The sequence below is a fragment of the Streptomyces flavofungini genome (assembly GCF_014650815.1).
GTDB classification, from domain to species: domain Bacteria; phylum Actinomycetota; class Actinomycetes; order Streptomycetales; family Streptomycetaceae; genus Streptomyces; species Streptomyces flavofungini.
This window is the reverse complement of sequence record NZ_BMVR01000018.1, coordinates 115,344-173,014: the sequence shown is the minus strand read 5'-3', so window position 1 is coordinate 173,014 and position 57,671 is coordinate 115,344. Positions and strand designations below refer to the sequence as shown.

Genomic DNA, 57,671 nt, shown 5'->3' with positions numbered 1-57,671 from the left:
GCGGCCTGCTCGCCGTCGACCTTCGTCACCGTCATGACGGGGCCGAAGACCTCCTCGCAGGCGATCGTGACGTCGGCCGGTACGTCGGCGAGGACGGTCGGCGCGTAGGTGGCGCCGTCGCGCTTGCCGCCGGTCAGGAGCTGGGCGCCGGCCTGGACGGCCTCGTCGACCCAGGACTCCACCCGCTTGGCGGCGTCCTCGTTGACGAGCGGGCCGACGTCGGTCTTCGGGTCGGACGGGTCGCCCGTGACCTGGCCGCCGACCGCCTCGACGATCTTCGGCAGGAGCCGGTCGTACACCGACGCGTCAGCGATGACCCGCTGCACGGAGATGCAGGACTGACCGCCCTGGTAGTTCGAGAAGGTCGCGACGCGGGCGGCGACCCAGTCGAGGTCGGCCTCGGTGGAGAAGTCGCCGAGGACGACGGCGGCGCCGTTGCCGCCCAGCTCCAGGGTGCAGTGCTTGCGCGGCACCGAGTCCATGATCGCGTAGCCGACCTTGTCGGAGCCGGTGAAGGAGATGACCGGAAGCCGCTCGTCCTGGACGAGGGCGGGCATCTTCTCGTTGGCGACCGGCAGCACCGACCAGGAGCCCGCGGGCAGCTCGGTCTCGGCCAGCAGCTCGCCGATGAGCAGCCCGGACAGCGGGGTCGCCGGGGCGGGCTTCAGGATGATCGGCGTGCCGACGGCGATGGCCGGGGCGATCTTGTGGGCGCACAGGTTCAGCGGGAAGTTGAACGGCGCGATGCCGAGGACGACGCCCTTGGAGAAGCGGCGCGTGAAGGCGAGACGGCCCTGGCCGCCGGCGTCCGTGTCCAGGCGCTGGGCCTCGCCGCCGTTGAAGCGGCGGGCCTCCTCGGCGGCGAACCGGAACACGGAGACGGCACGGCCGACCTCGCCGCGCGCCCACTTGATCGGCTTGCCGTTCTCCGCCGAGATCAGCTGCGCGATCTCCTCGGTGCGCTCGACGAGGCGGCGGCTCACGTGGTCGAGCGCGGCGGCGCGGACGTGCGCCGGGGTCGCGGCGAACTCGTCACGCACGGCGTAGGCGGCCGCGACGGCCTCCTCCACCTGCGCGTCGGTGGGCACGGCCGCCTTGCCGACGAGGCGCCCGTCCCAGGGCGAGGTGACGTCGAGCGTGGTCTCACCGGTGGTCTGGCGACCGGCGAGCCAGAAGGCGTGGATGGAAGTCATGAGAATCCCGGCCCTTCCGCGGAGGTTCGTTCGTCTTCGGGGGTACGGCTCCCACGTTAGGGGCGCGGCATTCTCCCGGGGGTTGTCCGACTCGGCGTAGTGGGGAGCCCTGGCGCACCGGAATGTCAGGGCGGGCCCGGATGCCCCCACGCCGATCACCGCTCCGCACCTCGTCCTCGAACGCCGGACGGGCTATCTCCCACCCACCCGCCCGAACCTCCTCCGGCCTGGCGGACAGCCCGGCACCTTCAGCCCCGAAAGGGTCGCCCCCGATCGGCGCTGCGCGCCTCGTCCTCAAGCGCCGGACAGGCTTTCTCCCACCCACCCGCCCCCATCTGCACGTGCTCGGCACCAGCTGCCCCGCGGGACCTCTCCGGCCCGCCCGGGGGGGGGATTCGAGGACGAGGCGCGGAGCGCCGATCGGCGGCGGCCGTCCCACCCGCACGGGACGTCGACGCGGGGCTGGGGTCCAGGGGCGCAGCGCTCCTGGTTACGGGAAAGGGGCGGGACTGGGGCGCACCCGCGAGGGACCAGCCCTACTCCCCCGCCGCCGAAGTCGCCTTCAGCGACAGCCAAAGCTCCATCCGGACATCCGGATCGTCCAGCGAGCGCCCGAGGATCTCCTCGACCCTGCGCATGCGGTACCGCAACGTATGCCGATGCACCCCGAGATCAGCGGCAGCGGCATCCCACTGCCCGTGCCGCGACAGCCACGCCCGCAGCGAGGCGACCAGGTCCCCCCGCCCGGTGGCGTCATGCTCCCGCAGCGCCCGCAGCAGCCCGTCCGCGAACGCCCGCACGGCGTCATCCGCGAGCAACGGCAGCACCGACCCCGCTGCCAGCTCCTCGTGCTCCACGAGACACCGCCCCCGCCGCCGCGCGACGGACAACGCCTGCTCGGCCTGCTTGTAGGCGGGCGCGGCGGCGATGGGCCCGGCGGGCGCCGAGAGCCCCATGAGCGGCCCGGGCTCGTCGGGCTGCTCCCGCCCCTCGGCCCGCCGGGAATCAAGCAGCGCCGCGTACTCGACGGTGGCGAGCTGCGCGGCCCCACCGTCGGCGACCAGCAGCACGAGCCGCTCCCCGTAGGGCACGACGAGCAGCGCCTCGCCGAAGCGCGCCGCGGCGGACTCGACGGCGTCGACCAGCTCCGTCGTCCAGGCCCCCGCGGCGGCCCCGGCCGCCTCGCCCGCCGCCTCCACGGGCCCGGCCGCCTCGGCGACGACCAGCCGGAACGGCGCGTCGAGCAGCCCGCCGTACAGATCACCGGCGACGGCCCGGGCGTGATCGGGCTCCCCGGCGAGCAGCATCCGCAGCACGGCGGAGCCGATCCTGGCCTCCGCGGCCTGGAGGGAGCGGGACCGCTCGGTGGTGAGGGTGAGGAGGGCGATCGCGGAGTGCACGGCGTACCGCTCGGCGGTCCCGAGGGTCGAGGCCGTGCCGACGGCTAGTGCCGCGCGCGGCCGCCGTCCGGTGCCGAGGGTGTGCAGCTCGACCCGGTCGTCGGCCCCGGCCACGACGAGGCTGGCGGGCGCGGGCCGCTCCCGCAGCCGCTCGACGTCGGGCGTGAGGCGGGCGGCGCGCCGGGCGGCCCACTCGGGCGCGGTGGCGACGACGGCGCCCGACGCGTCGTACAGCGCGGCCCAGCCGTCGACCTGCCCGGCGAGCGCGCCCAGCAGCCCCTGCGCGCCGTCGCCGAGGGCCTGCTTGGTCAGCTCCCGCTGGGCGGCGAAACCGGCGGTGACCGCGCGGTACTGGTCGGCGGCGATCGCGGCGGAGACGGCCTTGCTGATGGCGAGGAAGGGGGTGCGGCGGGGCACCTCGATGAGCGGCAGCTCCTCCGCCCGGGCGGCCTCGACGAGCGCGTCGGGGATGTCGGGGTAGTTCACGCCGACCGCGAAGCCGAGGCCGACGACGCCCGCGCCGACGAGCCGCTTCACGTAGCGCCGCATGGTCTCCGGGTCCTCCGCGTCCAGTTGGAGCGCGGTGATCAGGAGCAGCTCGCCGCCTTCCATGTACGGCACGGGGTCGGCGAGTTCGCTGACGTGGGCCCAGCGCACGGGGGTGTCCAGGCGGTCCTCGCCCGCGCGCACGGTGAGTTTGAGCGCGGAGTGGTGGACGAGCGAGGCGAGCGTGGGCGGCATGGGACCTTCAGGTCGTACGGCGGAGTCCGGTCTGCGGGACCGCGGGCGGGTGCGGGTGCGGTGCTGCGGTCGGAGGCAGGCGCGGTGCTGCGGGCGGGTGCGGTGCTGGCGTGGAGGGTGGCGCGGGTGCTGTGCGGGCGGGTGCCGGTGAGCCGTCCGCCGGGCCGGGCCGCCGAGGGATCACCAGTTGATCTTTTGGCCGTCGCGTATGACGGCTGCTGTCGATTCTGCCTCACCGTATGGTCGCCCCGGGCGGCTTGCGAGGTATAGCCGTCGCCCTTTTCCGCACGCCGCAGGCGCACTCGCGCTTTCGCGCGCCCTCTGCCCGCGCCGGGGTTACGCCGGTCCGGGCGGCAGCGCAGGTCCGCCGGAATCCGCCCGCCGGGACCCGCCGGAAGCGGCTCCGCGGGTCCCACCGAACCCACCCCCGCAGCTCCGCCAAAAGCGGCAGCACACGCCCGCCGGAGTCAGCCAGGCGGGCCCACGCGGAACGACGCCCGGGGTCCCGCCGGATGCAACGCCACGGCAACCGGCCCCGACGGCACACGTCTGCCGAGGCCGGCCTCCCCCACACGCACAGATCCGCCGGAAGCGGCGACGCGGGTCCACGAGAAGCAGCCAGGAACAGCGGCGCGGATCCACGAGAGACAGCGACGCGGGCAGGCCGGAATCAGCGCGGCGAGCCCGCCGGGAGCAGCGGCACGGGTTCACCGGAATCAGCTCGACGAGCCCGCCCGGGCGGGCGACGCACGTCAGCCGAGGTCAAGCCCACCGGCCCGCCCGTCGCCCCCACCTCACCCCCGCAGATCCACCAACAACGGCGGCGCGTGCTCCCCCCGGACATCCGTCAGCGACAGCACGGCGTGCCCCGGTGGCACCGCGTGGGCCAGTTCCGAGGCGGACCAGCGTTCGCGTTCGACCTGGCGGACGGTGATGGCGCGGGCGGTGGGGGCCTGGCCGGTGATGACGCGGCGGAGGATGTGGACGGCCTTGCCCGCCGGGGTCTCGGCGATGATCTGGCGGTCGGTGACGTCCCGTGCCTCGGTCCACTCCTTGCCCCAGACCTCAGCGAAGTCCTGGCCGTCCCACGGGGTGAGCCCGGAGAGGGCCATGCGGCAGCCGACGGCACCGAGCAGGGGCGTGCGCAGCGGCCGCGGCGCGTCGTCCAACGTACGCAGCGTCATGACGACCCCCGCGTTCGCGGACCGCAGGCGCTGGATGCGGCGCACCGCCTCGGGCGTCACGGTGCCGGTGGCGTCGTCGAGGACCAGGCAGGCGAACAGGGAGCGGTCCTCGCGTACGGCGGCGGACGCGGTGAACTGGGCGAGCACGAGCCGCGCCAGGATCCGCGAGGCGTCCGCGTGCCCGCGCTCGGGCAGGTCGATGCGGACGCGTACCGGATGGTCGAGGGCCCGCAGCGAGAACGGCGTCGTCTGGCCGGAGGTGTCGAAGAACGCGCCGAACGCGGGCCGGTCGAGCAGCGCGAGGCGGTCGGCGAGGATCGCGCCGGGGTCGCCGGGGTGCCCGAGCTGCCGCTCGCGGGCGTCGAGTTCCCGCAGCATGACCTCCTGCCCGGAGTCCTCCAGGGCCTTGCGGAGCGCCGCGAGCGGGCCGGGCACGCCGTCGAGCAGGGCGCGCAGCTCCGGTACGCCGGGGAAGCGGCCGTGGACCGCGTGGAACGGGCCGAGGAGTTGGGCGAGGACGGTCGTGGAGCGGCGGCTGTCGGCCCCGGGGTGCGGGTCGACGAGGTCGCCGACCAGTGCCTCGGCGAGCACCGCGGCGGCCTCGTCGGGGTCGGCCGTACCGCCGTACAGGTCGAGGTCGTACACGGAGTCCGGGTGCCCGATCCGCACCACCACGTCGTACGCGTCACCGGGTCCGAGCCCCGCGCCCGCCGCGCCCACGACGACGACCGCGGCGCGCCCGGCGAGGGCCTGCAGGCACAGCGCCTCGGCGAGCGGCCACACGACCGTGCCGGTCTTGCCGGACCCGGCGGGCCCGACGGCGAGCAGCGAGGTGCCGATCAGCTCGGGGCCGAGGGCGAGGCCGGTGGCCCGGTAGGCGTACGGGTTGCGCGGGTCGTCCACCGTCGTGCCGATGCGCACCTGCGCGGTGGCGAGGTCGTGGCGCGCGGCCCGCGCGGGCAGGTCGCGGACGCCGGAGGGATGCGGGCAGGCGGCGGCGCCCTCGCGGACGACGGCGTCGGTGAACGTCTCCAGGGGGCTGTTGCCGGAGCGCACGGACCGCCAGGCGCGGGCGATACGGGCGACGTCGATGTCCCGCATGAGGCCCGCGCGGGCATCGGCGGCAAGCCGGTCGGCGGCGGCTCCGGCACCGCCCGCGCGGAGCTTGGGCCACTCGGCGGGGTCCTCGCCGGGCGGGGGCGGCGGGGCGGCGGGCGCGGGGCGCTGGAAGCGGGGCGCGATGAAGCGGCGCCACACCTCGCCCCAGCGGCCGATCCGGCCGACGGCGACCATGATGCCGAGGGCGATGGCGGTGTAGTACGTGTTCCAGACGATGGCGTTGCCGACGCTGTCGCCGGTGTAGATCCACGCGTCCGGCAGGAACAGTTCGAGCGGTACGACCCACCAGCCGCCCAGATAGCCGTTCCACAGCAGCGACCAGACGAGCCAGCCCACCAGGAAGGCGATCACCGCGCCGCTCAGGAGCTGCCGGGTCGGGACGACCTCCGGCTCCTGCTCGGGCCGCGGCCGGTGCCCGAACCGCCAGACTCCGGGGACCGTCGCGGGGCGGGGCGCGCGCAGCCAGGCGAGGAACTCCTCGCCCTCGGTGAGGACGGCGGCGCCCGGTGCGCGGGTGGGCCGGGGCGGAAGGGCGTGCGGGGCGCCGCTTTTCCCGGTCTGCCCGGTCTTCGCGGTCTGCCCGGTCTGCCCGGCACGCGCGCCACCGCTCCCGGCACGCGCACCCCCGTCCCCCGCCCGCGCCACGCCGTTCCCGGCGCGTCCGGGGTCACGCCGGGCGTCGCCGATGGCGTGCTCGGCGTCGCTCCTGCCGCCTTGCGGCGACACGGGGCGCGGCGCCGGACGCGGCACCGGCGTGGCGTGCGTACCGCGAGCGTCGTGCGTGCCGTCGGAAGTCATGGCCCTTGCCCCCTGACCTGCCCTGTCCAGTGGTTCACGGTGGTTCGCGGCTCAATCTAGTGCCCACGCCCCGCAGTTAGGCGGCGTGCGCGCCGAACACGCCACCCGGCCCGTGGGTCCGCGGTGTCCGTACCGGACAAAGCGGCGGACACCGCGGTGGCCCCGGTACCGGACCCGCACGGAGCCCAGTGGCGGACCCGCACGAAACCCGGCAGCGGACCCGTACGGAACCCGGCGGCGGACAGATCGGTGTCACCGGCGGCGACACACCTCTGTTCACCGGTATGTCCACCACGGACAACCGCCACGCCCAACATCTCCCCCGTGGAGCATGCCCGACCCCCTTCCCCGCCCCTAACCTGCGGAGAAAAGCCAGAAGCGTCCGAAAGACGAGCGTCGGAGAAGGCGCGCGTCGCACGCGTCCGCACGACCCACCCCCAGGAGCCCTCATGACCGACCTTCCGCAGGAGCGCCGCGTCGTCACCGCCATCCCCGGGCCGAAGTCCCAGGAGCTGCAGGCCCGCCGTACCGCCGCGGTCGCGGGCGGCGTGGGCTCCGTGCTGCCTGTCTTCGCGGCCCGCGCCGGCGGCGGCATCATCGAGGACGTCGACGGCAACCGCCTGATCGACTTCGGTTCCGGCATCGCCGTGACGAGCGTCGGCGCGTCCGCCGAGGCCGTGGTGCGCCGCGCCTCCGCCCAGCTGCAGGACTTCACCCACACCTGTTTCATGGTCACGCCGTACGAGAGCTACGTGGCGGTGGCCGAGGCCCTGGCCGAGCTGACGCCGGGCGACCACGCCAAGAAGTCCGCGCTGTTCAACTCGGGCGCCGAGGCCGTCGAGAACGCCGTCAAGATCGCCCGCGCGTACACCAAGCGCCAGGCCGTCGTCGTCTTCGACCACGGCTACCACGGCCGCACCAACCTCACGATGGCGCTGACGGCGAAGAACATGCCGTACAAGAACGGCTTCGGCCCGTTCGCGCCCGAGGTCTACCGCGTCCCGGTGGCGTACGGCTACCGCTGGCCGACCGGCGCCGAGAACGCCGGCCCTGAGGCCGCCGCCCAGGCCATCGACCAGATCTCCAAGCAGGTCGGCGCGGAGAACGTCGCCGCGATCATCATCGAGCCGGTGCTCGGCGAGGGCGGCTTCATCGAGCCCGCGACCGGCTTCCTGCCCGCGATCAGCAAGTTCGCCACCGACAACGGCATCGTGTTCGTCGCGGACGAGATCCAGTCCGGCTTCTGCCGCACCGGCCAGTGGTTCGCCTGCGAGCACGAGGGCGTCGTACCGGACCTGATCACGACGGCCAAGGGCATCGCGGGCGGCCTGCCGCTCGCCGCCGTCACCGGCCGCGCCGAGATCATGGACGCCGCGCACGCGGGCGGCCTCGGCGGCACCTACGGCGGCAACCCGGTGGCCTGCGCCGCCGCGCTCGGCGCCATCGAGACGATGAAGGAGCTCGACCTCAACGCCAAGGCGAAGAAGATCGAGTCGACGATGAAGGCGCGGCTCGCCGCGATCGCCGAGAAGTACGACATCGTCGGCGACATCCGCGGCCGCGGCGCGATGATCGCGATCGAGCTGGTCAAGGACCGCACGACCAAGGAGCCGCACCCGGCGGCGGCCGGCGCGCTCGCCAAGGCCTGTCACGCCCAGGGCCTCCTCGTCCTGACCTGCGGCACGTACGGCAACGTGCTGCGCTTCCTGCCGCCGCTGGTGATCGGCGACGAGCTCCTGAACGAGGGCATGGACATCATCGAGGCCGCGTTCGCCGAGGTCTGATCGGAGCGCGGGTCCGGTCCGGGCTCCGAGCCCGGAATCCGGTCCTGGCTCCGGGCCTCCGCATGATCCGTTTCGGCCGGGTACGTCACCGACGTACCCGGCCGAACACCACTCCAGAACCGCGCTCCCCATGGCGCGGAACCACCCCTGACATGTACCGACCTCACGCCGTGTGGAAGCTGTGACCAGGGGTGACGGGCAGGGCCTGTGAAGAACGTGTGGGAGCCCCATGTCGGGATACCGTTCTGTCTGTCGGCCCCCTTCCCCCTGACGTACGGTTTCTGCAGATGAGAGAAACACCCCGCCCTCGGGAAACCGGGGGCGACACCGGGTCGGAGCCTCCCCAGCCCCGCCCTGGGCGTGCCTTCGCGCGCACACCTGGAGCCTACGGCTCCGGAACTCCTCACCGATCGGATGGCCGCCCGCCCCAAACCCCCCGGGGCGTGCGGCAGCCCGGTCAGCTCGGCCGCCTCGGAACTACCCCCCCTGTTCCGAGGCGGCCGACCACTTGTCTCCCCCTCCTCCTGGGAATCGGCCTCGCCTTCGCCTTCGCGCTGCTCACCTGGCAGGTGGCCGCCGACGGCCCGCTGCGCCGCCTCGACGAACGCGTCGGCCGCGCCCTCGCCGACGGCCCGCTGCCCACCGGCGCCGCCGAACTCCTCGCGGACCTGGGGAACATGACGGTCGCCGTGCCGGTCCTCGCCGTCGTCGCCGCGTACACCGCCTGGCGGACCCACCGGGTCGGCACCGCCCTCTGGTGGCCACCGCCCCTCACCGCCGTCCTCGTGATGACGGCGGTCCCGCTCCTCGTGATCCCCCTGAAACTGGCCGTCGACCGCACCGGCCCACCCGGCATGGACGGCACCGGCTACTACCCCTCGGGTCACACCGCCACCGCCACCGTCGCCTACGGCGCGGCCACCCTCCTCCTGCTCCCCCACCTCCCCCGCCCGAACACCCGCCGCGCCCTGACCCTCACCTGCGCCCTGCTGAACCTCGGCGTCGGCTACGGCCTGGTCCGCAGGGGCTACCACTGGCCGATCGACGTCCTCGCCAGCTGGTGCCTGGGCGGCATCCTGCTCCTCGTCATGGCGGCGAGCACGGCACGGTACGGTCGAGAGCCGACCGCGGACCAGCACTCACCGCGGTCCACCGCACCGGGGTCCACGCGTGCGGCCGCGCCTCGCGTGTCCGGTCAGCCCAAGTAGCTGTCGAATCAGCCGAAGTAGCGGTCGAAGTTCTTCGAGAACTCCCAGTTGTTGAAGCGGTCCCAGTTGATGGACCAGGTCATCAGGCCGCGCAGGGCGGGCCAGGTGCCGTGGGGCTTGTAGGAGCCGCAGTTGGTGTTCTTCGTCAGGCAGTCCAGGGCCTTGTTGACCTCGCCGGTGGAGACGTGGCCGTTGCCCGCGTTCACCGAGGCGGGCATGCCGATGGCGAGCTTCTCAGGAGGCAGCGGCGGGAACACGTGGGCGGTGTTGCCCTTGACCGGGAAGCCGGTGAGGAGCATGTCGGTCATGGCGATGTGGAAGTCCGCGCCGCCCATCTGGTGGTACTGGTTGTCGAGGCCCATGATCGGGCCCGAGTTGTAGTCCTGGACGTGCAGCAGGGTGAGGTCGTCGCGCAGGGCGTGGATGACCGGCAGGTAGGCGCCCGCGCGCGGGTCGGCGCCCCACTGGCCGGGGCCGTAGTGCTGGTAGCCGAGCTGCACGAAGAACGTCTCCGGGGCCATGGTGAGGGTGAAGCCGGAGCCGTACTTGGCCTTGAGGGTCTTCACCGCGGAGATCAGGTTCACGATCACCGGGGTCGTGGGGTTCCTGAAGTCGGTGTCGTTGGCGTTCAGCGACAGCGAGTGGCCCTCGAAGTCGATGTCCAGGCCGTCCAGGCCGTACTCGTCGATGATGGCCGAGACCGAGGAGACGAACTTGTCGCGGGCCTGGGTGGTGGTCAGTTGCACCTGGCCGTTCTGGCCGCCTATGGAGATCTGGACCTTCTTGCCCTGGGCCTGCTTGGCCTTGATGGCCGCCTTGAACTCGTCCTTGGTCTCGACGTTCGGGCACTCGGTCTTCGGGCAGAGGCCGAACCGGATGTCGCCGGACGTGGCCGAGGTGGGCTCGCCGAAGGCCAGGTCGATGATGTCCCAGCTCTCGGGTACGTCCGCGAGGCGCGTGTAGCCGGAGCCGTTGGCGAAGCTGGCGTGCAGATAGCCGACGAGGGCGTGCGCGGGCAGCGCCTTGGCGTCGGCGCGCGCCGAAGTCGCCGGGGCCGCCGGGGCCTTCGGGGACACGGTGTCCGCCGGGGACGCCGAATCCGCCGTGCTCGGTGCGGCGAGCAGGCCGGAAGCCGCGAGCGCGAGTGCGGCGGCCGCGGTGAGGAGTCTGGGCCTGCGCAGGGGTGTGCGGAAGCGTGAGCGGTCCACAACTGCCTCCGGGGGGTGGGGGGATGGAGAGCAGGACGCGCTCAAGATGGTCCAGACCAATGCTGTTGTCAAGACTTCGGGCAGCACCGCCCCCGCCATGCGCAGGGGGTGTCCCGCGGTGCTGAGCGAGTGTCCGGCGGCTACCGGAGCGGTGGGCCGCTCACTCCTCGGCGTCCCTGTCTTCCCCGCCGTCCCCGCCGCCCTCAGCGCCCACTTCCGGCCCGGCTCCCTCCCCGCCCCGCTCCGCCCGCACCAGCGACGCCGCTGCCTCGTGCATCGCCAGTTCGAGGAGCGCCGGATCGACCAGCGTGCCCGAGCCGTCCGGTGGGATCAGCCAGCGCACGCCACCGGTGGACCGGCCGGGGTAGGGCACGACGATCCAGGTGCCGCGGCCCGCGCCGCGCACCCCCGTGCCCACCCAGCGCGCGACCGTGCCCGCGGGTACGAAGAAGCCCATCCGGGCGTCGCCGAAGTCGGCGAGGACCGGACCGGGCTGGTCCACGACCCGTGCCAGCACGTCCAGCGTGGGATAGCCGAGTTCGCCCGGCAGGATGAGTACGTCCCAGAGCCTGCCGGCCGGGAGCAGGACGACCCCTAGGGGGTTGCGTTCCCATTCCCAGCGGCAGGCGTCCGGATCCGATGCCACCGACACCAGCCACTCGACCGCCGATTTCGTCCCTGAGCCCGTCATGGCGAACCTTCCTCTCGTCCGGCACGCGTACGCGTGTCACGAGGGAGAGCCGCCTCGGGGCAGAGCATTACGCAGGTTCCACTACTGAGTGGTAGTGAAGCGCGTCACGGAGCGGAGCGGCGTACGCCGGTGGATCTCCGGGTCAGCTGTCGAAGCCGAGTCCCATCTTGTCCATCGTGCGGAGCCATACGTTGCGGCGCCCGGCGTTCTCGTCGGCCCGGGCCAGGGACCACTTGGTCAGCGCCACCCCGGTCCAGGCGAACGGCTCGGGCGGGAACGGCAGCGGCTTGGAGCGGACCATCTCCAGCTCCGTGCGTTCCGTGCGCTCGCCCGCGAGCAGGTCGAGCATCACGTCGGCGCCGAACCGCGTGGCCCCGACGCCGAGTCCGGTGTACCCGGCGGCGTACGCGACCCGGTCCCCGTACGCCGTGCCGAAGAACGCCGAGAAGCGCGAGCAGGTGTCGATCGCGCCGCCCCACGCGTGCGTGAAGCTCACCCCCTCCAGCTGCGGGAAGCAGGTGAAGAAGTGCCCGGCGAGCTTCGCGTACGTCGCGGGGCGGTGGTCGTACTCGGCGCGCACCTTGCCGCCGTACGGGTAGATGGCGTCGTACCCGCCCCACAGGATGCGGTTGTCGGCGGTGAGCCGGAAGTAGTGGAACTGGTTGGCGGCGTCGCCGAGGCCCTGCCGGTTCTGCCAGCCGATGGCGGCGAGCTGGTCGGGGGTCAGGGGCTCGGTCATCAGGGCGTAGTCGTACACCGGGACCGTGTACGCGCGCACGCGCTTGACCAGGGACGGGAAGACGTTCGTGCCGAGCGCGACCTGGCGGGCGTAGACCCTGCCGTAGGGCGTGCGGACGGCCATGCCCGCGCCGGGCGAGGCGAGTCGGAGGGCCGGGGTGTGTTCGTAGACGCGCACGCCGAGGTCGACGCAGGCGCGCTTGAGGCCCCAGGCGAGCTTCGCCGGGTGCAGCATGGCGACGCCGTCGCGGTCCCAGAACCCGCCGAGGAACGTGGGCGAGTCCACCTGCTCGCGGAGCGCGTCCGCGTCCAGCATCTCGGCGCCCCCCGCGAGGCCGAGCGCGTCCATCTCCTCGTACATCTCGTGCAGCTCGGCGAGCTGATGCGGCTGGGTCGCCACGTCGATCTCGCCGGTGCGCTCGAAGTCGCAGGCGATGCCGTAGCGGGCGACGGCGGCCTCGATCTCGTCGAGGTTGCGGGCGCCCAGCTCCTCCAGGCGGGCGATCTCGCCGGGCCAGCGGGCCAGGCCGTTGGGGAGGCCGTGGGTGAGGGAGGCGGCGCAGAAGCCGCCGTTGCGGCCGGAGGCGGCCCAGCCGATCTCGCGGCCCTCGACGAGGACGACATCGCGGCCGGGGTCGCGCTCCTTGGCGATCAAGGCCGTCCACAGGCCGCTGTAGCCGCCGCCGACGACGAGCAGGTCGCAGCGCTCGTCGCCGACCAGGGCGGGTTCGGGGTCGGGCTTCTCGGGGTCGTCCAGCCAGAACGAGACCGGCTTGGCCTCGGCGAGGGACTTGGTCCAGCGGGTCATGGCGCTTGGGGCCATGATTTCCACTCCTTCGGAGTTCAGGGAGACGACGTGTCGTCGCTCAGAGCGACTTCTTCTTGCGGCGCATTCCGACGAGCATTCCTGCCACCACGAGAAGGACGGCAATCAGGAACATCGCCGTACCGATCACATTGATCTGAACGGGCGTGCCCCGCTGCGCGGATCCCCAGACGAACATGGGGAACGTCACGGTGGATCCGGCGTTGAAGTTCGTGATGATGAAATCGTCGAAGGAGAGCGCGAAGGCGAGCAGCGCGCCCGCGGCGATCCCGGGCGCCGCGATCGGCAGCGTGACGCGCAGGAACGTCTGCACGGGCCCGGCGTAGAGGTCCTGGGCGGCCTGTTCCAGCCTCGGGTCCATGGACATCACGCGCGCCTTCACGGCCGTCACGACGAAGCTCAGGCAGAACATGATGTGCGCGATCAGGACGGTCCAGAAGCCGAGTTGGGCGCCCATGTTGAGGAACAGCGTGAGCAGCGAGGCGGCCATGACGACCTCGGGCATGGCCATCGGCAGGAAGATCAGCGAGTTCACGGCGCCGCGCGCGCGGAAGCGGTAGCGCACGAGCGCGAAGGCGATCATCGTGCCGAGCGCGGTCGCGCCGAGCGTCGCCCAGAACGCGATCTGCAGGCTCAGCGAGAGCGAGCCGCACATGTCGGCGACGCCGCACGGGTCCTTCCAGGCGTCCAGGGAGAACTCCTGCCAGGAGTAATTGAAGCGGCCCTTCGGCTTGTTGAAGGAGAAGACCGTGACGACGACGTTGGGCAGCAGCAGATAGGCGAGCGTGACGAGTCCGGCGATGACGACGAGATTCCGGCGCAGCCAGCGGAAGAATGCCGAGAGAACGGCCATCAGACGAGATCCTCCGTCCCCGCCTTGCGGATGTAGAACGTGACCATGAGCAGGATCGCGGCCATCAGGATGAACGAGAGCGCCGCGGCCGTCGGGTAGTCCAGGATCCGCAGGAACTGCGTCTGGATGACGTTGCCGACCATGCGGGTGTCGGTGGAGCCGAGCAGATCGGCGTTGACGTAGTCGCCCGCCGCCGGGATGAAGGTGAGCAGGGTGCCGGAGACGACGCCGGGCATCGACAGCGGGAACGTCACCTTGCGGAAGGTGGTGGACGGCCGGGCGTAGAGGTCGCCCGCCGCCTCGTGCAGGCGGCCGTCGATGCGCTCCAGGGAGGTGTAGAGCGGCAGGATCATGAACGGCAGGAAGTTGTACGTGAGGCCGCAGACCACCGCGAGCGGGGTGGCGAGGACGCGGTCGCCGTCGGTGGCGCCGAGCCAGTTGGTGACGTCGAGCAGATGCAGGTTGTTCAGGGCGCCGACGACCGGGCCGCCGTCGGCGAGGATCGTCTTCCAGGCCAGCGTGCGGATGAGGAAGCTGGTGAAGAACGGCGCTATCACCAGGACGAGGATCAGGTTGCGCCAGCGGCCCGCGCGGAACGCGATCAGGTAGGCCAGCGGATAGCCGAGGAGCAGGCACAGGATGGTGGCGGCGCCCGCGTAGAGGACCGAGCGCAGGAACTGCGGCCAGTAGTCGCCGAGCGCGTCCCAGTAGGTGGCGAAGTGCCAGGTGACCTTGTAGCCCTCTTCGAGGGAGCCGGTCTGCACCGAGGTCGACGCCTGGTAGACGAGCGGCAGCGCGAAGAAGACGAGCAGCCAGAGGATGCCGGGCAGCAGGAGCCAGTAGGGGACGAGGCGGCCGCGCTTGCGGGGCGGGCGCGCCGGGGGCTCGTCGGCCTCGGGGGGCGCGGCCTCGGTGAGGGTGCTCACGCGTCCTCCTCGACCTTCTCCACGCCCGCCTCGACGTCCTGGTCCGCGTCCAGGCCGAAGGTGTGCGCGGGGTTCCAGTGCAGGACGACCTCCGCGCCCGGGGCGAGCCGGGTGTCGCGCTCGATGTTCTGCGCGTACACCTCGAAGGCGTCGCAGACGGGGCTGTCGACGACGTACTGCGTGGAGACGCCGATGAAGCTGGAGTCGGCGATGCGGCCGGTGATGCGGTTGCGGCCGTCCGGGATCGCGCCCGCGTCGTCGGCGTGCGTGAGCGAGATCTTCTCCGGGCGTACGCCCACCAGGACCGTGCCGCCGGCGCTGACCGACGCCGTACATCGCGCCTTGGGCAGCGTCAGCTTCCCGCCGCCCGCCTTGAGGAACACGTCCTCGCCGCTGACCTCCGCCACCTCGGCCTCGATGAAGTTGGACGTGCCGAGGAAGTTGGCGACGAAGGTGGTGCCCGGGTTCTCGTACAGGTCGGCGGGGGCGCCCTGCTGCTCGACGCGGCCGCCGTTCATCACGGCGACGGTGTCGGCCATCGTCATGGCCTCCTCCTGGTCGTGCGTGACGTGCACGAAGGTGATGCCGACCTCGGTCTGGATGCGCTTGAGTTCGAGCTGCATCTGGCGGCGCAGCTTCAGGTCGAGGGCGCCGAGCGGCTCGTCGAGGAGCAGCACCTTGGGGTGGTTGATGAGGGCGCGGGCGACGGCGACGCGCTGCTGCTGGCCGCCGGAGAGCTGGTGCGGCTTCTTGCGGGCCTGCTCGCCGAGCTGGACCAGGTCGAGCATCTCGCCGACCTGCTTCTTCACCGACTTGATGCCGCGGCGGCGCAGGCCGAAGGCGACGTTCTCGAAGATGTCGAGGTGCGGGAAGAGCGCGTACGACTGGAAGACCGTGTTCACGGGCCGCTTGTAGGGCGGCAGCGCGGTGACGTCCTGCTCGCCGAGGCGGACGGTGCCGCTGCTGGGCTCCTCCAGGCCCGCGATCATGCGCAGGGTGGTGGTCTTGCCGCAGCCGGAGGCGCCGAGCAGCGCGAAGAAGGAGCCCTGGGGCACGGTGAGATCGAGCGGGTGCACGGCGGTGAAGGAACCGTAGGTCTTGCTGATCCCGGTCAGGCGGACGTCGCCGCCGTGTTCTTGAGCAGTCGTCATGTTGGCGTCCAGAGGAGGTCGAGGTGTTTACCGCTGGGGGCGGGGAGCCGGAAGGCCGGTGTCGGGGACCGGTCGATGTCAGGAACCGGTCAGCTTCGCGAACTTGCCCTCGTAGGCGGTCTCTTCCTTCGGGGTGAGGGAGCGGAAGGCGTGCGACTTCGCCGCCATCTCCTTGTCGGGGAGGATCAGCGGGTTCGCGGCGGCCTTGGGGTCGATCTTCGCGAGTGCGTCGCGGACGCCGTCCACGGGGCACACGTAGTTGATGTAGGCGGCGAGACGGGCCGCGGGCCCGGGCTCGTAGTAGTAGTCGATGAGCCGTTCGGCGTTGCGCTTGTGGCGCGCCTTGTTGGGGATCAGAAGGTTGTCGGTCGAGGTGAGGTAGCCGCTGTCGGGGATGACGAACTCGATGTCGGGGTTGGCGAGTTTGAGCTGGACGACGTCACCGGCCCAGGCGACGCACGCGGCGAGGTCGCCCTTGTCGAGGTCGGCGGTGTAGTCGTTGCCGGTGAAGCGACGGATCTGCCTCTTGTCGACGGCCTTCTGGAGCCGGGCCACGGCCGCGTCGAAGTCGTCGTCGGTGAACTTCGCGGGGTCCTTGCCGAGGTCGAGCAGGACCATCCCCATGGTGTCGCGCATCTCGGACAGGAAGCCCACGCGCCCCTTGAGCTTCGGCTCGTCCAGGAGCTGCGACACCGAGGTGATCTTCTCCCCGTCGGTCGCCTTCTTGTTGTACGCGATGACGGTGGAGATGCCGGTCCAGGGGTACGAGTACGCGCGCCCGGGGTCCCAGTCGGGCGAGCGGAACTGGGCGGACAGGTTGGCGTAGGCGTGCGGAAGCTGGGCCGGGTCGAGCTTCTGCACCCAGCCGAAGCGGATGAGGCGGGCGGCGAGCCAGTCCGTGACGCAGATCAGGTCCCGGCCGGTGTCCTGACCGGCGGCGAGCTGCGGTTTGACCTTGCCGAAGAACTCGTTGTTGTCGTTGATGTCCTCGGTGTACTTGACCTTGATCCCGGTGCGCTCGGTGAACGCGTCGAGGGTGGGGCGCCGCTCGTCCTCGTCGACGTCCATGTACTCGGTCCAGTTGGAGAAGTTGACCCGCTTCTCCTTGTCCGAGCGGTCGTCCGCGGCGATGCCGCCCTCGCCCTTTCCGGCGGCGGGGATCCCGCAGGCGCTCAGCGCCCCGAGCCCGCCCGCGGCGAGCACACCGCCGGCGGAGGCGCGCAGCACCGAACGGCGGCCGATGGCGGCGGGGACGCCGCGCAGGCTGCGCCGCATGGCGGCGAGCTGGGCCGGGGACACAGTGTCGGGCTCGTACTGCTCCATGCGCTTTCTGCCCTTTCGGGAGGTGAGCGGGCGGGCGCCGCCCGGTCGCGCGGCGCCCGTCCCCGCGTGCGGCTAGCGGTCCCCGAAGATCGTGCGGTGCCAGTCCTTCCTGGCCACCGCGGTGTTGTCGAACATGACGTGCTTGATCTGCGTGTACTCCTCGAAGGAGTAGGCGGACATGTCCTTGCCGTAGCCGGACGCCTTGTAGCCGCCGTGCGGCATCTCGCTGAGGATCGGGATGTGGTCGTTGACCCAGACGCAGCCCGCCTTGATCTCGCGGGTGGCGCGGTTGGCGCGGAAGACGTCCCGGGTCCAGGCGGAGGCGGCGAGCCCGTAGGGGGTGTCGTTGGCGAGGCGGATGCCGTCGGCGTCCGCGTCGAAGGGCAGCACGACGAGCACCGGGCCGAAGATCTCCGCCTGCACCACCTCGCTGTCCTGCGCGGCGTCCGCGATGAGGGTCGGCCGGTAGTACGCGCCCGGGTGGTCGAGGGCCGCGCCGCCCGTCACCACGCGCGCGGAGGAGCGGGCCCGGTCGACGAAGGCGGCGACGCGGTCGCGGTGCGCGTGCGAGATGAGCGGGCCGAGGTCGGTGGCCGGGTCGAAGGGGTCGCCGAGCCGCACGGTCGCCATCAGGTCGGCGACGCCCGCCACGAAGGCGTCGTACAGCGGCCGCTGCACGTACGCGCGCGTGGCGGCCGTGCAGTCCTGGCCGCTGTTGATGAGGGCGCCCGCGACGGCCCCGTGCACGGCGGCCTCCAGGTCGGCGTCGTCGAAGACCACGAAGGGCGCCTTGCCGCCGAGCTCCAGGTGCAGCCGCTTGACGGTGGCGGTGGCGACCTCCGCGACGCGCTTGCCGACGCCGGTCGACCCGGTGAAGGACGTCATGACGACGTCGGGGTGGCCGACCAGGTGCTCGCCCGCCTCCTTGCCCGCGCCGGTGACGATGTTGACGACGCCGTCGGGGATCCCGGCGGCGGTGGCGGCCTCGGCGAAGAGCAGGGACGTGAAGGGGGTGAGCTCGGCGGGCTTCAGGACGATGGTGTTGCCCGCGGCGATGGCCGGCAGGACCTTCCAGGCGGCCATCTGGAGGGGATAGTTCCAGGGCGCGATGGAGCCGACGACACCGATCGGCTCGCGGCGTACGTACGAGGTGTGGTCGCCGCCGTCGTACTCCCCCGCCGACTGGCCCTGCAGGTGGCGGGCCGCGCCCGCGAAGAAGGAGGTGTTGTCGATGGTCCCCGGCACGTCGAACTCGCGGCTCAGCTTGATCGGCTTGCCGCACTGCAGGGACTCGGCCTGCGCCAGCTCCTCGGCGCGCGCGGACAGCTCCCCGGCGAAGCGGTGCATGGCGTCGGAGCGCTCACCGGGGCCGGCGGCCGCCCAGCCGTCGTACGCGGCCGCGGCCGCGGCGACGGCGGTGTCGACATCCTTGGGGCCCGCGAGCTCGTACGTCAGGACCTCCTCGCCCGTGGCCGGATCGACGACCGCGTGGGTGCGGCCCGAGGTGCCCTGGGTGAGGCGTCCCGCGATGTACTGGGCGCCGTCCGCGAAACGGTCCCGCGCCTGGAATGTGTGCATGACGCTCTCCTCCGCCGGCCGCCCCGTCCCGAGAGGGTCGGCGTAGTTCCAGATCGATTTGAGTGCCGATCCTGACAGAGGGCCGATAGCCCAACAAGTGATTCCGTTGTTGCCTTTTGGTTACGCGACGGAATCTGTCGACCAGGTGTCGAGTCGGCTTGGAAAAGGAGGGACGGAATGTCAGTGGTGCCTGCCAGGGTGGCGTGCATGAGGGATTTCACAGGGGAGGACACGGGGAAGGGCGGGGCCGAGTACCTGTACTTCTGGGGGCACGCCCCGCGCCGGGACGGTGCGCTGGGGGCGAGCTGTTTCAGCCAGTGGTGGCCCTCGCCGTTCACGGCCGACGGCGTGGCGTACGCGACGGCGGAGCACTGGATGATGGCCCGGAAGGCCCGCCTCTTCGGTGACGCGGAGGCCGAGCGGGCGGCGCTCGCGGCGCGTACGCCCGCCGAGGCGAAGCGGGCGGGGCGGCACGTGCGGGACTTCGACGATCAGGTCTGGGAGCGGGAGCGCTTCGGGATCGTGGTCGAGGGGTCGGTGCGGAAGTTCTCGTCGGACGGGGCGCTGCGGGCGTATCTCGTCGGTACGGGCGACCGGGTGCTGGTCGAGGCGAGCCCCGTGGACCGGGTGTGGGGCGTCGGCCTGGCCGCCGACGATCCGCGGATCGCGGATCCCGCGGGGTGGCGGGGGCTGAACCTGCTGGGGTCGGCGCTGATGGAGGCGCGGGAGCGGCTGCGGTAGCGGGCCTGTCGTGGCGGGGGTATCGGGGCGGCTGCGGGAGCGGCCTGTCATGGCGGGGGGTATCGGGGCGGCTGCGGGAGCGGCCTGTCATGGCGGGGGGGGCGGGGCGGCTGCGGGAGCGGCCTGTCATGGCGGGGGGCGGGGCGGCTGCGGCCTTGTCGCGCCCCGGGGAGCGGCTGCGGCAGCCACCCGGTCCGCCCGGTCCGCCCGGGAGGAGTCGCCGTCGCGGCCGGGGGCGGGGCGGGTGGCCGCCCGGTTCCGGCCGGGATCCGCGTCCTACGATGATCCCCGACCCACGGGTCGACCGATCAGCCGATCACACCGTGTTCCGGGGAGGAACCCATGTCCGACCACCAGACTCAGCCCGCCGCGCAGACACAAGCGTTCATCGCCGGACTGCCCAAGGCCGAACTCCACGTCCACCACGTCGGCTCCGCCTCTCCCCGGATCGTCTCCGCCCTCGCCGCCCGGCACCCCGACTCGAAGGTGCCCACGGACATCGAGGCCCTCGCGGACTACTTCACGTTCACGGACTTCGCGCACTTCGTCCAGGTGTACCTGTCCGTCGTGGACCTGATCCGCACCCCCGACGACGTCCAGCTCCTCACCTTCGAGGTGGCCCGCGAGCTGTCCCGGCAGAACGTGCGGTACGCCGAGCTGACCATCACCCCCTTCTCCTCCACCCGCCGCGGCATCGACGAGCACGCCTTCATGGCCGCCATCGAGGACGCCCGCAAGACCGCCGAGGCCGAGCTCGGCGTCGTCCTGCGCTGGTGCTTCGACATCCCCGGCGAGGCGGGCCTGGAGTCGGCGGCGGAGACGGTGCGGCTGGCCACCACCGACGGCATCCGCCCCGAGGGCCTGGTCTCCTTCGGCCTCGGCGGCCCCGAGATCGGCGTACCGCGCCCGCAGTTCAAGCCGTACTTCGACCGCGCCATCGCCGCCGGCCTGCACTCGGTGCCGCACGCGGGCGAGACCACCGGCCCGGAGACCGTCTGGGACGCGCTCACCCACCTGCGCGCCGAGCGCATCGGGCACGGCACCAGCTCCGCCAAGGACCCCGAGCTCCTCGCGCACCTGGCCGAGCACCGCATCCCGCTGGAGGTCTGCCCGACCTCGAACATCGCGACCCGTGCCGTCGCCACCCTCGACGAGCACCCGCTCAAGCAGTTCGTGGACGCGGGCGTCACCGTCACCATCAACTCCGACGACCCGCCCATGTTCGGCACGGACCTCAACAACGAGTTCGCCGTCGCCGCCCGCCTCCTCGGCCTCGACGAGCGCGGCATCGCCGCCCTCGCGAAGAACGGCGTCGAGGCGTCGTTCCTGGACCGGGCGGGCAAGGACAGGATCACCGCCGAGATCGACGCGTACACGGAGAACTGGCTGGCCTCCTGACACAACTCGGGAGCGCGCGGACGGGCCCCGGGCCGACCAGCCCCGGGGCCCGTCCCCCGCCACAATGGGTGCCATGCGCACCGTGACTGCCGTCGCCCACCGAGGCGACCCCTACCGCGTCTGCGAGAACACCCTCCCCTCCCTGCGCTCGGCGCTCGAACGGGGCGCGGACGCCGTGGAGATCGACGTCCGCCCGACCCGCGACGGCGTCCCCGTCCTGCTGCACGACGCGAGCCTCACCCGCCTCTGGGAGCACGATCGCCCCCTGTCCGCGCTGTCCGCCGACGAAGTGCGCGGTCTGACCGGCGGCGGCGTGCCCACCCTCGAAGAGGCCCTGAAGGAGACGGACGGCCACCGCGTCCTCGTGGACCTCCCGGGCGCGACCCCCGAGGCGGTGCGCGGAATCGTCGGCGTCATCGGCGACTGCGGTGCCGCCGACCGGGCGTACTACTGCGCGGGCCCCGACGCGATGCTCGCCGTGCGGGCCGCGGACCCGGCCGCGGAGATCGCCCTCACCTGGAAGTCGCTCGCCCCGCCCCGGCCCGCGCTGCTCGCCGCGATCGGCCCGCGCTGGCTCAACTACCGTTTCGGCCTGGTGAGTCGGGGCCTGGTCGACCATGTGCACGCGAGCGGTCTGCTGGTCTCGGCGTGGACTCCCGACACCCGACGCTCCATGCGTAAGCTCATCTCCCACGGGGTGGACTCGATCACCACCAACCGCGTGGACGCACTCGCCGCCGAGCTGTCCCGAGGGCCCCGGCGGCCTCGCCAGGAGACGGGGAAGGAACCTCACGATTGAGCGCAGAGCACGCAAGGAGCACGGCGAACACAGCGAACACGGCGAACGCCACGAACACACGGCACGCGGAGAACACCGACAGCGCCGACAGCACCGACGGCGCCGGGCGGATACGCACCGACATGGCGCACAACGCCCGCGTCTGGAACTACTGGCTGGGCGGCAAGGACAACTACTCGGTGGACCGCGCGGTCGGCGAGCAGGTCGTCGAGATGTTCCCCGGCATCGGCCAAGTCGCCCGCGCGGACCGGGCGTTCCTCGGCCGCGCGGTGGCACATCTGGTGGGCGACGCGGGCATCCGCCAGTTACTGGACATCGGTACGGGCCTGCCCACGGGCGACAACACCCATGAGGTCGCGCAGCGCCTCGCGCCCGACGCGCGCATCGTGTACGTCGACAACGACCCCATCGTCCTCACCCACGCCAACGCCCTGCTCACCAGCTCCCCCGAGGGCTCGACCGCGTACATCGACGCGGACGCCCGGGACACGGAGCGCATCCTGCGGGCCGCCGCCGAGACCCTCGACTTCGAGCAGCCGGTGGCCGTGATGCTGCTGGGCATCCTCAACTTCATCCCCGAGACCGACGTGGCCCGCGGCATCGTGCGGACCCTCATGGACGCGGTGCCGTCCGGCAGTTACCTGGTCATGACCCACCCGACCCTGGACGCCGACGTCGGCGGCGCGGACAACCAGCCCGCCATGGACTTCTGGAACGCCAACGCGACACCGCCGATCACCGGCCGCACCCGCGCGGAGTTCCTGTCGTTCATGGCGGGCCTCGACCTCCTCGACCCGGGCGTCGAATCGTGCGCGCGCTGGCGGTTCCCGGCGGCGGAGCCGGTGCCGCAGTTCGGCGCGGTGGGCCGCAAGCCGTAGCCCGGGGCTAACCGGGCTCGCCCGCCACCTGGCCGACCGGCGGCACGACGGCCTGCGCGTCCACGCCCTCGCCCACCCAGAGGCCGATGAAGAGCGCGGCCGTCGCCTCCACAAGGGCGGCCCGCCCGAGGCCGCCCGCGGCGTAGGGCACGCAGCCGATGTCCCGCACCAGTTCGCGTACGACGCGCAGCGCGTCCTCGTCGTCACCGCACACCGGCACCGCGAGGCGCCGCCCGTCGAACTCGGGCGGCGTGAGCCGCCACACGCTGTCGTGGCAGAGGTTGAACGCCTTCACCACCCGGGCTCCGGGCGCGGCGGCGGCCAGTTGTTCGGCGGCGGCTTCGGTGCCCCGTGTGAGCAGCGCGAAGCCCGCGCCGACGGGGTTGCCGCAGTCCACCAGGACCCGGCCGTGCAGGGCGTCGGCGAGCCCTGCGGCGACCTCGGCCCCGGCCGCGTACGGCAGCGCGTGCAGCACCGCGCCGTCCCCGAACTCGGCGGCCGCCCGCAGCGAGCCGTGGCCCGCCGCGCCGATCCGCCCGGCGAGGGCGGCCGCCCGGCCCTCGTCGCGCGCCCCGACGTACACCTCGTGTCCGGCGCGCACCCACTGCGTGCCCAGCGCGTCGGCCATGTTCCCGGCCCCGAGAATCCCTATCCGCATACGCGTCGCTCTCCCTCGTACATCCCGGTGTTCCGGCCCGATGACCGATACGAGGACGACACTAGAAAGCCCCTCGGGCACCGATCGGTAAGTCTCGGCCCGCCTTCGCCAGGTCGCGGCACCTCAGGCACCATGCGAAGCGTGACGCCCCACGACCCGACCGCCGAACCGCCCCACGAACCCACCACCGAACCACCCCACGAACCCACCGACCTCCTCGCCGACTGCCGCGCCCGCCTCGCCTTCGACCTGCTCGCCAACACCTGGAACGCGGTGGCGCTCTGGGCCCTGCGGCACGGCCCGCTGCGCCCGCGCGAACTGCGCACCCGCATCGGCGGCATCAGCCCCAAGATCCTCACGGCGACACTGCGCCGCCTGGAGTACAACGGCCTGGTGACCCGCCACGCGTACGCCGAGTCCCCACCCCGCGTCGAATACGCCCTCACCGACCTCGGCCGCACCCTGCTCACCCCGATCGAGACGTTCGGGGTGTGGGCACACACGCACGGGGACGAGGTGATGGCGGCACAGGACAGGGGCGAGAGGGCCGAGCGGGGCGAGGCGGCCACCTCGTAGGCGCAGCCACCCTTCAGAGAAGCCATCCCCTAAGGGTTAGCCCCTCCAACTACCCTTACTATCCCGCCAGTTGACCCCGGACCGCCTCAGGGCCCCCACCCCTCCCCAGTGACGATCCCCCGCCCCCACCCACCGCACAGGATGAGACCGACCCACCCAGTCACTCACCTGGAGCAGCTCATGCGCGTACACGCCGGTCTCGTCGCCGCGCTCGCCGGCGCCGTCGTCCTCGGTCTCACGGCCGCCGCCGCGCCCGCCCTCGCGAGCAGCGGTACCCCGGCGCCCGCCGCCGTCGCCGCGGACATCCGCTCGGGGCCCGACGGCAAGGCGCTGCGTGAAGCCATCGCCGGTCTTCCCGATGCCGACGCGACGGCCGCGCTGGTGCGGGTGCGGGGGAAGAAGGCGTCGTGGCACGGGAGTTCAGGAGTGCGGGACCTCACGTCGGGGCGCGACGCGAACCCGGAGGGGCGGTTCCGGGCCGGGTCCACCACGAAGGTGGTGACGGCGGCCGTGGTCCTGCAGCTCGCCGCCGAGGGCGAGGTCGACCTCGACGCGCCCGTCCAGCGCTATCTGCCGGACGTCTTCGCCCCGCACGCCGACGCCTTCCGCAGGCCCATCTCCGTACGCCGACTCCTCAACCACAGCAGCGGGTTGCGGCCGGGGCGCGCACTGGGCACGACCTTCGAGGAACTGTACGCGCGCCGCTTCGAGACGCTCACCCCGCAGGAGGTCGCCGCCTCGTCCCTCGCGAAGGGACCCGCGTACGACCCGGGGACCAGGCAGGAGTACCTGGGCGTCAACTACACGCTGCTCGGGCTGCTGATCGAGAAGGTCACGGGGCACTCGTACGAGCATGAGGCCACCCGGCGCGTCCTCAAGCGCGCGGGCATGCGGCACTCCTCCTTCCCCGGCACCGACCCACGCATCCACGGTCCGCACAACCGCGGCTACCAGGCCGTGCGGACGCCGGACGGCGGGACGCGCCTGGTCGACGTGACGGAGTGGAACCAGCGGGACCGGATGGCGGGCGGCGACATGATCTCCACGACGGCCGACCTGGAGCGGCTGACCGTCGCCCTGTTCCAGGGCAGGATCGTGCCGAAGCCGCAGCTGGAGGAGATGTTCACGGTGCCGTCGGACATCGAGGGCGCCACGATGAGCGCGGGCCTGATGCGGTACGAGGCACCCGACGGGCGGGTCGTCTGGCTGAAGACCGGCGGGCGGCACGGCTACAACTCGATCGTCGCCGCCACCCGGAACCTGGACACCGTCCTCGTCTACTCGGTCAACTCCACCGACGCCAAGGGCCAGGACATGAACCCGGTCGCCCAGCGCATCATCGAGGCGGCGCTCAAGCCCGCCCGCCGCTGACCCCGCCCGCGGGCCGGACCTACGCGTTCGTGCCGCCGTCGACCGTGACCTCCGTGCCGGTGATGGTGCGCCCGCCGGGACCGACGAGGTGGGCTACCGTCGCCGCGATGTCGTCGGCGTCCGAGTAGTGGCCGAGGGCGGAGATGCCGCGCTGGAAGTCGGAGCTCTCGCCGTCGGCCGGGTTCATGTCGGTGTCCGTGGAGCCGGGGTGCACGGCGTTGACGGTGATGCCGCGGGGGCCGAGTTCGCGGGCGAGGGCCTTGGTGAAGCCGCTCAGGGCGGACTTGCTCATGGAGTACAGGACGATGCCGCCGAACGGCACCCGGTGCACGAGGTTGCTGCCGATGCTCACGATGCGCCCGCCCCGCGGCAGATGGGCGAGGGCGGCCTGCCCGGCGACGAAGGCGGCGCGGGCGTGGATCGCGAGGGTGCGGTCCAGCTCCTCCGGCGTGACGTCCTCGAACGGCCCGTACGGGTACACGCCCGCGTTGTTGACCAGGATGTCCAGGCGGCCCAGCTCCCGGGCCGCCCGCGCCACGGCCGCCCGCACCGCGTCCGCGTCCGCCGCGTCGGCCTGGATGGCGACGGCCCGCCGCCCCGCCGCCGCCACATCGGCGACGACGGCCTCGGCCTTCGCCTTCCCGGCCGGGCTCACATAGGTGAACGCCACATCGGCCCCGTCCCGCGCGAGCCGCCGCACGATCGCCGCACCGATCCCCCGGCTGCCGCCCGTCACCAGCGCGGCCTTGCCCACCAGCTCAGTCATCCCCGACCCCAAATCTCTGTGAGTGCCCTGCGTATGCGTGTGCCGCCGACCCCGGCCCATAATTCTGTGCCGGTCGACACAGAAACATTCACACGGGCGTACCCTCACGTCAAGGCCTATATTTGTCACTCACTACAGAAATGCGCGCGAGGGAGGCGGGAGCCATGGCGGGACGCGGACGACCCCGGGCGTTCGACCGGGACACGGCGCTGCGCCGGGCCATGGAGGTGTTCTGGACGCAGGGGTACGAGGCCACGTCGATGACGGACCTCACCTCGGCGATGGGCATCGCGTCGCCCAGCCTGTACGCCGCGTTCGGCTCCAAGGAGGCGCTGTTCCGGGAGGCGGTCACGCTGTACGACGCCACCGAGGGCGCGCCCATGGCCCAGGCGCTGACCGAACTCCCCTCCGCACGGGACGCGGTGGAGGCCGTACTGCGCTGGAACGCGCGCGCGTACACCGCCGAGGGCAGCCCCAGCGGCTGCATGATCGTGCTCGCCGCCACCAACTGCTCACCGGCGAACGCCCCCGTGCGCGACCACCTGGCGACCTGGCGGAAGGCGGGCGCGCGGCTGACGGCCCGCCGTCTTGACCGGGCCGTCCAGGAGGGCGAACTCCCCGCGGACACGGACACCGAGGCCATGGCCGCCTTCTACACCACGGTCATCCAGGGCATGTCGGTCCAGGCCCGCGACGGGGCGACCGGCGCGGACCTGGACCGGACGGTGGACCGGGCGATGGCGGCGTGGGAGGTGGTGGCGATGCCCGCGACGGCCCGGCCGACAGCTGCCGCAGCCCGGCCGGAGCCCGCCGACGACCGGTCGAAGCCCGCCGACGACCGGTCGGCGCCCGCTACAACCCGGCCAGCGAGTTCCACCGCTTAGCGAACTCCGTGCGCTCCCCGGACGTGATGTCCCGCGCGATCGCGAGCCGCTTGCGCATGCCGTCGTCCGGGAAGATCAGCGGGTCCTCGGCGAGCGCCGCCAGCTCCTTGTCCTTGCTGGCGGCGAGGACGTCGCGGGCGGCGGGCACGGGGCAGACGTAGTTGACCCAGGCGGCGAGTTCGGCGGCGACCTCGGGTTCGTAGTAGTGGTCGATGAGGCGTTCCGCGTTGGCCTTGTGGCGGGCGAGGTTGGGGATCATCAGGGACTCGGCCCAGAGTTCCGCGCCCTCCTCGGGGACGACGAACTCGATGTCCGGGTCGTCGGCGCGGAGCTGGATGACGTCTCCGCTGTAGGCCTGGCAGGCGAGGACGTCGCCGCTGGCGAGGTCCTTGATGTAGTCGTTGCCGGTGAAGCGGCGGATGTGGTGGCTGTCGACCAGCTTCTCGACCCGGTCGCACATCCGGTGGAAGTCGTCGGCCGTCCACTTCGTGACGTCGACACCGTCCCCCTGCATGAGCAGCGCGAACGCCTCGTCGAGCCCGGAGAGCAGCGTGACGCGCCCCTTCAGATCACCCGCCCACAGGTCCGACACGTGCCGGATCTCCCGCCCGAGCCGCCTCTTGTTGTACGCGATGCCGGTGATCCCCGACTGCCACGGCACCGTGAACTTGCGGCCCCGGTCGAAGCTGGGCGAGCGCAGCAGCGGGTCGAGGTGCCGGGTGACGTTCGGCTGCCGGGCCCGGTCCATCTCCTGCACCCAGCCGAGGCGCACGAACCGGGCGCACATCCAGTCGCTGATGACGATGAGGTCGCGGCCGGTCGCCTGGTGGTTCATCAGGGACGGGCTGATCTTGCCGAAGAACTCGTCGTTGTCGTTGATCTCCTCCGTGTAGCGCACGTCGATCCCGGTGCGCTTCTCGAAGGCGGCCAGCGTCGGCCGCTTCGACTTGTCCTCGTCGTCGGTGTCGATGTACAGCGGCCAGTTGGCGAAGACGAGCCGCCGCTCACGGGCGGAACGGTCCGCCGCCGCCCGGTCACCGGGCTTCACATAGGCGGCGGGCACCCCGCACCCCGCGAGGCCGCCGAGCGCGGCGGCTCCGCCCAGGGCGCGAAGGAGGGTCCGGCGAGTGGGGCGGCAGGTGGCTCGGTTGGCTGGCACCCCCGCAGGATGCCCCGGCGGCCCGGCGCGAACAATGGACGAGGCGTCGAGTGGGTGGTCTCGGGGCCGACACCCTGTCCAGGGGGTCGCCTGGTCCAGGGGGTCCAGGCGGCCGGGGCGGTGCACCAGGGCGACGAGGTCCAGGCAGTGGGCGGCGCGGCCCGACAGGTCGTCGGGCCGCGCGACGGAACGGCGCGCGTACGACGCGGAACCGTCAGCGTGCGGCCGGCCCCAGCCACCCCGCCAGGTCCGACGCCGTCACCCGCGTCAGCGGCCCCTCGTCGAGCGGCCCGGGGAACAGCCGGTACGCCGTGCCGGACGCGGCGCGTTCCGTACCGGCCAGGTCGCCGTGGACCAGGGCGACGAACGCCCGACGGTCCGTCAGCTCGGGCTCGGCGCACAGGACATCGGGCTCCCACCCGTCGCGGATCCGGACGGCGAAGTCGGCGCGCGGCTCGTCCGGTTCACGGCGGTAGCCCCACAGGACGTGGCCGCGGCCGCGTACCAGGACGTCGCCGTCGGTGCGGGCCGCCGCCGTCCAGCAGGCCAGGTCCCAGAGGGTGGCGCGGCCGCCGGTCTCGAAGGTGTCGACCAGGTCGTGCCCGGCGCGGCCGAGCACCGCGCGGTAGCGCCAGACGTCGTGGTTGCCGTCGCCCGTGGCGAGCGTGAGGTCGGCCCACCAGGCTCGGCGGGAGCGCAGGTCGACGACCATCGGTACGCGCAGCGCCGCCTCGCCCGCGAGGTCGAACCGCTGGCGCACGGTGCGCGGGTCGTAGCGGACGCGGCCCTGCTCGGCCGGGTCCACGGCCATGAACCCGGCGAAGGCGTCGGGGAGTTCGTCGAAGGGCACGTTGTTGTAGGAGAGCACCGCGGGCACGACGTACCGGATCCCGGCCTTGGCGAGCCGAGGCAGGTCCAGGTCCAGGTACTCGGTGGCGCCGTGCGGCGCGGGCGCCGAGGTCAGGTCCCCCGAGTGCCGCGCGGCGCCGCCCCCGTACTCGAGCTGGGTGTAGTCGCAGAGCCCGACGAACCGCCACGCGTCGTCGTACAGCGCGACGGACAGATCGAGGTCGACCCGTACGCCCTTGGGCTGGAGCCAGTGCAGGAAGAGCCGCAGCCGCTCGCTGTCACCGGGCAGGGGCAGCGAGCTGCCGCGCGGCACGGACACCAGCGACACGGCCGAGGCACGCTCCGCGAAGGGGACGGGCAGGTCGCCGAGGGCGGCGTCGAGCACCGCGATGTCGTAGGGCGGAACGGCGGTGGCGACGGCGGCGGCCGGGACGGTCCGGCCATCGGCCCCGAGGCGGCCCTTCCGCCCACCGGCCTCGACACGATCGCCCTGCCCACCGGCCTCGACACGGTCGTCCCGCACACCGCCCCCGGCGAGGCCCCCCACCCCCGCCGCGAGCCGCCGCACAGCCTCGGCCTCGATGAGCTCCGCCGCCCGGGAGGCCACCCGCGGCGGCAGCGGCGGGCGGTGGTCCTCGACCGCGAACGCCTGCGTGACGCGGCCGCGAGGGAAGAACACCCGGCGCCCGCCGGGCTCCGCGCGGACCTTCATCCGGCCGTACGCCCCGAGCAGCGGCCCCGCGCCCGCCCGCGGCAGGGCGTGGGCCAGGGCCTCGCCGATCGCCTCGGGCAGCATCGTCTCGCCGGAGCGGGCCAGGAGCACGTCGATTCGGCGCAGCAGCTCACCGGGGCGGGCGCGCAGCAGGGCGGTCGCGGCCGTGGTGTCCCAGCGGGCGAGCGCCGCCTCGACGCGGCCCTGCCAGCCGGTGTGGTGCAGGCGGTCGCCGTCCAGACGGATGTCGTCGTGGTGCGCGGCCTCGGTGAGGAGTACGTCGGCGAGCACCGGGTCGTCGAGGCGGGTGCCGCGCAGGACGGCGAAGGCGAGCGCGGCCCGGGCGTGCCGCTCGACCCGCGCGCCCCCCTCAAAGGGGTGCAGGACCTCGCCGACGCGCTTCCAGGCACCGGGGTACCGGGCGAAGTCCTCGCAGAGGTTCCCGAGCCCGAACGTGCCGAGCAGGGCGAGGAGTTCGCGCCGCACCGGTCGCGGGAGCCCGCGCAGGCGCGGCAGTTCGAGCAGGTCGGGGTCGCCGCCGGAGCGCACGACGAGGAGCCGGAGGACGTCCGTGGCCGTGTCGGCATAGCGGGCGACGATCGGGCGCGTGGCCGGGTCGTCCAGGAGCGGGGCGAGGACCAGGGCCTTGCTCTCGCGCAGCGGGATCTCCGGGGGCAGCCGGTCGGCGGCGTCCCGCGGGTGCACCCGGCCGAGCAGCAGGACCAGGTCGTCGTGGTCCTGCGGGTTCAGCGGGGTGCGGCGGGCGAGCAGCGCGGCGAGTTCGGCGGCGGTGTCGTCGGGCGCGCCCAGGCGCAGGGCGCGCAGGACGGGGCCGCCGTCGCCGCGCGGGGCGTCGGGGCCGGTCGCCGGGGTGATCCACGGGTCGGTGGGGCCCTGGGTGTCGTACCGGCTGTCGCAGACCGGGCACGCGTACCACTCGCAGCACAGCTCGCAGCAGCCCTCGATCGTCTCCACGCAGCACTCGCAGACCAGATGCGCGCAGGGCGTGAGCGCGCGCACCCGGCAGCCCGTCAGGCCGCAGGCCATGCAGGGCTGGTGGGGCTGGGCGGCGAGGTGGTCGATGATGACGCTGGTGTAGCGGTCGCGGGCGTGCCGGTACGGCGCCGTGTGCGGGAAGCCCGCGAACAGCGGGGTGTGCGTGCGGTCGGAGCCGAGGAGCGCGTCGACGTCCTGGAGCAGCCGGGTGCCGGTGGCGACGAGGTCGCGGACGGGCAGCGCGGTGAGCGCGCGGCGCAGCGGGGTGGTCAACAGGTGGCCGCGGTCGGCGAGTTCGGCTTCGAGGACGATGACGGCGGCCCGCACGTCGGCGGGCGCGGAGCCCTCGGTGGCGCCCCCGGCTTCGGCGCCCCCAGACGCCCCGGGCACGTGCACACTCTGTCGGCGGCGCAGCAGCAGCGCGGCCAGGTCATCGGCGGTCATCAGTGGGTCCCCATCCCCCAGGGAGCAGAAAAGCGGGGGCGGAGAGTGTGTGCGCTACGGATCTTTTTGCATAAGAAGGGAGAAGGAAGCACACAGCGGAGCCGCCCCCGCGTACGCAACGGTACGCGGGGGCGGCGATCAGAGCATCCGATTTAGGCGCCCTACGTCAGGCACCCCACGCCAGGGCGCCCCGCCGGGGGAACTCAGCCCTCGATCGACGTCATCACGTGCTTGATGCGCGTGTAGTCGTCGAAGCCGTACGCCGACAGGTCCTTGCCGTAGCCGGACTTCTTGAAGCCGCCGTGCGGCATCTCCGCGACCAGCGGGATGTGGGTGTTGATCCACACGCAGCCGAAGTCGAGGGCCTTGGACAGGCGCATCGCGCGGGCGTGGTCCTTGGTCCACACCGAGGAGGCGAGGGCGTAGTCGACGCCGTTCGCGTACTCGATGGCCTGGGCCTCGTCCGTGAAGGACTGGACGGTGATGACCGGGCCGAAGACCTCGTTCTGGATGATCTCGTCGTCCTGCTTGAGGCCGGAGACGACGGTCGGCGCGAAGAAGTAGCCCTTCTCGCCGACGCGCTGGCCGCCCGCCTCCACCTTGGCGTGCGCGGGCAGCCGGTCGATGAAACCGGTGACCTGCTTCAGCTGGTTGGCGTTGTTCAGCGGCCCGTACAGCACGTCCTCGTCGTCCGGCTGCCCGGTCTTCGTGTCGGCGGCGGCCTTGGCGAGGGCGGTCACGAACTCGTCGTGGATGGACTCGTGGACGAGGACACGCGTCGCCGCCGTACAGTCCTGGCCCGCGTTGAAGAAGCCCGCGACCGAGATGTCCTCGACGGCCTTGGCGATGTCGGTGTCCTCGAAGACCACGACCGGCGCCTTGCCACCGAGCTCCAGGTGGACCCGCTTGAGGTCCTTGGAGGCGGACTCGGCGACCTGCATGCCGGCGCGCACGGAGCCGGTGATGGAGGCCATCGCCGGGGTGCGGTGCTCGACCATGGCGCGGCCGGTGTCACGGTCGCCGCAGATGACGTTGAAGACGCCGGGCGGCACGATCGAGCCGATGATCTCGGCCATCAGGACCGTGGACGCGGGGGTCGTGTCGGACGGCTTGAGGACGACCGTGTTGCCCGCGGCGAGCGCCGGGGCGAACTTCCACACGCCCATCATCATGGGGTAGTTCCACGGCGCGACCTGCGCGCAGACGCCGATGGGCTCGCGCCGGATGATGGAGGTCAGACCCTCCATGTACTCACCGGCGGCGCGCCCTTCGAGCATCCGGGCCGCGCCCGCGAAGAAGCGGATCTGGTCCACCATGGGCGGGATCTCCTCGGACCGCGTGAGTCCGATCGGCTTGCCCGTGTTCTCGACCTCGGCCGCGATCAGCTCCTCGGCGCGCTCCTCGAACGCGTCGGCGATCTTGAGCAGTGCCTTCTGTCGCTCGGCGGGCACGAGGTCGCGCCAGGCCGGGAATGCGTCGGCGGCGGCCTTCATGGCGGCGTCGACGTCGGCCTCGCCCGAGAGCGGTGCCACCGCGTACGCCTCGCCGGTCGCCGGGTTGATCACCTCGGTGGTCCGTCCGTCGGCCGCGTCCCGGAATTCGCCGTTGATGTAGTTGCGCAGACGGCGCAGCTCGGTGGTCACTGCCAGCCCTCCTGTCAGAAGCCCATGTGGTTCAAAGAGTCACTGCCTGGTCTCCATCGGATCGCCTCGTCGATCACCCGGCTGTCCGATGGATGAGACACCCACCCTAGTCGCTACACCGACGCTTTCAACATACCCAGCCGCCCATATCTGCGAAATCCGTGCTCATGGAGTTGTTGTACAACGAATTTCATCGCTCTGGGCTTGCGGAACAGACGAGACGTCGTGCACAGTGAAGTCGTGGCAAGTCGAAGCGCAGACCCCAGCAGCTCCCGCGGCGGGAGCAGCCCGACGATCGACGCCGTATCGCTGGCGATCATCGAGCAGCTCCAGGAGGACGGCCGCCGTCCGTACGCCGCCATCGGCAAGGCCGTCGGCCTCTCCGAGGCGGCCGTGCGCCAGCGGGTGCAGAAGTTGCTCGACCAGGGTGTGATGCAGATCGTGGCCGTGACGGACCCGCTCACCGTGGGCTTCCGTCGCCAGGCGATGGTCGGGATCAACGTGGAAGGCGATGTGGACCCGGTCGCGGACGCCCTGGCCGCGATGCCGGAGGCGGAGTACGTGGTGATGACCGCGGGCTCGCACGACCTCCTGGTCGAGATCGTCTGCGAGGACGACGACCACCTGCTCGAAGTCATCAACAAGCGGATCCGCGCGCTCCCCGGCGTGCGCTCCACCGAGAGCTTCGTCTACCTCAAGCTCAAGAAGCAGACCTACATGTGGGGAACCCGATAGCCGTGAGCACCAAGGACCTCAGCCGGACCGCGTACGACCACCTGTGGATGCACTTCACCCGCATGTCGTCGTACGAGAACGCGCCCGTTCCCACCATCGTGCGTGGCGAAGGGACCTACATCTACGACGACAAGGGCAAGAAGTACCTCGACGGCCTCGCGGGCCTGTTCGTGGTCCAGGCCGGGCACGGCCGCCGCGAGCTGGCCGAGGTCGCCGCCAAGCAGGCCGCCGACCTCGCCTTCTTCCCCATCTGGTCGTACGCCCACCCCAAGGCCGTGGAGCTGGCGGAGCGTCTCGCCCACTACGCCCCGGGCGATCTGAACAAGGTCTTCTTCACCACCGGCGGCGGCGAGGCCGTCGAGACCGCCTGGAAGCTGGCGAAGCAGTACCACAAGCTCACCGGCAACCACACGAAGTACAAGGTCATCTCGCGCGCGGTCGCTTACCACGGCACCCCGCAGGGCGCCCTGTCCATCACCGGCCTGCCCGCCCTGAAGGCCCCCTTCGAGCCCCTCGTGCCCGGCGCCCACAAGGTCCCGAACACCAACATCTACCGCGCCCCGAGCCACGCTCACGCCGATGATCCTGTGGCCTTCGGCCGCTGGGCCGCCGACCAGATCGAGCAGGAGATCCTCTTCGAGGGCCCCGAGACCGTCGCCGCGGTCTTCCTGGAGCCGGTGCAGAACGCCGGCGGCTGCTTCCCGCCGCCGCCCGGGTACTTCCAGCGGGTCCGCGAGATCTGCGACAAGTACGGCGTGCTGCTCGTCTCCGACGAGGTCATCTGCGCCTTCGGCCGCCTCGGCACGATGTTCGCCTGCGACAAGTTCGGCTACGTCCCCGACATCATCACCTGCGCCAAGGGCATGACCTCGGGCTACTCCCCGATCGGCGCCGCGATCGTCTCGGACCGCATCGCCGAGCCGTTCTACAAGGGCGACAACACCTTCCTGCACGGCTACACCTTCGGCGGCCACCCGGTCTCCGCCGCCGTCGGCCTCGCCAACCTCGACCTGTTCGAGCGCGAGGGCCTCAACCAGCACGTGCTCGACAACGAGGCCAACTTCCTGCAGACGCTGCAGAAGCTGCACGACCTGCCGATCGTCGGCGACGTCCGCGGCAACGGCTTCTTCTACGGCATCGAACTGGTCAAGGACAAGGCCACCAAGGAGTCCTTCACGGACGAGGAGTCGGAGCGCGTGCTCTACGGCTTCGTCTCCAAGAAGCTCTTCGAGTACGGCCTGTACTGCCGCGCCGACGACCGCGGTGACCCGGTCATCCAGCTCTCGCCGCCGCTGATCGCCGACCAGTCGACGTTCGACGAGATCGAGGGCATCGTGCGGCAGGTCCTGACGGAGGCCTGGACCAAGATCTGACCGTGACCGGATCGCGGATCCGATCCGCCGCGGACCTTTCGGGGTCCGCCCCGCCCCGCGCGCCGTGACCGGCCCGGGTGCGCCCATCCGAGTGAGATGGGCGCACCCGGGCCGCGTCCTTGTCCGGCCCCCGGCGCCGAATCCTTAGCGTGCCCAGTGACCGATCGGCCCAGCCTTCGTTCCCCCGTACGGGGGAGGCAATCTGATCTGAACCGAGGTGTACGCCATGGTGGCCCCGCCGGACAACGACGTGCTGTGGGCACGCGCCCTGCACGTCACACTCAACGGATCCCCCGCCCTCACCGGTGTCTCGCTCGGTGTCCGCGAGGGCGAGATCCTGGCCGTCGGCGGCCCGCGCGGCAGCGGCAAGACCACGCTCCTGCGCTGCCTGTCCGGCCAACTCCTGGCCGCCCAGGGCGAGGTGTGGTTCAACTCCGCGCCCGTGCACACCCTGGGCCCACTGGCCCGCGAACGCCTGCGCCGCGACAAGTTCGGCTGGATCGACCCCGAACCCCGGCTCGTCCCCGAACTCAACGCCTGGGAGAACGCCGCCCTCGGCCTGATGCTGCGCGGCGGCGCCCGGCGCGGCGCCCGCACCGCCGCCCACGAGTGGCTCGAACGCCTCGACATCGGCGACTGCGCCCGCAAACGCCCGCACGCCCTCACCCAGGCCGAGCGCCAACGCGTCTCCGTGGCCCGCGCCCTGGCCTGCGCGCCGTCCGTCCTCTTCGCCGACGAGCCCACCGCGCCGCTGCACCGCGCCGACCGCGCGCACGTCCTGCGCACCCTGACGACGGCGGCCCGCTCGCACGGCATCACCGTCGTCCTCGCCACCCATGACGCGGAGGTCGCCGCCCTCGCCGACCGGGCGGTGACCCTGCTCGACGGACGGCGGGTGCACACGGTGCACCTGCCGGGGGACGAGGTGCGGCGCGGCGGGGGGCCGGGGGGCGCGAAGGGCGTCCGCGGCTCCGGTACGCCCACGGGCCCGGCCAGCACCACTGGCACCAGCAGCCCCACCAGACCCACTGGCCCCAACAACCCCACCAGCACCACCAGTTCGGTCAGCCCCACCGGCCCGGCCACCCCCACCGACTCCGACACGGAAGGCCGGGCCGCGTGCTCGCTCTCCGCCTAGCCCGCGGCTCCCACCCCCTGGTCCAGCTGCGCCGGCTCCTCGTCGCCGCCGCGTCGGCCGGCACCGGCTTCCTGCTCCTGTGCGCCCTCGGGTACGCGATGGGCCACGCCGGGTCCGCCGGCTCCGTGCTCCGGCTCGCCTGGTGCGCCGCCCCGCTCGCCGCCACCGTGTACTTCGCCGTCGCCGTGGCCCGCACCGACCCCGGCACCAGACCGCGCCCCGGGCTCGCGGCCATCGGGCTCGGCCCCGGTCGGCTCATGGTCATCTCCGCCATGACCACGGCCGTGGCCTGCACGCTCGGCTCCATGGTGGCGCTGCTGTTCTTCCTGCATCTGCGCGGCGATCTGACGGGCCTGCCGTTCGACGGCGCCGCGGCCGAACTCCTCGCCGCCGACCGGCCGTTGCCGCTGGCGGCCGCCCTGACCCTGCTCGCGCTCGTGCCGCTGACCGCGTCCGTGGCCGGTGCCGTCGCCCTGCGCCCGCGCCGAGCCGGGACCGGCGCCGCCGAGGAACCCGGCGCCGACCCCGTGCCCGACGCCGACCCCACCGACCTCGCACCCCCGGCCGCCGCCCCCGGCGGTCTGCCCTGGGGTGTCGCACTGTTCGCCGCCGGGCTCGCCGCCGAGACGTACGCGAGCAGCGCCGACGACGGCTCGGGCCCGCGACTGCCCGGCGGTCTTGCCGGAAGCCCCGTCGGCGCGCTTGCCGGGTGGGGGCTCACCGCCCTCGGCCTCGCCCTCGCCGGGCCCGCCCTCACCCATCTGTGCGGGCGGATCCTCCAGGCCGTACGGCCCGGGGCGCTGCGGCTGCTCGCGGGGCGCGTGCTCCAGCAGGAGGCGCGGCGGATCGGGCGTCCGCTCGGCGTGGTGTGCGCGGTGGCGTCGGGCGCGTACGCGGCCCGGACCCTGTACGCCGACGCGGCGGGCGGCGGCTCGGGCATCGGCCCGCTCACCACGCTCGGCGCCGTCGTCGTCGCGGGCTGCGCCCTCCTGACGCTGGCCACGGCCGCCGTCGAGGCCAGGCACGCCCGCGCCGACACCACGGCTGCGCTGCTGCGGCTCGGGGCGCCCGCGGCGCTCCTGCGGGGCTGCGCGGCGCTGCGGGCCGGGGCGCTGCTCGCGGTGTTCGGGCCGGTGACGTGGCTGGTGGCGGAGCTGTCGGCGATGCCGCTCGTCCGCTGAGCCGCACCGCCTTCTCCGCTGCGCCGCGCCGCTCGGCCGCCCCGGGTGCCCCTGACGCCGACGTCCTCGAAAACTCGTACAAGAAGATGCGCGACGGGCGATGAGTTCCGCGCCGGAGGGCCGTCTAATCCTGCGTAGGACGCACACAGGCGCTTACGCGAGGCACGTACCCCACGGGAGACGCACATGTACCAGCAGATGATCTTCGTGAACCTGGCCGTGAACGACGTCGAGGCGTCCAAGAAGTTCTTCACCGGACTCGGCTACTCGCTCAACGCCCAGTTCTCGACGGACGACACCGCCTGCGTCCAGATCAGCGACACGATCGTCGCGATGATGCTCAGCAAGTCGCACTACGCGCAGTTCACGACCAAGGAGATCGCCGACGCCACGAAGACCAGCGAGGTCCTCGTGGGGCTGAGCGCGGAGAGCCGCGAGGCCGTGGACACGCTCGTCGACAAAGCGGTCGCGGCGGGCGCCACGGACGGCAAGACCCAGGACTACGGCTTCATGTACGGCCGGGCGTTCGACGACCTGGACGGCCACACCTGGGAGGTCATCTGGATGGACCCGGCGCAGGTCGAGGGCTGAGCCCGAGCCGCGTCCCAGGGGTGCATAGCATGGGCGGATGCTGCCCTCCGAAGCATCCGCCCCGCACCCCGGCGACCGTGAGATCGAGACGCTCACCGAGTTCGACGAGGTCGTCACGGCGGGCGGTTCGCTCGCCGGACACCGCGTCCAGGCCGTCGACCTGACCGGTCGTACGGCCGCGCTGCTCACCGCGGACACCACGGGTGCCGTCTTCCTCGGCTGCCCCATGGCGGAGGACGCCGCCGCGCACGTCCGGGCCTCCGGGGCCCTGGTCTTCCCGCCCGTCCCGGGGCTGCCGTTCGACCCCTATCGGGGGCTGCTCCACACGCCGGACGAGCTGTTCGCGGGGCTCGCCGACGGCGGGTACGAGGCCACGCCGGACGCCCGCGCGTACGCCTGGTTCCAGGCGACCAAGGCCGACGGGGACGTCTTCGCCTCGATGCTGCGCGCCGTGCACGACGACTCCATCTCCGACGCCCTCGACGAACTCCTGCACGGGCAGCGGGTGGTGGGCGTCATGGGCGGACACGCGATGGCCCGGGGCACGCTGGAGTACGCGGGCGCCGCGCGGCTCGGGCGGCAGCTCGCGCGGGACGGGTTCACGGTGGCCACCGGGGGCGGGCCCGGGGCCATGGAGGCGGCGAACCTCGGGGCGTACGCGGCGCCGCACGACGACGCGATGCTCGACGAGGCGCTTGCGATCCTCGCCAAGGAGCCGTCGTTCACCCCGTCGATCACGCACTGGGCACGGGCCGCCTTCACGGTGCGCGAGCAGTGGCCGTCCGGCGGCCCTTCCGTCGGTATCCCGACGTGGTTCTACGGCCACGAGCCGCCGAACGCCTTCGCCTCGCACCTGGCCAAGTACTTCGCCAACGCCACCCGCGAGGACGGGCTCCTCGCCCGCTCCAACGCAGGCGTCGTCTTCCTCCCGGGCGCCGCGGGCACCGTCCAGGAGATCTTCGACAACGCGACCCCCAACTACTACGAGTCCCGCGGCGGCCCCACCCCCATGGTCCTCGTCGACACCCACCACTGGACCCACCACCTGCCGGCCTGGCCCCTGCTCCAGTCATTGGCGGCGGGCCGGGAGATGGCGTCGCGGATCGCGTTGGTGGGGGATGTGGGGGAGGCGGCGGCGACGCTGGCCGACCTGGGGAGTTCTGGGTAGCTCAGTCAGTCCCAGCAGGTGTCGTGTCCCACACCCGCTGGGGGCGACTGGGCCGCCAGGGGCGGCACGGGCGGGCACAGCCCCGGAGCCGACAGAGCCGTCACGGCAACGCTCACCCGAACGACGCCCGCTCCAGCCAGAACTCCAGCAACTCCCGATCCCCCAGCACCTCAACCCGCCCGGAGTCCAACCCCCGCCGCCGGTAGAACGCGAGCAGCACCTCGGTAAGCGGCCCCCGCAGCGCAACGTCGGACTTCTCATGAGCCCGCCGCCACACCACCCCTTCCTCGGCCAACTCGACCACCCACTCCGCGTCGAGCGAAGCCTCCGCGTCCACCGCGTGCAGATGAATGGTCCGCCCACTCCCACGCAGCTCACGGGCGTTGTCGGCCAAGTTGGTCCGCTGGACGTACTGCACGATCTCCAGCCACTCGTCGACCGCGTCGGCGGCGACCTCGGGCGCGACGACGTACTCGACCCCCGCGGCGATGGCGGCGTCGGCCCGATGCACGGCAACCTCGTGCGTCATCCGCCGCGCCCAGAACTCGGCGGTGTGCTCCCCCGCCCACGTCCACACGGCAGTCTCCCCCGTGGCCCCCGCGAAGGCCGCGTCGATCAGCTCCGCCGTCTCGGCGAGCCACGCGTCGAGCCCGGCGGGATCGTCGTCGCCGGGCCCGGGGACCCCGGGGACGTCCGACTCGGGGATGTGCTTCTCCGCCCGCGTACGGACGTGCGCCTCGACCCACCGCACGGCACCACCGGTGTGCCGGGCGAGCTCCCCGAGGGTCCACTCGGGGCAGGTCGGCACGGTGACCGTCAGGTCGGCCCCCACCAGCGTCTCCCGGAACAGCGCCAGCTGGCGGCCGACTTCTTCGCGGTAGCGGTCGTAACCCAGTCTCGTCATGGCCGAACCATAGATCGGCGTCTCAGCCGACGGCAGCCCCATTTCCGGCACGCCCCGAGCACTCCGCCGGACCACCCCGGCGCCCCCCACCAGGCCGTCCCCACCCACTCCTCAGCCGAGCACCACCACGTCACCCGAGTCGAAGGCGACCCCCACCGCCTCCCCCACAGCGGGCGCGTCCCGCAGCGCGCACGCCGCTTCGAGCCTCGGCCCGCCCGGGGGCTCCAACTGGACGGCGACGTGCGTGCCCCGGAACGTACGCGCCGCGACCACACACGCGAGCCCGTCCCGCGCCCCCACGAGCCGCACCCCGGCGGGCCGTACGAGCAGTCGGCACGCCCCCTGCCGGGTCCCGGCGGGCACCGGGATCTTGCCCCACACCGTGTCCGCGGCCTCGCCGGTGACGGTCGCGTCGACCACGTTGTCGAAGCCGAGGAAGCGCGCCACGAACTCGTCGGCCGGGTTCCGCCACACCTCAAGGGGCGTGCCGGACTGGGCGATCCGCCCGTCCCGCATGACCACGACCCGGTCGGCGAGCGCGAACGCCTCGCCCTGGTCGTGCGTGACGGCGAGCACGGTGGTGCCCAACTCGTCGAAGAGTTCCCGCAGTTCGACGACGAGGCGCTCACGCAGCGAGCGGTCGAGCTGGCCGAGGGGCTCGTCGAGCATCAGCAGCCGGGGGCGCGGCGCGAGCGCGCGGGCGAGCGCGACGCGCTGCTGCTCGCCGCCCGACAGCGCCGACACGGCCCGCTTCTGCGCGCCCGGAAGCCCCACCAGGTCGAGCAACTCGGCGACCCGCAGGGCCTGTTCGGAGCGCGAGGCGCCGTGCATGCGCAGCCCGAAGCCGACGTTGCCCGCCACGTCCCGCTGCGGGAAGAGCTGATGGTCCTGGAACATCAGGCCGACGCCCCGCTTGTGCGCGGGCACCCCGCCCTGGTCGCGCCCGCCGAGCACGACCCGCCCGCCGTCGAGGCCCTGCAGCCCGGCGACGACCCGCAGCAGCGTCGACTTGCCGCTGCCGCTCGGCCCGAGCACGCACACGATCTCGTGCTCGGCGACGTCGAGGGCGACCCGGTCGAGGGCGGCGCGCGCCCCGAACCGTACCGTCACGTCCGCAAGCCGCAGCAGCGCCTCGCCGGTGGCACCGGCCACCTCGGGCTTCGCCTGTGTGGCCGTCATCAGAACTCTCCCGTCGTACGTTCCGTACGCAACCGCTCCAGGAGCAACAGCGACACCGCGCACACCACCATCAGGATCGTCGACAGAGCCATCGCCTGCCCGTAGTTGAGGTCCCCGGCCCGCCCGAGCAGCCGCGCCACCGCGACCGGCAGCGTCGGGTTGTCCGGCCGGGCGATGAACACCGTGGCGCCGAACTCGCCGAGCGACACCGCGAAGGCGAAGCCCGCCGCGATCAGCAGCGCCCGCCGCACCAGCGGGAAGTCGACCTCCCGCCAGGCCCGCAGCGGCGACGCCCCGAGCACCGCCGCCGCCTCGCGCAGCCGCCCGTCCACCGCGCGCAGCACCGGCAGCATGGTGCGGACGACGAACGGCACGCCCACCAGGGCTTGCGCCAGCGGCACCAGGAACCAGGACGCCCGCAGGTCGAGCGGCGGCTCGTCCAGCGTGATCAGGAAGCCGAAGCCGACGGTCACCGCGGACACGCCGAGCGGCAGCATCAGGAGCGCGTCGAACCCGCGCACGAGCCGCCCCGCACGCCGAGTCAGCGCGGCCGCCGCGAGCCCGCCGATGACCACCGCGATGGCCGTGGCCACGACCGCGTACCGCAGCGAGTTTCCGATCGCGTCGATGGCCGGGACGAGGAATGCCCCGCCGTCGGCCGACCGCAGCGTCTCGTAGTACAGGAAGCCGAAGCCGTCGGGACCGTCGAACGACCGCTGCACCAGGACGCCGAGCGGCAGCAGGATCAGCAGCACGATGGTCAGGAGCACGAAGCCGAGCAGGCTCCACTGCCCGGCGCCGCGCGGCCGCCGCACCGTCGCCGCGGCGTCCACCAGCTTCAGCGCGCTCTCGCGCCGCCGCACCGTCCAGGCGTGCACGGCGAGGACCCCGCCGACCGCCGCGAACTGCACGAGCGTGAGGACCGCGGCCGTCGGCAGGTCGAGGAGCTGCGCCGTCTGCCGGTAGATCTCGACTTCGAGGGTCGAGTACGCCGGACCGCCGAGGATCTGGACGACACCGAACGACGTGAACGTGAACAGGAAGACCATCAGCGCGGCCGCCGCGACGGCGGGCGCGAGCGCGGGCAGCGTCACCGTCCGCCAGGCCCGCGCGCGCGAGGCCCCGAGCATCCGCGCGGCCTCCTCCTGCCGCGGGTCGAGCTGCGACCAGAGCCCGCCGACGGTGCGGACGACGACGGCGTAGTTGAAGAAGACGTGCGCGAGCAGGATCGCCCACACCGTCGTGTCCAGGCGTACGCCCCACAGCTCGTCGAAGAGCCCGCCGCGCCCGATCAGCGCGAGGAACGCCGTGCCGACGACGACCGTCGGCAGCACGAACGGCACGGTCACGACGGCCCGGAGCACCTGCTTGCCGGGGAAGTCGAAGCGCGCGAAGACGTACGCGCCGGGGAGCGCGATGAGGAGCGTGAGCGCAGTCGACGCGAGCGCCTGCCAGGTGGTGAACCACAGCACCTGCTGGATGTCGGACTGCCCGAGCACGTCGGTAATCCGCCCGAACTGCCAGTTCCCGTCCGCCTTCAGGCCGCGCGCGACGATCGCGGCGACCGGATAGGCGAAGAAGACGCCGAAGAACGCGACGGGCAGGGCCATGAGGCCGAGCCGCACCGCGCTCCCCCGTCGATCGCGCGGCCGCCCGGGGACGCGGCCCGCGCGGCCGGGAGGGGCCCCGCCGGTCTTCCCCGGCGGGGCCTCCGCAGCCGCTTCGGCTACTTCAGAACGAGCGAGGTCCATGACTTGACCCACTGCTCACGCTTGTCGGCGATCTTCTTCGGCGCCATGGTCTCCGGCTTGTCGACCGTCACGCCGAACTTCCGGAACAGCTCGGGCGTCTGCGCGGCCTCCCGCACCGGGTTCACGAACATCTGGAGCGGCATGTCGTCCTGGAACTTCTTGCTGATCATGAAGTCGAGGAGCGCCTTGCCGCCCTTCTCGTTCTGCGCACCCTTCAGCAGGCCCGCGTACTCGATCTGCCGGAAGCAGGTGTCGGTCGCGACGCCGGTCGGCGCCTCCTTGGGCTGCGGCTTGGCGTACAGCACCTCGACGGGCGGCGACGACGCGTACGACACCACGAGCGGCCGGTCGCCCTTGGCCTTCTTGCCGCCGGCCGAGCCGGAGAACTCCTCGTTGTACGCCTGCTCCCAGCCGTCGACGACCTTGACGCCGTTGGCCTTCAGCTTCTTCCAGTACGCCTCCCAGCCGTCGTCGCCGTACTTCGCGGCCGTGCCGAGCACGAAGCCGAGGCCGGGCGAGGAGGTCGAGGCGTTCTCGGTGACGAGGAGGTTCTTGTACCGGGGCTTGATCAGGTCGTCGAAGGACTTCGGCGGCGCCAGCTTCTTGTCGGCGAAGTACTTCTTGTCGTAGTTCACGCAGATGTCGCCGGAGTCGATGGGCGTGACGCCCTTCTCGCCCCCGGCGAGCCGGTACTGCGGCAGGATCAGGTCCGCGCCCTTGGCCTCGTACGGCTCGAAGACGTCGTTGTCGAGCGCGCGGGAGAGCAGGGTGTTGTCGACGCCGAAGAAGACGTCGCCCTGCGGGTTGCCCTTGGACAGGATCGCCTTGTTCACGGCCTGCCCGGCGTCGCCGTCCTCCAGGACCTTGACCCGGTAGCCGGAGGTCTTCTCGAAGTCCTTCAGGACGCTCTTGGAGACGTTGAAGGAGTCGTGCGTCACCAGGGTCACGGACTTCGCGTCCGAACCCCCCGAGCCGCTGTCCGAGCCGCACGCGGTGACCGCGACGAGCCCGAGGCCCACGGCGACCGCCGTGACCGAAGCCTTCTTGATGGTGCTCACGGAAACATTCCTCCTGGAGTGACCAGGAAGAGACGCGGCCCCGCCCGGGACCGTCGAGTCGAATCGTCGATCGGCGTCCCGGGCAGGGCGCAACAGCTTGAGTAGCGACCGAACTTCCTACCCAGAATGACCTGGGCGAGGTTCAGAGGGTCTGCGGCCGATACCGCACTCTCAGCGCTGTGGCGCTCCCCTGTCGGAATATGCAGATGTGGTTACGCCCGCAAGACTACCTCTCGGCCGCCGCGAGCTGCCCGCACGCCCCGTCGATCTCCTGGCCCCGGGTGTCGCGGACGGTGACCGGCACCCCGTGGGCCGCGATGGCCTCGACGAAGGCCTTCTCGTCCTCGGGCCGCGAGGCGGTCCACTTCGAGCCCGGCGTGGGGTTCAGCGGAATGAGGTTGACGTGCACCGGCTTGCCCTTGAGCAGCCGTCCGAGCCGGTCACCACGCCATGCCTGGTCGTTGATGTCCCGGATCAGCGCGTACTCGATGGACAGGCGGCGGCCCGACTTGGCCGCGTACTCCCAGCCCGCGTCCAGGACCTCACGCACCTTCCAGCGCGTGTTGACCGGAACCAGGGTGTCGCGCAGCTCGTCGTCGGGCGCGTGCAGCGAGATGGCGAGACGGCACTTGAAGCCCTCGTCCGCGAACCGGTGGATGGCGGGCACCAGGCCGACCGTGGACACGGTGATGCCGCGCTGCGAGAGGCCCACGCCGTCCGGCTCGGGGTCGGTGAGGCGGCGGATGGCGCCGGTCACGCGGTTGTAGTTCGCCAGCGGCTCGCCCATGCCCATGAAGACGATGTTCGAGAGCCGGGCCGGTCCGCCCGGGATCTCGCCGTCGCGCAGGGCCCGCATGCCGTCGACGATCTGGTGCACGATCTCGGCGGTCGACAGGTTCCGGTCCAGACCGGCCTGGCCGGTGGCGCAGAACGGGCAGTTCATGCCGCAGCCCGCCTGGGAGCTGATGCACATGGTGACCCGGTCGGGGTAGCGCATCAGCACCGACTCGACGAGCGTCCCGTCGAACAGCCGCCACAGCGTCTTGCGGGTGGTGTCGTCGTCACAGCTGATGTGCCGCACCACCGACATCAGCTCCGGCAGCAGCGCCTCCTGCAGCTTGCCGCGCGCACCGGCCGGGATGTCCGTCCACTGCTCGGGGTCGTGGGCGTACCGGGCGAAGTAGTGCTGCGAGAGCTGCTTGGCGCGGAACGGCTTCTCACCGATGGCGGCGACGGCTTCCTTCCGCTCGGCGGGCGTCAGGTCGGCGAGGTGCCGCGGCGGCTTCTTGGCTCCACGGGGGGCAACGAAAGTGAGTTCTCCGGGCTTAGGCATGGTGAACCCATTGTCCCAGAGATACGAAGAGGGGCCCGCACCCTGTGGATAACGAGCCCCTTCGCGCGAAACAGCAGGTCAAAAGGTGTGCACGGTGCCGCTCAGCCGGAGCCGACGAACACCACGAGCAGGAGCCACACCACCGGTGCCGTCGGCAGCAGGGAGTCCAGGCGGTCCATGATGCCGCCGTGGCCCGGCAGCAGCGTGCCCATGTCCTTGATGCCGAGGTCCCGCTTGATCATCGACTCGCCGAGGTCGCCGAGCGTCGCGCTCGCCGCCACCGCGAGGCCGATGAGCAGGCCCTGCCACCAGGTGCCGTCGTCGATCAGGAAGTGCATGCACAGCGCGCCCGCCGCCATCGCGAAGGCGACCGCGCCGAGCAGGCCCTCGCGGGTCTTTCCGGGGCTGATGCGGGGGGCGAGCTTGTGCTTGCCGAAGCGCCAGCCGATGGCGTACGCGCCGGTGTCGCTGACCACCGTGAGGACCAGGAAGGTGAGCACCCGCTGCGGGCCGTCGTCCGCGGTGAGCATCAGCGCGACGAAGGTCGCGAGGAAGGGGACGTAGAACGCGGCGAAGACACCGGCCGTGACGTCCTTCAGATAGCCCTCGGGCGGCTCGGTCATACGCCAGACGAGTACCGCGAGGGCGGTCAGCGCCATCGCCACCCAGGCGCCCTCGGCCCCGCGGACGTACCCGGCGACGACCATCGCGGCGCCGCCCACCGCGAGCGGTACGAGCGGCGCCTTGATGCCCTTGCGCTCTTCAAGGCGTGACGTCAGCTCCCAGAGGCCGACCACCACGGCGACCGCTATGACGCCGACGAAGACGGCCTTCTCGATGAACAGCGAGGCGACGATGACCGCGCCGAGACCCACGCCGACACCTATGGCCGCCCCGAGGTCACGGCCCGCGCTCTTCTTCTTCGGCGGGGCTGGGGCGGGCTGTGCTGCGCCGGTCATGGGCTCCTGCGGCTTCTGCGCGGGGTGGGCTGAGGGCGCGGGCGGCACCCCGTCACCGAACAGGGGGCCGCTCGGCTGAGCAGCCCCCCGGTCGTCGTCCTGGTGTCCGCCGCTCGCGGCTACGTCGGGAACGATGGGCATGGGCTGAGTCTCCGAAGGAGTCAGTGCATCCTGCGCATCGTATGCGGGACCCGCCGGGGCAGCACCCTGGACCGGTCCCTGGTCGGGCGCCCCCCAGTACCCGGCTCTGGACGGCGCCCCCCAGGAAGTGTCGTTCACGGAATTCGGATTCCTCAGACCTAGATCGGACGTCGAGTCAGACTCGATCAGACCTCGAGCAGCTCGGCTTCCTTGTGCTTGAGCAGCTCGTCCACCTGGGCAACGTACTTGGCGGTGGTGTCGTCGAGCTCCTTCTCGGCGCGACGGCCCTCGTCCTCACCGACGTCGCCGTCCTTGATGGCCTTGTCGATGGTTTCCTTGGCCTTGCGACGGATCGACCGGATCGAGATCTTGGAGTCCTCGCCCTTGGTCTTGGCGACCTTGATGTAGTCGCGGCGGCGCTCCTCGGTGAGCTCGGGGAACGTCACTCGGATGATGTTGCCGTCGTTGCTCGGGTTGACGCCCAGGTCCGAGTCGCGGATCGCCTGCTCGATGTTGCGCAGCGCGGTCTTGTCGAACGGGGTCACCACGGCCATGCGCGGCTCGGGCACCGAGAACGAGGCCAGCTGGTTGATCGGCGTCAGCGCGCCGTAGTAGTCGGCCACGATCTTGTTGAACATCGCCGGGTGGGCACGGCCCGTACGGATCGCGGCGAAGTCCTCCTTGGCGACCACGACGGCCTTCTCCATCTTCTCCTCGGCCTCGAGGAGGGTCTCTTCGATCACCACTTGCTCCTGCGTGTCTTGAGTAGGCCCGGCTTCCAAGGATCGGCCGGCTGCGTCGCGTCTCTTTCCTGCACGGTGTCCGACCGGCAGGGCTTTGTCCATCCCCTCGAGGGGGTCGTCCATCCCCTTGGGGGACGTACTCGGCTCAGGCCCGGGAGCCCTGGTCGCCCACGAGAGTGCCGATCTTCTCACCCTTGACGGCCCGCGCGATATTGCCCTCGGCGAGGAGTTCGAAGACCAGGATGGGCAGCTTGTTGTCCCGGCACAGCGTGACCGCGGTGGCGTCGGCGACCTTCAGGTCGCGGGTGATGACCTCGCCGTACCCGAGGGCGTCGAACTTCACCGCGTCCGGGTTGGTCTTGGGGTCGGAGTCGTAGACGCCGTCGACCCCGTTCTTGCCCATGAGCAGGGCCTCGGCGTCGATCTCCAGGGCCCGCTGGGCGGCCGTGGTGTCGGTGGAGAAGTACGGCATGCCCATGCCGGCGCCGAAGATGACGACGCGGCCCTTCTCCAGGTGCCGCACCGCGCGCAGCGGGATGTACGGCTCGGCGACCTGCCCCATGGTGATGGCGGTCTGCACGCGGGAGTCGATGCCTTCCTTCTCCAGGAAGTCCTGCAGGGCGAGGCAGTTCATGACCGTGCCGAGCATGCCCATGTAGTCGGAGCGGGCCCGGTCCATGCCGCGCTGCTGCAGCTCGGCGCCGCGGAAGAAGTTGCCGCCGCCGATGACGACGGCGATCTGCGCGCCGTCCCGCACGACGGCCGCGATCTCGCGGGCGATGTTGTGCACCACATCGGGGTCGACGCCGAGTCCGCCGCCTCCGGCGAACGCCTCGCCGGACAGCTTCAGCAGGAAGCGCCCGGCTACTTTGCCGTCGTCACTCTTGGTGTCGGCCTTGGTCATGGAGTTCTCCTTGTGGTGCACATACGAAGAGGCCATTGCCGGTGGGGTGGTGTTCATCCCATGCTCGGCAATGGCCTCCTCGTCAGATCTTGCGGTCGTCCGTCGCGTGCGAAGGCCCGTTTCCCGTGCCTTCGCGTACGGCGTCACTCCCGTCGCGTACGCCGCCGCGCACGCGGGCGACCGCGGTAGACCCTAGCGGGGTCCACCGCTGATCGTGGTCCGGACTCAGATGCCGACCTTGATGCGCGAGAAGCGCTTCAGGGTGACACCGGCCTCGGCCAGGACCTTCTCGACCGACTTCTTGTTGTCCAGCGCGTAGGGCTGGCCAAGAAGGGTGGCCTCCTTGAAGAAGCCGTTGACGCGACCCTCGACGATCTTCGGGAGCGCGGCCTCCGGCTTGCCCTCGGCGCGGGTGGTCTCCTCGGCGACGCGACGCTCGGTCTCGACGACCTCGGCCGGAACGTCCTCACGGGTGAGGTACTTCGGCGCGAAGGCGGCGATGTGCTGCGCGATGCCCTTGGCGGTGTCGGCGTCGGCCTTGTCCAGCTCGACCAGAACACCGATCTGCGGGGGCAGGTCGGGCATGGTGCGGTGCATGTACGCGAAGACGAAGCCGTCGCTGAACTGCGCGAAGCGGTCCAGGACGATCTTCTCGCCGAGGTTGGCGTTGGCCTCGTCGACGTACGCCTGGACCGTCTTGCCGGCCTCGATCTCGGAGGCGAGCAGCGCCTCGATGTCGGCCGGGGAGGTCTTGGCGACGTGGGCGGCGAGGTTGTTCGCCACGGCCTGGAACTTCTCGCCCTTGGCGACGAAGTCCGTCTCGCACTTGAGCTCGACGATGACACCGGAGGTGTTGTCGTCGGCGATGAGGGAGACCACGGCGCCGTTCTCGGCGGAGCGGCCCTCGCGCTTGGCGACGCCCTTCTGGCCCTTGATGCGCAGGGCCTCGACGGCCTTGTCGACATCGCCGTCGGCCTCGTCCAGCGCCTTCTTGCAGTCCATCATGCCGGCGCCCGTGAGCTCACGGAGCTTCTTGACGTCAGCGGCGGTGTAGTTCGCCATGATTCTCGGAAATCTTTCTCGAAGTCGAAGATCTACGGGTGAACGGCGGGGGCCGCGCTCGTGGCACGGACCCCCGCCGTCAGCAGCCGATGCTTCAGCAGCCGCCGCTGCTCGCGGCCGTTGTGGCCGCGCGCTCGAGCGGCCGGCGCCGAAGTCAGGCCTGCTCGGCCTCCGCGGCGGGGGCCTCGACGGTCTCGGCGACGGCCTCGGCCGGCGCCTCGTCGGCCTTCGGGGCCTCGACGGCCTCGGCGGCGTCGGCCTTGGGCGCCTCGTCGGCCTTGGGGGCCTCGGCGTCGTCGGCCTTCTTCTCGCCCTCGAGCAGGTCGCGCTCCCACTCGGCGAGCGGCTCGCCAGCGGCCTTCTCGCCCGGCTTCGAGTCACCGGTGGCGACGCCGGAACGGGCGATGAGGCCCTCGGCGACGGCGTCGGCGATCACGCGGGTGAGCAGGGTGACGGAGCGGATCGCGTCGTCGTTGCCCGGGATCTTGTAGTCGACCTCGTCGGGGTCACAGTTGGTGTCGAGGATGGCGACGACCGGGATGTTGAGCTTCCGGGCCTCACCGACCGCGATGTGCTCCTTCTTGGTGTCCACGATCCAGACGGCGCTGGGCACCTTGGACATCTCGCGGATACCACCGAGGGTCTTCTCCAGCTTGGCCTTCTCGCGCGAGAGCACGAGAAGCTCCTTCTTGGTGAGACCCGACGCGGCGACGTCCTCGAAGTCGATCTGCTCGAGCTCCTTGAGGCGCTGCAGACGCTTGTAGACGGTCGAGAAGTTGGTGAGCATGCCGCCCAGCCAGCGCTGGTTGACGAAGGGCATGCCGACGCGGGTGGCCTGCTCGGCGATGGCCTCCTGCGCCTGCTTCTTCGTGCCGACGAACATGACCGTGCCGCCGTGGGCGACGGTCTCCTTGACGAACTCGTAGGCGCGGTCGATGTACGACAGCGACTGGAGAAGGTCGATGATGTAGATGCCGTTGCGCTCCGTGAAGATGAAGCGCTTCATCTTCGGGTTCCAACGGCGGGTCTGGTGACCGAAGTGGACGCCGCTTTCCAGCAGCTCCCGCATCGTGACGACGGCCATGGCCGTACTCCTTGGTGTTCTCGGTTATGTCCTGACGCCCGGCTCGCGCCGTGCCACGTACTCGCGTACGGGACCGAAAGGCGCTGACACCGTCGGCTCTACGAGAGCCTGATGTCGGGGCGTGCGAAGTCGACCCGGTGACCCGGATCGCCACATGAAGTGTACGGGACCCGCGGGGCGGCGGGTGACGCCGCTGTCCACAACCGGCTGGTAGTCCACAGTTCCCGGCCATGATCCCTGCGGATGCGCTCGGGACGGGACCGTTCTCGTATGACGTATGAGCGACTGCCCCGGCTGCGGGGCGTGACGTGTGTGGTGGTGCGGGTGACGGTGCTGCTTGTGCTGGCCTGCTCGTCCGTGGGGGTGGCGGGGGCGGGGCGGGTGGGGCCGGAGCGCCGGGCCGCGGCCCTTCCGTCGGGGCCGGAGCCGCCGCCGGGGGCGGGTGAGGGTCGGGTTCCGGTCGTGGGCCGCGCTTGGCCGGTGGGGGTGCGTCCGTCGGTGGTACGGGGGTGGGAGCCGCCGGCGACGGAGTACGGGGCGGGGCACCGGGGCGTGGACCTGGCGACGGCGCCGGGCTCCCCCGTCCGCGCGGTGGCGCCGGGCCGGGTGTCCTTCGCGGGCCGGGTCGGCGGCCGCGGGGTGGTCTCCGTGGAACTGTCGGGCACGGGCGCCCCACCCCTGCGCACGACCTACGAGCCAGTACGGCCCACCCTGAAGAAGGGCGCGAGGGTGACCACAGGCACCACCCTCGGCACGGTCGAGTCCGCCGCCCGCTTCCACTGCCCCACGGCCTGCATCCACTGGGGCCTGCTCAAAGCGGACACCTACGTGAACCCTCTGAGCCTGCTGCCGCCGTGGCTCTTGGGCCACGCACCGTCGCGACTATTGCCACTGACGGGAGCACCGGTGAGACCCCCCTCCCGGTGACCGCTGTGGGCAATCGTGCCGCAGGGCGGCACGGGTGGGCACAGCCCCCGGTGTCGGGCGCCCTGAACGCCCACTCTGACCACTGTCACCCTCGGGCTCCGCCCCGCCCAAGGCCCCCGGCCAGAGGCCTCAGCCCTGGACGCCCCGCAGAGCCATGGCCACGGCCGCCTCCGTAATGGCGCCGGGCTCCTCGGCCACCCCAAGCTCAATACGCCGCACCGCGGCATCCACAATCCCCTGAAGCAACATCGCAGCCATCCGCGGCTCGCGATGCCCCAACGCAGCCAACGCCTCCACGATCATGGCCACAAGCCCACCGTGCGCGGCCCGGATCTTCTCCCGCGCCCTCGCATCGAGCTCACTGGCCGAAATCGCCACAACGGCCCGGTGCCGCCGGTCCCCGACCAGCGCAAGCTGCCGCCGCACATACGCCTCGACCTGCGCCTCAGGCGTCTCCGCCGCCTCCATGGCCGCCGAGACCTCCGCCGCCCAGACGGGGAAGTCGACCTCGCAGAGCTCTTCGACGACGGCGGCCCGCGAGCGGAAGTACTCGTAGACGGACGAGCGCGCGAGACCCGTGCGCTCGGCGAGCGCCGGGAACGTCAACGCCTCCGTACCGCCTTCGGACAGCAGGGATCGCGCGGCGTCCAGCAGGGCGCCTCGCTGCATCGACCGGTGCTCGGCCACAGAGGCCGCTCGAATCCTTGGCACGTTCCCACTTTACGGACGTGGCGCCCGCCACGGGAGTCCGCCAGGCAGCCATTCCGCCTGGCAGCGACGGCGCGGGGGCCGGGCGCGGCACGGGCAGGGACGATTCAGCTCCCCCGCCGACGCCCTCACCGACCGAAACTGGCCAGCTTCGCCCGCAGCTGCAGCACCGACTTGGTGTGGATCTGGCTGACCCTGCTCTCTGTCACCCCGAGCACATTGCCGATCTCGGCGAGCGTGAGCCCTTCGTAGTAGTACAGCGTCACGACGGTCTTCTCGCGCTCGGGCAGCGTGTTGATCGCCCGCGCCAGCAGCCGCCGCAGCTCACGGCCCTCGGCGACCTCGACGGGGTTGTCGGCGGCGGTGTCCTCCAGCGTGTCCATCAGGCTCAGCCGGTCGCCCTCGCCGCCGACGTGCAGCAGCTCCTCCAGGGCGACGACGTTCGCCAGCGACAACTGACTGAAGACCGCGTGCAGTTCCTCCACCTGGATGCCCATCTCGGCGGCGACCTCGCCCTCGGACGGGGTGCGCCGCAGTCGCGCCTCCAGCGTGGCGTAGGCCCGCTCCACGTTGCGCGCCTTCTGCCGTACGGACCGGGGGATCCAGTCGAGCGCCCGCAGCTCGTCGATCATCGCGCCCCGGATCCGCGTGATCGCGTACGTCTCGAACTTGATCGACCGGTCGATGTCGAACTTCTCGATCGCGTCGATGAGCCCGAAGACCCCGGACGACACGAAGTCCGCCTGCTCGACGTTGGGCGGCAGGCCGACGCTCACGCGGCCCGCGACGTACTTCACGAGTGGCGAGTAGTGCAGGATCAGCTGCTCGCGCAGCCGCCCGTCACCCGTCGTCTTGTACGACCGCCACAGCTCGTCCAGCGACGTGGGAGCGGGTGGCCGCTCCCGCTCGCCGCTTCGGGCGGCTGGGGGAACTGCCGCCCGGTCGGACCCTGACGTGTGCTGGGGCATGCGTCGCCTTGAGCCGTTCTGCCGTGAACTGGAAAAGTTGCCGGAATTTGTGCGGTTGCGGTTTTGCGTGAAGTGAATGAGGTTGTCCGTCTGATTGCCTGTCTGCACCGGATTCGTCGTGAGCGTAGCGTGACTGAAGTGTCGCAGTGAGCGAAGAGTATGGGATCGCACGTACGCAGATACGTTCCGCTTGACTCCCTATGGGATCACTTTCGTCGCGCTCCGTGACCGACCGGGCCCGCCAACTGCACGATTTCCCAAGGTCGTCGGGGGTTCATCCGTCCGGCGCAACACGCACCGTCACACATCACCTCCCTCCGGAAAGACCGACAGAAACGCCTGGCGTGTCAACTGCCAGCCATCGCCGTGTCGTTCGACAAACCCGAGCGAGCGAAGTTCGTACAGCCGGACGACCGCATCGTCCGCACAGGTGCCCGCTTCTCGCGCGATGTCCCGGGCGCCGGCGCTCCCCCGGGCCGGCAGCGCGGCCAGCACCCGGGCCGCCCCGGGGGCGAGCAGATCGCGCGGCACGACGGGGCCGCGCCGCCGGGGCGCGAGGTCCCCCATGTCCCCGACCAGCTCCACGACTTCGGCGGCGTCCCCGACCAGCACCGCGTCCCCGCGCAGCAGTTCGTGCACCCCCGCGGAGAGGCCGCTGGTGACAGGACCCGGCACCCCCATCGTGTGTCTCCCCAGGTCCCGCGCACAGCGCGCCGTGACCAGCGCGCCGCTGCGGTACGCGGCCTCCACGACGACGGTGCCCCGGGTCAGCGCCGCGATCACCCTGTTCCGCTGGATGAACCTGCTCGGCGTCGGATGGTCGCCGGGCGGCAACTCCCCCACGACAAGCCCCTGTTCCGCGATCCGCCCGATCAACTGCGCGTGCCCCCGGGGATAGGGCCGGTCGACCCCGCACGCGAGCACCGCCACGGTGGCACCACCCGCGCCGAGAGCACCCCTGTGCGCGGCGCCATCCACCCCGTACGCACCACCGGACACCACAACCCACCCGCGCTCGGCCAGCCCCGCCCCCAGGCCCGCCGCCACGTGCGCCCCGTACTCCGTGCAGGCCCGCGCCCCCACGACCGCCACCGAACGCAGCGCCCAGATCCGCAGGGACGGCCGCCCCCGCACCCACAGCCCAACGGGCCGCGCGTCCCCCAGGTCGTCCAACTGAGCGGGCCACTCGGCGTCCCCCGGCATCACGAACCGCGCCCCCGCCGCCGCGGCCGTCTCCACATCCCGCACCGCCCGCACCCGCCCGGCCCGAGCCCGCAACCCCGCCCACCGCTTGGCGGTAACCCCTGGCAGCCGCGCCTTCCCGCCCGCTCCTTCCCCATCCACGAGCCCCTCCCGGCCCCCGATCCCGTCGCCACCCTCGATGCCGCCGATGCCACCCATGCCGTCGACGACCTCTACCCCTTCCACCAGGCACCGCAGCACGGCGACGGCTCCCCACTCCCGCAGCCATCGCCCGCCCACGGCGTCCCCGGGCTCCAGCACCCGGGTGAGGGCGACCCGGGCCAGGCGTTCCTCGTCGGGGTGGGGCGGGGGCGCCTTGCTGGGCGAGCCCGGATGAGCCTCGTCCAGACAGGCCGAGGGCCTCCCTCTCGGGGAACCCAGGGGTGTCGCAGCCGCAGGCGCCGGAGATTCCAGGTCCGGCCAGTCCGGTCCCACGTGGTCCTGACCGACCACCGGCCCCCGTCCATCCCCCGGCCCCGTCTCCCCCCTCACGACCGAGCCCCCACCGCCATCGGCACCCCCCGTGGCACCCCCGTCCGCAATTGCAGCGCCAACGCCACATCCCCCGCGTCAGGACGGTCATGGCCCGCCAAGTCGGCCACCGTCCACGCCACCCGTAGGACCCGGTCGAGGCCGCGGGCGGTGAGGAAGCCTCGCTCCAGGCTTCGCTCCGCCTCGGCCATGGCCCCGGGGACCGCGTGCCAACGGCTGCGCAGTTCATGGCCGGGTACGTCGGCGTTGGTGCGCCAAGGCGTGCCGGTGAGGCGGGCGGTGGCGCGCTCGCGGGCGGCGCGTACGCGGTCGGCCACGATCTGAGTGGACTCGCCTCGCGCGCCCTGTGCGGTCAGTTCGGAGCGGGTGACGGGTTCCACGTCGACGCGCAGGTCGACCCGGTCGAGGAGTGGGCCGGAGAGCCTGGCTTGGTAGCGCCGGATGCTGTTCGACGTGCAGTCGCAACTGTCGCCCGTCAGGCTGAAGCGGCCGCACGGGCAGGGGTTCGCGGCGAGGAGCATGAGGAACCGTGAGGGCAGCCGGACGACTCCGGCGCTGCGGGCGATCACGACGTACCCGGACTCAAGGGGTTGGCGGAGGGCGTCCAAGGCGTGGCCGCTGAACTCGGGTGCCTCGTCCAGGAACAGCACGCCGCGGTGGGCGAGCGAGACCGCTCCGGGTCGGGCGAGCCCCTTGCCGCCGCCCACCAGCGACTGCATGGTCGCGGAGTGGTGGGGCGCGCAGAACGGCGGGATGTCCACCAGCGGCTTGCCGGGCGGCAGCATGCCCGCGATCGAGTGGACGGCCGTCACCTCCAGGGACTCGGCCCTGGACAGCCGGGGCATGATCGCCGGCATCCGCTCGGCGAGCATGGTCTTGCCCGCGCCCGGCGGGCCCTGCAGGAACGTGTGATGCCCACCGGCCGCGGCCACCTCGATCGCCGTCCGCGCCGACATCTGGCCGACCACGTCCGCGAGATCGTGCCGCCGGTCGTGCTCCGAGGAGCCGATGCCGCTCACCCCGGTGCCCAGCCCCGCGCCGGGCAGGCTCAGGCCCGCCATCAGCGGGTCCGGGCGCCCCACCTCGGCGGGGTCCTCCTCCGGGACGGGCTCGTCGGTGAGGACCGCGACCAGTTGCCGCAGGCTGCGCACCCCGAGGACGGACACCCCGGGCACCAGTGCGGCCTCCGCCGCCGTGCACTCGGGCACGACCACTTGTTCGTACCCCGCCTCGGCCGCCGCGAGGACGGCGGGCAGCACTCCGCGTACCGGCCGCACCCGGCCGTCGAGCCCCAGTTCGCCGATCATCACGATGTCGGCGAGGACGCGGGGGTCGATCCGCTCCGCGGCACCGAGGACGGCGCAGGCGACGGCCAGGTCGAAGCCGCTGCCGCCCTTCGGCACGGACGCGGGGCTCAGGCCGACCGTGAGCTTCTTCTGCGGCCACTCGTCGCCGGAGTTCACCACCGCCGCCCTGACCCGGTCCCTGCTCTCCGTGAGGCTCTTGTCGGGCAGCCCCACCAGCGTGAAGGCCGCGACGCCCGGCTCCAGGTCGGCCTGCACCTCGACGACGACGCCCTCGACGCCGACCAGGGCCACCGAGCATGTGCGTGCGAATCCCATCAGGCCACCCCCCGCGCGTGCTCGACCACGGGCGCACCGCGCTCGGGCACGACGACACCCACCAGATCGATGCGCACGCCGCCCGGTGGCGCCCCGCCGTGTTCCTGGAGCCAGCGCTCGGCCAGGCCGCGCAATCGCAGGGCCTTGGCGGCCGTGACCGCTGCCATCGGGTGCTGGAAGGACGCCTCCCTGCGGGTCTTCACCTCGCAGACGACCAGGGCGTCACCGTCGCGGGCGACGATGTCGATCTCGCCCGTCCTGCCGCCGCGCCAATTGCGGTCCAGGACCGTCATCCCGGCCTCGGCCAGCCACCGCGCGGCCAGCTCTTCGCCGTACTTGCCGAGTGCGCCTTGTGCGTTCATGTCGGCACCACCTCCGACACCCACGGTCACGTGGCGGGCCCGCACTATTGGATCTTGGTGCGTTACTGACGGGTTGTGGACAACGCCGCCACCCGAACGTGTCGAACGCGCCGAACGGAGCCGGTCAGCCGCCCGGCAGCTCGAGGTCGCTCTTGTTGAGCTCCTCGATATTCACGTCCTTGAACGTGAGAACCCGGACCTGTTTGACGAACCGCGCCGGCCGATACATGTCCCACACCCAGGCGTCCGCCATCGACACCTCGAAGAACACCTCGCCCTGGACCGAGTGCACCTGCATCTCGTAGTCGTTGGTGAGGTAGAAGCGCCGCTCGGTCTCGATCACGTATTTGAACAGTCCGACGACGTCTCGGTACTCCCGGTAGAGCTTCAGCTCCATCTCGGTCTCGTACTTCTCGAGGTCCTCGGCGCTCATGGCATGTTCCCCTTCAGCCGTGCGTCCCCCTATTGTGCGCCAGCCCCGGGAGGCCCTACACGATTTCCGTGTCCAAGGTCTCGGGCGTGCTCGGAGGACCCTCGTCGAGCAGCTTGCGCAGCAACTCGGCGAGCCTGGTCGGATACACCGTCTCATGGGCCCGGGCCAGTTCCTGGCACGTCCACCAGCGCGCTCCGGCGACACTGCGACGCTCCAGCTCGGTCAGGCCCTCCGCGCGCGTCACCGTCTGCGCGGTTCGCGCCAGGTAGTACCACTCGTCCTGGTCCCAACGCCGTCCGGCGAAGGGGAAGGAGCACACCCGCCGCCACAGCACCGGGCCGAGTTCGACGTCTGTGATTCCGGTCTCCTCGGCGAGCTCGCGCAGCGCGGCCTCCTCGCGCGTCTCGTCGCCCTCCACGCCGCCGCCCGGCGTGAACCACCAGTCGTCCGCCCGGTCCTCCGGCTCGTGCCCGTGCAGCAGCAGGATCCGGTCCCTGGGGTCAAGGAGCACGACCCGCGCCACCTTGCGCAGCGGCCGCCCGCCCACCGCCTCGGCGCCGAGCGTCCCGGCCACGTCCTCAGCCGACACCAGCGGCCTCCGCAGCCCCACCAGACCTACCAGGCCCACCCGAGCCACCGGCCCCACCCGAACCACCGGCTCCACCCGCCCCACCCCGCTCACGGCCACCCCGCCGTGCCCGCTTGGCGATCGGCCCGTACGCCGCCCCGCCGAGGACCAGCGCCGCGCCCGCCACCACCGAGGCGAGGATCAGCCGCAGCGGCCCCGGCTCGGACATGCCGCCGCCCGGCAGGTCGTCGAAGCTCGTGGCGCGGTCGAGCATGCCGTCCAGGGGCCAGGCCACGGCGTCGACACGGGCCTTCACCGCGCTGCGCGGCACGGAGCCCTTGTCGGCGTCCTCCAGGTGCACGCTGGAGTCCATCGAGCCGCTGCGCTCGTCGCCGAGCAGGAACAGATGGCCCTTGGGCACGGTGGTCGCGGGGATTCCGGTCGCCGCGG

The 57,671-nt window shown here is 72.0% G+C and carries 49 protein-coding genes and 1 pseudogene (2 of these 50 cut by a window edge); 16 read left to right on the top strand and 34 right to left on the bottom strand.

All coding sequences use genetic code 11. The annotated features are described in order from the left end of the window. The 3 genes from IE274_RS34830 to IE274_RS34820 all read right to left on the bottom strand — a co-directional run. On the bottom strand, positions 1–1,193 hold the 5' portion of the coding sequence (locus IE274_RS34830; protein ID WP_190119936.1) for an aldehyde dehydrogenase family protein. The gene continues 253 nt to the left of window position 1, outside the view; only the first 1,193 of its 1,446 coding nucleotides appear in the window; it begins with the start codon at positions 1,191–1,193; its stop codon lies beyond the left edge, outside the window. Positions 1,194–1,729: 536 nt separating this feature from the next. Continuing rightward, positions 1,730–3,334, bottom strand: coding sequence for a PucR family transcriptional regulator (locus IE274_RS34825; RefSeq protein WP_190119935.1), 1,605 nt, complete (start codon positions 3,332–3,334; stop codon positions 1,730–1,732). 794 nt (positions 3,335–4,128) lie between these two features. Continuing rightward, positions 4,129–6,435, bottom strand: coding sequence for an ATP-binding protein (locus IE274_RS34820; RefSeq protein ID WP_190119934.1), 2,307 nt, complete (start codon positions 6,433–6,435; stop codon positions 4,129–4,131). Positions 6,436–6,884: 449 nt separating this feature from the next. Here IE274_RS34820 and gabT point away from each other — a divergent pair, with 449 nt between their 5' ends. Both gabT and IE274_RS34810 read left to right on the top strand, forming a co-directional pair. Next, a complete protein-coding gene (gene gabT / locus IE274_RS34815; protein ID WP_190119933.1) occupies positions 6,885–8,219 on the top strand; it encodes a 4-aminobutyrate--2-oxoglutarate transaminase in 1,335 nt (444 codons plus the stop codon). A gap of 569 nt (positions 8,220–8,788) precedes the next feature. Next, positions 8,789–9,427 carry a phosphatase PAP2 family protein gene (locus tag IE274_RS34810; RefSeq protein WP_307821981.1) on the top strand — a complete coding sequence of 213 codons (639 nt, stop codon included), beginning with the start codon at positions 8,789–8,791 and terminating at the stop codon, positions 9,425–9,427. Positions 9,428–9,435: 8 nt separating this feature from the next. On the opposite strand, the pseudogene IE274_RS34805 reads toward IE274_RS34810, so the two are convergent. The 8 genes and pseudogenes from IE274_RS34805 to IE274_RS34770 all read right to left on the bottom strand — a co-directional run. Beyond that, positions 9,436–10,449 (bottom strand): annotated as a pseudogene (locus IE274_RS34805) (chitinase); the annotation flags it as partial. A gap of 346 nt (positions 10,450–10,795) precedes the next feature. Further along, positions 10,796–11,326 (bottom strand): hypothetical protein, encoded by a 531-nt coding sequence (locus IE274_RS34800; RefSeq protein ID WP_190119930.1) that lies wholly within the window; start codon positions 11,324–11,326, stop codon positions 10,796–10,798. A gap of 142 nt (positions 11,327–11,468) precedes the next feature. Next, a complete protein-coding gene (locus tag IE274_RS34795) occupies positions 11,469–12,887 on the bottom strand; it encodes an NAD(P)/FAD-dependent oxidoreductase (RefSeq protein WP_190119929.1) in 1,419 nt (472 codons plus the stop codon). A gap of 43 nt (positions 12,888–12,930) precedes the next feature. Then, complete coding sequence (locus tag IE274_RS34790; protein WP_190119928.1) at positions 12,931–13,743, bottom strand: ABC transporter permease; 813 nt, start codon at positions 13,741–13,743, stop codon at positions 12,931–12,933. Beyond that, on the bottom strand, positions 13,743–14,669 hold the full coding sequence (locus IE274_RS34785; protein WP_190119927.1) for an ABC transporter permease: 927 nt from the start codon (positions 14,667–14,669) through the stop codon (positions 13,743–13,745). The genes IE274_RS34790 and IE274_RS34785 overlap by 1 nt, the downstream gene beginning before the upstream one ends. Next, complete coding sequence (locus tag IE274_RS34780) at positions 14,666–15,820, bottom strand: ABC transporter ATP-binding protein (RefSeq protein ID WP_190119926.1); 1,155 nt, start codon at positions 15,818–15,820, stop codon at positions 14,666–14,668. The genes IE274_RS34785 and IE274_RS34780 overlap by 4 nt, the downstream gene beginning before the upstream one ends. 78 nt (positions 15,821–15,898) lie before the next feature. Next, positions 15,899–17,143 (bottom strand): polyamine ABC transporter substrate-binding protein, encoded by a 1,245-nt coding sequence (locus IE274_RS34775; RefSeq protein WP_190119925.1) that lies wholly within the window; start codon positions 17,141–17,143, stop codon positions 15,899–15,901. Positions 17,144–17,215: 72 nt separating this feature from the next. Then, positions 17,216–18,721, bottom strand: a complete 1,506-nt coding sequence (locus tag IE274_RS34770; protein WP_190119924.1) for a gamma-aminobutyraldehyde dehydrogenase — start codon at positions 18,719–18,721, stop codon at positions 17,216–17,218. A gap of 207 nt (positions 18,722–18,928) precedes the next feature. Here IE274_RS34770 and ybiA point away from each other — a divergent pair, with 207 nt between their 5' ends. From ybiA to IE274_RS34750, 4 genes are all read left to right on the top strand, one after another. Then, positions 18,929–19,462, top strand: coding sequence for a riboflavin biosynthesis intermediates N-glycosidase (gene ybiA, locus IE274_RS34765; protein ID WP_229910001.1), 534 nt, complete (start codon positions 18,929–18,931; stop codon positions 19,460–19,462). 342 nt (positions 19,463–19,804) lie between these two features. After that, positions 19,805–20,860: an adenosine deaminase gene (locus tag IE274_RS34760; RefSeq protein ID WP_190119922.1), complete on the top strand. Its 1,056-nt coding sequence runs from the start codon at positions 19,805–19,807 to the stop codon at positions 20,858–20,860. Between the two features lie 73 nt (positions 20,861–20,933). Then, positions 20,934–21,659 (top strand): glycerophosphodiester phosphodiesterase, encoded by a 726-nt coding sequence (locus IE274_RS34755; RefSeq protein WP_190119921.1) that lies wholly within the window; start codon positions 20,934–20,936, stop codon positions 21,657–21,659. A gap of 110 nt (positions 21,660–21,769) precedes the next feature. After that, positions 21,770–22,537, top strand: coding sequence for an SAM-dependent methyltransferase (locus tag IE274_RS34750; protein ID WP_268255602.1), 768 nt, complete (start codon positions 21,770–21,772; stop codon positions 22,535–22,537). Positions 22,538–22,544: 7 nt separating this feature from the next. Here IE274_RS34750 and IE274_RS34745 read toward each other — a convergent pair whose 3' ends face one another. Next, entirely contained in the window at positions 22,545–23,195 is a 651-nt protein-coding gene (locus IE274_RS34745; protein WP_190119920.1) for an NADPH-dependent F420 reductase, read from the bottom strand. 249 nt (positions 23,196–23,444) lie between these two features. On the opposite strand from IE274_RS34745, the gene IE274_RS34740 reads away from it, so the two are divergent. Both IE274_RS34740 and IE274_RS34735 read left to right on the top strand, forming a co-directional pair. Then, positions 23,445–23,771 (top strand): winged helix-turn-helix transcriptional regulator, encoded by a 327-nt coding sequence (locus IE274_RS34740; RefSeq protein WP_229910004.1) that lies wholly within the window; start codon positions 23,445–23,447, stop codon positions 23,769–23,771. Between the two features lie 180 nt (positions 23,772–23,951). Continuing rightward, a complete protein-coding gene (locus IE274_RS34735) occupies positions 23,952–25,142 on the top strand; it encodes a serine hydrolase domain-containing protein (protein WP_190119918.1) in 1,191 nt (396 codons plus the stop codon). Positions 25,143–25,161: 19 nt separating this feature from the next. Here IE274_RS34735 and IE274_RS34730 read toward each other — a convergent pair whose 3' ends face one another. Beyond that, a complete protein-coding gene (locus tag IE274_RS34730) occupies positions 25,162–25,908 on the bottom strand; it encodes an SDR family NAD(P)-dependent oxidoreductase (RefSeq protein WP_190119917.1) in 747 nt (248 codons plus the stop codon). A gap of 164 nt (positions 25,909–26,072) precedes the next feature. Between IE274_RS34730 and IE274_RS34725 the strand changes: the two genes are divergently transcribed. Next, complete coding sequence (locus IE274_RS34725; protein WP_190119916.1) at positions 26,073–26,792, top strand: TetR/AcrR family transcriptional regulator; 720 nt, start codon at positions 26,073–26,075, stop codon at positions 26,790–26,792. Here the strand turns inward: IE274_RS34725 and IE274_RS34720 are convergent. The 3 genes from IE274_RS34720 to IE274_RS34710 all read right to left on the bottom strand — a co-directional run bounded on the left by IE274_RS34720 (position 26,761) and on the right by IE274_RS34710 (position 32,595). Then, a complete protein-coding gene (locus tag IE274_RS34720) occupies positions 26,761–27,951 on the bottom strand; it encodes a polyamine ABC transporter substrate-binding protein (RefSeq protein ID WP_190119915.1) in 1,191 nt (396 codons plus the stop codon). The two genes, IE274_RS34725 and IE274_RS34720, sit on opposite strands and share 32 nt — an antisense overlap. Positions 27,952–28,165: 214 nt before the next feature. Further along, entirely contained in the window at positions 28,166–30,952 is a 2,787-nt protein-coding gene (locus IE274_RS34715) for a hypothetical protein (RefSeq protein ID WP_229910000.1), read from the bottom strand. A 203-nt stretch (positions 30,953–31,155) separates the two neighbouring features. Further along, complete coding sequence (locus IE274_RS34710) at positions 31,156–32,595, bottom strand: gamma-aminobutyraldehyde dehydrogenase (protein WP_190119914.1); 1,440 nt, start codon at positions 32,593–32,595, stop codon at positions 31,156–31,158. A gap of 225 nt (positions 32,596–32,820) precedes the next feature. On the opposite strand from IE274_RS34710, the gene IE274_RS34705 reads away from it, so the two are divergent. The 6 genes from IE274_RS34705 to IE274_RS34680 all read left to right on the top strand — a co-directional run bounded on the left by IE274_RS34705 (position 32,821) and on the right by IE274_RS34680 (position 38,781). Next, positions 32,821–33,330, top strand: a complete 510-nt coding sequence (locus IE274_RS34705) for an Lrp/AsnC family transcriptional regulator (protein ID WP_190119913.1) — start codon at positions 32,821–32,823, stop codon at positions 33,328–33,330. Next, positions 33,315–34,703 (top strand): aspartate aminotransferase family protein, encoded by a 1,389-nt coding sequence (locus tag IE274_RS34700; protein ID WP_190119912.1) that lies wholly within the window; start codon positions 33,315–33,317, stop codon positions 34,701–34,703. Before IE274_RS34705 ends, IE274_RS34700 begins: the two co-directional genes overlap by 16 nt. 226 nt (positions 34,704–34,929) lie before the next feature. Next, on the top strand, positions 34,930–35,841 hold the full coding sequence (locus IE274_RS34695; protein ID WP_229909999.1) for an ABC transporter ATP-binding protein: 912 nt from the start codon (positions 34,930–34,932) through the stop codon (positions 35,839–35,841). Next, entirely contained in the window at positions 35,823–37,022 is a 1,200-nt protein-coding gene (locus IE274_RS34690) for a hypothetical protein (protein ID WP_190119911.1), read from the top strand. The genes IE274_RS34695 and IE274_RS34690 overlap by 19 nt, the downstream gene beginning before the upstream one ends. Before the next feature lie 186 nt (positions 37,023–37,208). Continuing rightward, positions 37,209–37,613: a VOC family protein gene (locus IE274_RS34685; protein ID WP_190119910.1), complete on the top strand. Its 405-nt coding sequence runs from the start codon at positions 37,209–37,211 to the stop codon at positions 37,611–37,613. Positions 37,614–37,650: 37 nt separating this feature from the next. After that, positions 37,651–38,781, top strand: a complete 1,131-nt coding sequence (locus tag IE274_RS34680; RefSeq protein ID WP_190119909.1) for an LOG family protein — start codon at positions 37,651–37,653, stop codon at positions 38,779–38,781. 112 nt (positions 38,782–38,893) lie between these two features. Here the strand turns inward: IE274_RS34680 and IE274_RS34675 are convergent, their stop codons facing one another. The 10 genes from IE274_RS34675 to rpsB form a co-directional block, all read right to left on the bottom strand. After that, entirely contained in the window at positions 38,894–39,685 is a 792-nt protein-coding gene (locus tag IE274_RS34675) for a maleylpyruvate isomerase family mycothiol-dependent enzyme (protein WP_190119908.1), read from the bottom strand. Positions 39,686–39,796: 111 nt separating this feature from the next. Beyond that, the gene (locus tag IE274_RS34670; RefSeq protein ID WP_190119907.1) at positions 39,797–40,864 is read right to left on the bottom strand and encodes an ABC transporter ATP-binding protein; all 1,068 of its coding nucleotides are present in this window, start codon (positions 40,862–40,864) and stop codon (positions 39,797–39,799) included. Beyond that, positions 40,864–42,615, bottom strand: coding sequence for an ABC transporter permease (locus IE274_RS34665; RefSeq protein WP_190119906.1), 1,752 nt, complete (start codon positions 42,613–42,615; stop codon positions 40,864–40,866). The genes IE274_RS34670 and IE274_RS34665 overlap by 1 nt, the downstream gene beginning before the upstream one ends. Then, positions 42,591–43,673 (bottom strand): thiamine ABC transporter substrate-binding protein, encoded by a 1,083-nt coding sequence (locus tag IE274_RS34660; protein WP_190119905.1) that lies wholly within the window; start codon positions 43,671–43,673, stop codon positions 42,591–42,593. Before IE274_RS34660 ends, IE274_RS34665 begins: the two co-directional genes overlap by 25 nt. 226 nt (positions 43,674–43,899) lie before the next feature. Next, on the bottom strand, positions 43,900–45,006 hold the full coding sequence (rlmN, locus tag IE274_RS34655; protein ID WP_190119904.1) for a dual-specificity RNA methyltransferase RlmN: 1,107 nt from the start codon (positions 45,004–45,006) through the stop codon (positions 43,900–43,902). A 101-nt stretch (positions 45,007–45,107) separates the two neighbouring features. Beyond that, on the bottom strand, positions 45,108–46,244 hold the full coding sequence (locus IE274_RS34650; RefSeq protein ID WP_190119903.1) for a phosphatidate cytidylyltransferase: 1,137 nt from the start codon (positions 46,242–46,244) through the stop codon (positions 45,108–45,110). 47 nt (positions 46,245–46,291) lie between these two features. Next, positions 46,292–46,849: a ribosome recycling factor gene (frr, locus tag IE274_RS34645; protein WP_190119902.1), complete on the bottom strand. Its 558-nt coding sequence runs from the start codon at positions 46,847–46,849 to the stop codon at positions 46,292–46,294. A gap of 145 nt (positions 46,850–46,994) precedes the next feature. Further along, the gene (gene pyrH, locus IE274_RS34640; RefSeq protein ID WP_190119901.1) at positions 46,995–47,753 is read right to left on the bottom strand and encodes a UMP kinase; all 759 of its coding nucleotides are present in this window, start codon (positions 47,751–47,753) and stop codon (positions 46,995–46,997) included. 225 nt (positions 47,754–47,978) lie between these two features. Then, entirely contained in the window at positions 47,979–48,815 is an 837-nt protein-coding gene (gene tsf / locus IE274_RS34635; RefSeq protein ID WP_190119900.1) for a translation elongation factor Ts, read from the bottom strand. A gap of 154 nt (positions 48,816–48,969) precedes the next feature. Next, complete coding sequence (gene rpsB / locus IE274_RS34630) at positions 48,970–49,899, bottom strand: 30S ribosomal protein S2 (protein ID WP_190119899.1); 930 nt, start codon at positions 49,897–49,899, stop codon at positions 48,970–48,972. Between the two features lie 243 nt (positions 49,900–50,142). On the opposite strand from rpsB, the gene IE274_RS34625 reads away from it, so the two are divergent. Then, positions 50,143–50,826 (top strand): peptidoglycan DD-metalloendopeptidase family protein, encoded by a 684-nt coding sequence (locus tag IE274_RS34625; RefSeq protein ID WP_372446979.1) that lies wholly within the window; start codon positions 50,143–50,145, stop codon positions 50,824–50,826. A gap of 129 nt (positions 50,827–50,955) precedes the next feature. Here the strand turns inward: IE274_RS34625 and IE274_RS34620 are convergent, their stop codons facing one another. The 8 genes from IE274_RS34620 to lepB all read right to left on the bottom strand — a co-directional run. Continuing rightward, entirely contained in the window at positions 50,956–51,513 is a 558-nt protein-coding gene (locus IE274_RS34620) for a TetR/AcrR family transcriptional regulator (RefSeq protein WP_190119898.1), read from the bottom strand. A gap of 149 nt (positions 51,514–51,662) precedes the next feature. Then, positions 51,663–52,502 carry an RNA polymerase sigma factor WhiG gene (gene whiG / locus IE274_RS34615; RefSeq protein ID WP_190119897.1) on the bottom strand — a complete coding sequence of 280 codons (840 nt, stop codon included), beginning with the start codon at positions 52,500–52,502 and terminating at the stop codon, positions 51,663–51,665. Between the two features lie 300 nt (positions 52,503–52,802). After that, positions 52,803–54,092 carry a DNA-processing protein DprA gene (dprA, locus tag IE274_RS34610; protein ID WP_190119945.1) on the bottom strand — a complete coding sequence of 430 codons (1,290 nt, stop codon included), beginning with the start codon at positions 54,090–54,092 and terminating at the stop codon, positions 52,803–52,805. A 140-nt stretch (positions 54,093–54,232) separates the two neighbouring features. Beyond that, positions 54,233–55,858 (bottom strand): YifB family Mg chelatase-like AAA ATPase, encoded by a 1,626-nt coding sequence (locus IE274_RS34605; protein WP_190119896.1) that lies wholly within the window; start codon positions 55,856–55,858, stop codon positions 54,233–54,235. After that, positions 55,858–56,250: a YraN family protein gene (locus IE274_RS34600; RefSeq protein WP_190119895.1), complete on the bottom strand. Its 393-nt coding sequence runs from the start codon at positions 56,248–56,250 to the stop codon at positions 55,858–55,860. The genes IE274_RS34605 and IE274_RS34600 overlap by 1 nt, the downstream gene beginning before the upstream one ends. 94 nt (positions 56,251–56,344) lie before the next feature. Further along, the gene (locus IE274_RS34595; protein ID WP_003965949.1) at positions 56,345–56,653 is read right to left on the bottom strand and encodes a DUF2469 domain-containing protein; all 309 of its coding nucleotides are present in this window, start codon (positions 56,651–56,653) and stop codon (positions 56,345–56,347) included. A 55-nt stretch (positions 56,654–56,708) separates the two neighbouring features. Beyond that, positions 56,709–57,242, bottom strand: a complete 534-nt coding sequence (locus IE274_RS34590) for an NUDIX hydrolase (RefSeq protein WP_229909997.1) — start codon at positions 57,240–57,242, stop codon at positions 56,709–56,711. After that, positions 57,232–57,671, bottom strand: partial view of a signal peptidase I gene (gene lepB, locus IE274_RS34585; protein ID WP_190119894.1) — the 3' portion only. The gene runs 379 nt beyond the window's last position; the window shows 440 of its 819 coding nt (coding positions 380–819); its start codon lies off the right edge, out of view; it ends in the stop codon at positions 57,232–57,234. Before lepB ends, IE274_RS34590 begins: the two co-directional genes overlap by 11 nt.

Bases quoted from the DNA above. Each gene is read 5' to 3' on its own strand.
- IE274_RS34770 (WP_190119924.1), bottom strand. From the start codon at position 18,721: ATGCACACATTCCAGGCGCGGGACCGTTTCGCGGACGGCGCCCAGTAC.
- ybiA (WP_229910001.1), top strand. From the start codon at position 18,929: ATGAGGGATTTCACAGGGGAGGACACGGGGAAGGGCGGGGCCGAGTAC.
- IE274_RS34795 (WP_190119929.1), bottom strand. From the start codon at position 12,887: ATGGCCCCAAGCGCCATGACCCGCTGGACCAAGTCCCTCGCCGAGGCC.
- IE274_RS34595 (WP_003965949.1), bottom strand. From the start codon at position 56,653: ATGAGCGCCGAGGACCTCGAGAAGTACGAGACCGAGATGGAGCTGAAG.
- whiG (WP_190119897.1), bottom strand. From the start codon at position 52,502: ATGCCCCAGCACACGTCAGGGTCCGACCGGGCGGCAGTTCCCCCAGCC.
- IE274_RS34790 (WP_190119928.1), bottom strand. From the start codon at position 13,743: ATGGCCGTTCTCTCGGCATTCTTCCGCTGGCTGCGCCGGAATCTCGTC.
- rpsB (WP_190119899.1), bottom strand. From the start codon at position 49,899: ATGGCCGTCGTCACGATGCGGGAGCTGCTGGAAAGCGGCGTCCACTTC.
- IE274_RS34745 (WP_190119920.1), bottom strand. From the start codon at position 23,195: ATGCGGATAGGGATTCTCGGGGCCGGGAACATGGCCGACGCGCTGGGC.
- tsf (WP_190119900.1), bottom strand. From the start codon at position 48,815: ATGGCGAACTACACCGCCGCTGACGTCAAGAAGCTCCGTGAGCTCACG.
- IE274_RS34800 (WP_190119930.1), bottom strand. From the start codon at position 11,326: ATGACGGGCTCAGGGACGAAATCGGCGGTCGAGTGGCTGGTGTCGGTG.
- gabT (WP_190119933.1), top strand. From the start codon at position 6,885: ATGACCGACCTTCCGCAGGAGCGCCGCGTCGTCACCGCCATCCCCGGG.
- IE274_RS34675 (WP_190119908.1), bottom strand. From the start codon at position 39,685: ATGACGAGACTGGGTTACGACCGCTACCGCGAAGAAGTCGGCCGCCAG.
- IE274_RS34760 (WP_190119922.1), top strand. From the start codon at position 19,805: ATGTCCGACCACCAGACTCAGCCCGCCGCGCAGACACAAGCGTTCATC.
- IE274_RS34685 (WP_190119910.1), top strand. From the start codon at position 37,209: ATGTACCAGCAGATGATCTTCGTGAACCTGGCCGTGAACGACGTCGAG.
- IE274_RS34670 (WP_190119907.1), bottom strand. From the start codon at position 40,864: ATGACGGCCACACAGGCGAAGCCCGAGGTGGCCGGTGCCACCGGCGAG.
- IE274_RS34625 (WP_372446979.1), top strand. From the start codon at position 50,143: ATGCGCTCGGGACGGGACCGTTCTCGTATGACGTATGAGCGACTGCCC.
- rlmN (WP_190119904.1), bottom strand. From the start codon at position 45,006: ATGCCTAAGCCCGGAGAACTCACTTTCGTTGCCCCCCGTGGAGCCAAG.
- IE274_RS34605 (WP_190119896.1), bottom strand. From the start codon at position 55,858: ATGGGATTCGCACGCACATGCTCGGTGGCCCTGGTCGGCGTCGAGGGC.
- IE274_RS34780 (WP_190119926.1), bottom strand. From the start codon at position 15,820: ATGACGACTGCTCAAGAACACGGCGGCGACGTCCGCCTGACCGGGATC.
- IE274_RS34695 (WP_229909999.1), top strand. From the start codon at position 34,930: ATGGTGGCCCCGCCGGACAACGACGTGCTGTGGGCACGCGCCCTGCAC.
- IE274_RS34735 (WP_190119918.1), top strand. From the start codon at position 23,952: ATGCGCGTACACGCCGGTCTCGTCGCCGCGCTCGCCGGCGCCGTCGTC.
- IE274_RS34715 (WP_229910000.1), bottom strand. From the start codon at position 30,952: ATGACCGCCGATGACCTGGCCGCGCTGCTGCTGCGCCGCCGACAGAGT.
- IE274_RS34665 (WP_190119906.1), bottom strand. From the start codon at position 42,615: ATGGACCTCGCTCGTTCTGAAGTAGCCGAAGCGGCTGCGGAGGCCCCG.
- IE274_RS34820 (WP_190119934.1), bottom strand. From the start codon at position 6,435: ATGACTTCCGACGGCACGCACGACGCTCGCGGTACGCACGCCACGCCG.
- IE274_RS34755 (WP_190119921.1), top strand. From the start codon at position 20,934: ATGCGCACCGTGACTGCCGTCGCCCACCGAGGCGACCCCTACCGCGTC.
- IE274_RS34680 (WP_190119909.1), top strand. From the start codon at position 37,651: ATGCTGCCCTCCGAAGCATCCGCCCCGCACCCCGGCGACCGTGAGATC.
- IE274_RS34825 (WP_190119935.1), bottom strand. From the start codon at position 3,334: ATGCCGCCCACGCTCGCCTCGCTCGTCCACCACTCCGCGCTCAAACTC.
- IE274_RS34730 (WP_190119917.1), bottom strand. From the start codon at position 25,908: ATGACTGAGCTGGTGGGCAAGGCCGCGCTGGTGACGGGCGGCAGCCGG.
- pyrH (WP_190119901.1), bottom strand. From the start codon at position 47,753: ATGACCAAGGCCGACACCAAGAGTGACGACGGCAAAGTAGCCGGGCGC.
- IE274_RS34775 (WP_190119925.1), bottom strand. From the start codon at position 17,143: ATGGAGCAGTACGAGCCCGACACTGTGTCCCCGGCCCAGCTCGCCGCC.
- IE274_RS34725 (WP_190119916.1), top strand. From the start codon at position 26,073: ATGGCGGGACGCGGACGACCCCGGGCGTTCGACCGGGACACGGCGCTG.